Annotated in this window: 48 protein-coding genes (2 of these 48 running past the window's edge); 25 read left to right on the forward strand and 23 right to left on the reverse strand. The window is 69.7% G+C overall.

Going from position 1 to position 57671, the window contains the following annotated elements; genetic code table 11:
- Both LPC04_RS00505 and LPC04_RS00510 read right to left on the reverse strand, forming a co-directional pair.
- Positions 1 to 172, reverse strand: the beginning of a protein-coding gene (locus LPC04_RS00505) for a slipin family protein (RefSeq protein ID WP_275680217.1). Its footprint begins 608 nt before the window's first position; only the first 172 of its 780 coding nucleotides appear in the window; it begins with the start codon at positions 170 to 172; the stop codon falls past the left edge of the window.
- On the reverse strand, positions 169 to 1566 hold the full coding sequence (locus LPC04_RS00510) for an NfeD family protein (protein ID WP_275680218.1): 1398 nt from the start codon (positions 1564 to 1566) through the stop codon (positions 169 to 171). Before LPC04_RS00510 ends, LPC04_RS00505 begins: the two co-directional genes overlap by 4 nt.
- Positions 1567 to 1785: 219 nt before the next feature.
- Between LPC04_RS00510 and LPC04_RS00515 the strand changes: the two genes are divergently transcribed.
- Positions 1786 to 2652: a hypothetical protein gene (locus LPC04_RS00515; RefSeq protein ID WP_275680219.1), complete on the forward strand. Its 867-nt coding sequence runs from the start codon at positions 1786 to 1788 to the stop codon at positions 2650 to 2652.
- A 508-nt stretch (positions 2653 to 3160) separates the two neighbouring features.
- Here the strand turns inward: LPC04_RS00515 and LPC04_RS00520 are convergent.
- Entirely contained in the window at positions 3161 to 4729 is a 1569-nt protein-coding gene (locus LPC04_RS00520) for a methyl-accepting chemotaxis protein (RefSeq protein WP_275680220.1), read from the reverse strand.
- Between the two features lie 335 nt (positions 4730 to 5064).
- Between LPC04_RS00520 and LPC04_RS00525 the strand changes: the two genes are divergently transcribed.
- Positions 5065 to 5580: a PEP-CTERM sorting domain-containing protein gene (locus LPC04_RS00525; protein ID WP_275680221.1), complete on the forward strand. Its 516-nt coding sequence runs from the start codon at positions 5065 to 5067 to the stop codon at positions 5578 to 5580.
- A gap of 86 nt (positions 5581 to 5666) precedes the next feature.
- On the opposite strand, the gene LPC04_RS00530 is transcribed toward LPC04_RS00525, so the two are convergent.
- The 3 genes from LPC04_RS00530 to LPC04_RS00540 all read right to left on the reverse strand — a co-directional run bounded on the left by LPC04_RS00530 (position 5667) and on the right by LPC04_RS00540 (position 10654).
- Positions 5667 to 6575, reverse strand: a complete 909-nt coding sequence (locus tag LPC04_RS00530; RefSeq protein WP_275680222.1) for a LytR/AlgR family response regulator transcription factor — start codon at positions 6573 to 6575, stop codon at positions 5667 to 5669.
- Entirely contained in the window at positions 6572 to 7693 is a 1122-nt protein-coding gene (locus LPC04_RS00535; RefSeq protein ID WP_275680223.1) for a sensor histidine kinase, read from the reverse strand. Before LPC04_RS00535 ends, LPC04_RS00530 begins: the two co-directional genes overlap by 4 nt.
- 111 nt (positions 7694 to 7804) lie before the next feature.
- Positions 7805 to 10654 (reverse strand): zinc-dependent metalloprotease, encoded by a 2850-nt coding sequence (locus LPC04_RS00540; RefSeq protein WP_275680224.1) that lies wholly within the window; start codon positions 10652 to 10654, stop codon positions 7805 to 7807.
- A 148-nt stretch (positions 10655 to 10802) separates the two neighbouring features.
- Here LPC04_RS00540 and LPC04_RS00545 point away from each other — a divergent pair, with 148 nt between their 5' ends.
- From LPC04_RS00545 to LPC04_RS00570, 6 genes are all read left to right on the forward strand, one after another.
- Complete coding sequence (locus LPC04_RS00545; protein ID WP_275680225.1) at positions 10803 to 11048, forward strand: AbrB/MazE/SpoVT family DNA-binding domain-containing protein; 246 nt, start codon at positions 10803 to 10805, stop codon at positions 11046 to 11048.
- A 180-nt stretch (positions 11049 to 11228) separates the two neighbouring features.
- Positions 11229 to 11648: a type II toxin-antitoxin system VapC family toxin gene (locus LPC04_RS00550; RefSeq protein ID WP_275680226.1), complete on the forward strand. Its 420-nt coding sequence runs from the start codon at positions 11229 to 11231 to the stop codon at positions 11646 to 11648.
- A gap of 41 nt (positions 11649 to 11689) precedes the next feature.
- Complete coding sequence (gene acnB, locus LPC04_RS00555; protein ID WP_275680227.1) at positions 11690 to 14275, forward strand: bifunctional aconitate hydratase 2/2-methylisocitrate dehydratase; 2586 nt, start codon at positions 11690 to 11692, stop codon at positions 14273 to 14275.
- A 165-nt stretch (positions 14276 to 14440) separates the two neighbouring features.
- A complete protein-coding gene (locus LPC04_RS00560) occupies positions 14441 to 16087 on the forward strand; it encodes a DUF4139 domain-containing protein (protein ID WP_275680228.1) in 1647 nt (548 codons plus the stop codon).
- A gap of 88 nt (positions 16088 to 16175) precedes the next feature.
- On the forward strand, positions 16176 to 17048 hold the full coding sequence (locus LPC04_RS00565) for a TauD/TfdA dioxygenase family protein (RefSeq protein ID WP_275680229.1): 873 nt from the start codon (positions 16176 to 16178) through the stop codon (positions 17046 to 17048).
- A gap of 21 nt (positions 17049 to 17069) precedes the next feature.
- Positions 17070 to 18098 carry a lysozyme inhibitor LprI family protein gene (locus LPC04_RS00570; protein ID WP_275680230.1) on the forward strand — a complete coding sequence of 343 codons (1029 nt, stop codon included), beginning with the start codon at positions 17070 to 17072 and terminating at the stop codon, positions 18096 to 18098.
- Between the two features lie 13 nt (positions 18099 to 18111).
- Here the strand turns inward: LPC04_RS00570 and LPC04_RS00575 are convergent, their stop codons facing one another.
- Entirely contained in the window at positions 18112 to 18696 is a 585-nt protein-coding gene (locus tag LPC04_RS00575; protein WP_275680231.1) for a hypothetical protein, read from the reverse strand.
- Positions 18697 to 18733: 37 nt separating this feature from the next.
- The gene (locus tag LPC04_RS00580; protein WP_275680232.1) at positions 18734 to 19480 is read right to left on the reverse strand and encodes an NAD(P)H-dependent oxidoreductase; all 747 of its coding nucleotides are present in this window, start codon (positions 19478 to 19480) and stop codon (positions 18734 to 18736) included.
- A 100-nt stretch (positions 19481 to 19580) separates the two neighbouring features.
- On the opposite strand from LPC04_RS00580, the gene LPC04_RS00585 reads away from it, so the two are divergent.
- Positions 19581 to 21221 (forward strand): DUF4139 domain-containing protein, encoded by a 1641-nt coding sequence (locus tag LPC04_RS00585; RefSeq protein ID WP_275680233.1) that lies wholly within the window; start codon positions 19581 to 19583, stop codon positions 21219 to 21221.
- A gap of 377 nt (positions 21222 to 21598) precedes the next feature.
- Entirely contained in the window at positions 21599 to 22846 is a 1248-nt protein-coding gene (locus LPC04_RS00590; RefSeq protein WP_275680234.1) for a hypothetical protein, read from the forward strand.
- A gap of 87 nt (positions 22847 to 22933) precedes the next feature.
- Here the strand turns inward: LPC04_RS00590 and LPC04_RS00595 are convergent, their stop codons facing one another.
- From LPC04_RS00595 to LPC04_RS00610, 4 genes are all read right to left on the reverse strand, one after another.
- Complete coding sequence (locus tag LPC04_RS00595; RefSeq protein ID WP_275680235.1) at positions 22934 to 24865, reverse strand: TRAP transporter large permease; 1932 nt, start codon at positions 24863 to 24865, stop codon at positions 22934 to 22936.
- A 3-nt stretch (positions 24866 to 24868) separates the two neighbouring features.
- Positions 24869 to 25876, reverse strand: a complete 1008-nt coding sequence (locus LPC04_RS00600) for a TRAP transporter substrate-binding protein (protein WP_275680236.1) — start codon at positions 25874 to 25876, stop codon at positions 24869 to 24871.
- Positions 25877 to 25964: 88 nt separating this feature from the next.
- A complete protein-coding gene (locus LPC04_RS00605) occupies positions 25965 to 27584 on the reverse strand; it encodes an acyl-CoA synthetase (protein ID WP_275680237.1) in 1620 nt (539 codons plus the stop codon).
- A complete protein-coding gene (locus LPC04_RS00610) occupies positions 27581 to 28747 on the reverse strand; it encodes an acetyl-CoA acetyltransferase (protein WP_275680238.1) in 1167 nt (388 codons plus the stop codon). Before LPC04_RS00610 ends, LPC04_RS00605 begins: the two co-directional genes overlap by 4 nt.
- A 272-nt stretch (positions 28748 to 29019) precedes the next feature.
- Here LPC04_RS00610 and LPC04_RS00615 point away from each other — a divergent pair, with 272 nt between their 5' ends.
- Complete coding sequence (locus tag LPC04_RS00615; RefSeq protein WP_275680239.1) at positions 29020 to 29700, forward strand: hypothetical protein; 681 nt, start codon at positions 29020 to 29022, stop codon at positions 29698 to 29700.
- A gap of 52 nt (positions 29701 to 29752) precedes the next feature.
- On the opposite strand, the gene LPC04_RS00620 is transcribed toward LPC04_RS00615, so the two are convergent.
- Positions 29753 to 30622, reverse strand: a complete 870-nt coding sequence (locus LPC04_RS00620; protein ID WP_275680240.1) for a LysR family transcriptional regulator — start codon at positions 30620 to 30622, stop codon at positions 29753 to 29755.
- 148 nt (positions 30623 to 30770) lie between these two features.
- Here LPC04_RS00620 and LPC04_RS00625 point away from each other — a divergent pair, with 148 nt between their 5' ends.
- The 5 genes from LPC04_RS00625 to LPC04_RS00645 all read left to right on the forward strand — a co-directional run bounded on the left by LPC04_RS00625 (position 30771) and on the right by LPC04_RS00645 (position 36061).
- Positions 30771 to 31346: a PPC domain-containing DNA-binding protein gene (locus LPC04_RS00625; RefSeq protein WP_275680241.1), complete on the forward strand. Its 576-nt coding sequence runs from the start codon at positions 30771 to 30773 to the stop codon at positions 31344 to 31346.
- Positions 31336 to 31734 carry a PPC domain-containing DNA-binding protein gene (locus LPC04_RS00630; protein WP_275680242.1) on the forward strand — a complete coding sequence of 133 codons (399 nt, stop codon included), beginning with the start codon at positions 31336 to 31338 and terminating at the stop codon, positions 31732 to 31734. The genes LPC04_RS00625 and LPC04_RS00630 overlap by 11 nt, the downstream gene beginning before the upstream one ends.
- Positions 31735 to 31755: 21 nt before the next feature.
- On the forward strand, positions 31756 to 32565 hold the full coding sequence (locus LPC04_RS00635; protein WP_275680243.1) for an SDR family NAD(P)-dependent oxidoreductase: 810 nt from the start codon (positions 31756 to 31758) through the stop codon (positions 32563 to 32565).
- Entirely contained in the window at positions 32562 to 33416 is an 855-nt protein-coding gene (locus LPC04_RS00640; protein ID WP_275680244.1) for an IclR family transcriptional regulator, read from the forward strand. Before LPC04_RS00635 ends, LPC04_RS00640 begins: the two co-directional genes overlap by 4 nt.
- A gap of 176 nt (positions 33417 to 33592) precedes the next feature.
- Entirely contained in the window at positions 33593 to 36061 is a 2469-nt protein-coding gene (locus tag LPC04_RS00645; RefSeq protein ID WP_275680245.1) for a penicillin-binding protein 1A, read from the forward strand.
- Between the two features lie 94 nt (positions 36062 to 36155).
- Here LPC04_RS00645 and LPC04_RS00650 read toward each other — a convergent pair whose 3' ends face one another.
- Both LPC04_RS00650 and sbcB read right to left on the reverse strand, forming a co-directional pair.
- Complete coding sequence (locus LPC04_RS00650; protein WP_275680246.1) at positions 36156 to 37088, reverse strand: ketopantoate reductase family protein; 933 nt, start codon at positions 37086 to 37088, stop codon at positions 36156 to 36158.
- The gene (gene sbcB, locus LPC04_RS00655) at positions 37085 to 38527 is read right to left on the reverse strand and encodes an exodeoxyribonuclease I (RefSeq protein ID WP_275680247.1); all 1443 of its coding nucleotides are present in this window, start codon (positions 38525 to 38527) and stop codon (positions 37085 to 37087) included. The genes LPC04_RS00650 and sbcB overlap by 4 nt, the downstream gene beginning before the upstream one ends.
- A 201-nt stretch (positions 38528 to 38728) precedes the next feature.
- Between sbcB and LPC04_RS00660 the strand changes: the two genes are divergently transcribed.
- Positions 38729 to 38956, forward strand: coding sequence for a hypothetical protein (locus LPC04_RS00660; RefSeq protein ID WP_275680248.1), 228 nt, complete (start codon positions 38729 to 38731; stop codon positions 38954 to 38956).
- An 18-nt stretch (positions 38957 to 38974) separates the two neighbouring features.
- On the opposite strand, the gene LPC04_RS00665 is transcribed toward LPC04_RS00660, so the two are convergent.
- Positions 38975 to 39481, reverse strand: coding sequence for a hemerythrin domain-containing protein (locus LPC04_RS00665; RefSeq protein WP_275680249.1), 507 nt, complete (start codon positions 39479 to 39481; stop codon positions 38975 to 38977).
- A 179-nt stretch (positions 39482 to 39660) separates the two neighbouring features.
- Here LPC04_RS00665 and LPC04_RS00670 point away from each other — a divergent pair, with 179 nt between their 5' ends.
- From LPC04_RS00670 to LPC04_RS00695, 6 genes are all read left to right on the forward strand, one after another.
- Entirely contained in the window at positions 39661 to 41484 is a 1824-nt protein-coding gene (locus tag LPC04_RS00670; RefSeq protein ID WP_275680250.1) for an FAD-dependent oxidoreductase, read from the forward strand.
- Complete coding sequence (locus LPC04_RS00675) at positions 41481 to 43301, forward strand: 2-oxoacid:acceptor oxidoreductase subunit alpha (RefSeq protein WP_275680251.1); 1821 nt, start codon at positions 41481 to 41483, stop codon at positions 43299 to 43301. Before LPC04_RS00670 ends, LPC04_RS00675 begins: the two co-directional genes overlap by 4 nt.
- 58 nt (positions 43302 to 43359) lie before the next feature.
- Positions 43360 to 44415 carry a 2-oxoacid:ferredoxin oxidoreductase subunit beta gene (locus LPC04_RS00680; protein WP_275680252.1) on the forward strand — a complete coding sequence of 352 codons (1056 nt, stop codon included), beginning with the start codon at positions 43360 to 43362 and terminating at the stop codon, positions 44413 to 44415.
- A gap of 50 nt (positions 44416 to 44465) precedes the next feature.
- Positions 44466 to 44906 (forward strand): CBS domain-containing protein, encoded by a 441-nt coding sequence (locus tag LPC04_RS00685; RefSeq protein WP_275680253.1) that lies wholly within the window; start codon positions 44466 to 44468, stop codon positions 44904 to 44906.
- 185 nt (positions 44907 to 45091) lie between these two features.
- The gene (locus LPC04_RS00690) at positions 45092 to 45970 is read left to right on the forward strand and encodes a trypsin-like serine peptidase (protein WP_275680254.1); all 879 of its coding nucleotides are present in this window, start codon (positions 45092 to 45094) and stop codon (positions 45968 to 45970) included.
- 48 nt (positions 45971 to 46018) lie between these two features.
- Positions 46019 to 46789: a Cthe_2314 family HEPN domain-containing protein gene (locus LPC04_RS00695; protein ID WP_275680255.1), complete on the forward strand. Its 771-nt coding sequence runs from the start codon at positions 46019 to 46021 to the stop codon at positions 46787 to 46789.
- Positions 46790 to 46872: 83 nt separating this feature from the next.
- Here LPC04_RS00695 and LPC04_RS00700 read toward each other — a convergent pair whose 3' ends face one another.
- Both LPC04_RS00700 and LPC04_RS00705 read right to left on the reverse strand, forming a co-directional pair.
- Positions 46873 to 48294, reverse strand: coding sequence for an argonaute/piwi family protein (locus LPC04_RS00700; protein WP_275680256.1), 1422 nt, complete (start codon positions 48292 to 48294; stop codon positions 46873 to 46875).
- Positions 48291 to 49745, reverse strand: coding sequence for an SMEK domain-containing protein (locus tag LPC04_RS00705; RefSeq protein ID WP_275680257.1), 1455 nt, complete (start codon positions 49743 to 49745; stop codon positions 48291 to 48293). Before LPC04_RS00705 ends, LPC04_RS00700 begins: the two co-directional genes overlap by 4 nt.
- Before the next feature lie 923 nt (positions 49746 to 50668).
- Here LPC04_RS00705 and LPC04_RS00710 point away from each other — a divergent pair.
- Positions 50669 to 51280 (forward strand): hypothetical protein, encoded by a 612-nt coding sequence (locus tag LPC04_RS00710; RefSeq protein WP_275680258.1) that lies wholly within the window; start codon positions 50669 to 50671, stop codon positions 51278 to 51280.
- A 14-nt stretch (positions 51281 to 51294) separates the two neighbouring features.
- Here the strand turns inward: LPC04_RS00710 and LPC04_RS00715 are convergent, their stop codons facing one another.
- The 5 genes from LPC04_RS00715 to tehA all read right to left on the reverse strand — a co-directional run bounded on the left by LPC04_RS00715 (position 51295) and on the right by tehA (position 56866).
- On the reverse strand, positions 51295 to 52611 hold the full coding sequence (locus LPC04_RS00715; protein ID WP_275680259.1) for an ABC transporter permease: 1317 nt from the start codon (positions 52609 to 52611) through the stop codon (positions 51295 to 51297).
- A gap of 13 nt (positions 52612 to 52624) precedes the next feature.
- On the reverse strand, positions 52625 to 53791 hold the full coding sequence (locus tag LPC04_RS00720) for an ABC transporter permease (RefSeq protein ID WP_275680260.1): 1167 nt from the start codon (positions 53789 to 53791) through the stop codon (positions 52625 to 52627).
- A 21-nt stretch (positions 53792 to 53812) separates the two neighbouring features.
- Positions 53813 to 54499 (reverse strand): ABC transporter ATP-binding protein, encoded by a 687-nt coding sequence (locus tag LPC04_RS00725; protein ID WP_275680261.1) that lies wholly within the window; start codon positions 54497 to 54499, stop codon positions 53813 to 53815.
- Between the two features lie 45 nt (positions 54500 to 54544).
- Entirely contained in the window at positions 54545 to 55768 is a 1224-nt protein-coding gene (locus LPC04_RS00730; protein ID WP_275680262.1) for an efflux RND transporter periplasmic adaptor subunit, read from the reverse strand.
- Between the two features lie 132 nt (positions 55769 to 55900).
- Positions 55901 to 56866 carry a dicarboxylate transporter/tellurite-resistance protein TehA gene (tehA, locus tag LPC04_RS00735; protein ID WP_275681899.1) on the reverse strand — a complete coding sequence of 322 codons (966 nt, stop codon included), beginning with the start codon at positions 56864 to 56866 and terminating at the stop codon, positions 55901 to 55903.
- Positions 56867 to 56976: 110 nt separating this feature from the next.
- Between tehA and LPC04_RS00740 the strand changes: the two genes are divergently transcribed.
- A protein-coding gene (locus tag LPC04_RS00740) for an AraC family transcriptional regulator (RefSeq protein WP_275680263.1) crosses the window boundary here: on the forward strand, positions 56977 to 57671 show its 5' portion. The gene runs 250 nt beyond the window's last position; 695 of the gene's 945 nt are visible here — the first part of the coding sequence; its start codon is at positions 56977 to 56979; its stop codon lies off the right edge, out of view.

Genomic DNA, 57671 nt, shown 5'->3' on the forward strand with positions numbered 1-57671 from the left:
CCATCTGCTGGAATGCCGGGATCAGCAGCACGAGGCCCGGCCCCTTGACCGCCAGGAAGCGGCCGAGCATGAAGACCACGCCGCGCTCGTATTCGCGCAGCACGCGCAGCGATGCCGCCAGCGCGAGCAGCAGCAGGATCAGCAGCAAGGCAAACATGAAGGATCCGATCATCGAGGCGCTCCTTCGGCACTGACTTCCAGCGTGAGGACGTCGACGCGATCCACTCGGACGCGTTCGCCGGGTTGCAGCGCGCGCCCGGCCCGCACACGCCAGTACTCGCCCTGAAAGAGTGCCCATCCGTCCGCTCCGTCGGCCTCGACGATCTCGCCGACGACATCCAGCATCGTGGACGTCCCGCTGGCCGGTCGTCGCCGTCGCACGCGCGCCGCGAGCAGGGCCAGCCCGCACACGAACGCAAGCGAGACGAAGGCCAACGCGGCAATCAGCGGCCGTGACACGCCGAAGCCGGGCGTGTCGCTGTCGACCATCATCAGTGCGCCGAGGACGAACGCCGCCACGCCACCGATGCCCAGCGCGCCGTGGCTGGGCACGACGGCCTCGGCGGCAAAGAACACCAGCCCGAGCAGGATCAGGGCGATGCCGGCACCGTTGACCGGCAACGTCTGCAGGCCGAACAGGCCCAGCAGGAGACAGACGGCGCCGACGACGCCGGGCGCCACCAGGCCGGGGCTGGAAAACTCGAACAGCAGGCCGTAAAAGCCCACCATCATCAGCAGCAGGGCGAGGCTCGGATCGCCCAGCACGGCCAGCGTCCGATCGCGCCAGCTCGGGCCCCACGCCTCGACGCGCGCCCCCGCGACGGCGAGCGTCGCCGTGCGTCCATCGGCAAGCGGGACCGCCCGGTGGTCGAGCTGGCGAAGCAGGTCCGGCACGTCGCTGGCGACGATGTCCACGACGTGCTGCGCCAGGGCTTCGGTGGACGACAGGCTCGCTGCCTCGCGCACGGCGCGCTCGCCCCACTCGGCATTGCGGTGGCGCAGAAGGGCGAGCGACCGGATGGATGCCGCGGCGTCGCTGATGCGCTTGGCTTGCAGCGCGTCATGCGGCGCAGTGGGCGCGCCCGCGGACGCTGCGCTCGTGGCGGACGCGCCGCGCGGGCCCGGCGCCTCCGGGGCCGGGTCGGGTGCGATGCCGATCAGCACCGGCGTGGCCGCGCCGAGCGTGGTCGCCGGAGCCATGGCGGCGACATGGCTGGCGTAGAGGATGAAGGTGCCCGCGCTCGCCGCGCGCGCGCCCGCCGGGGCGACGAAGGTGGCGACCGGAACCGGTGACGCCAGGATCGCCTTGACGATCGCGCGCATGGACGTGTCGAGACCGCCCGGCGTGTCGAGCTGCAACACCACCAGGCCGGCATGGCGTCGGGCCGCACGCTGCAGTCCGCGCTCGACGTAGTCGGCGCTCGCCGGGCCGATGACGCCGTCGACGCTCAGCAAGAGCACGTCACCGTCGCCCACATGGGGCGGGGCAACGGAAGAAGTCTGGGCGCCGGCGAGGGACGCGAGCCACAGGACCAGCGCGCTCAGCAGGAAGGCCAGGCGGCGCATGAAGGGATGGTAGGCCGTCCGCCGGCGCCAGTCCATCCTGCCAACCCGCCCAGGACTGCGCGCGTGGACGGGGCGGGCGGGCAATCGCTGAATGCACCAAGACTCCCGGCACGACCGGACCGATGAATTGGCCCTGACGTGGCGCGCCGACAGGCATAGACTCGCACACTGCGACTCTCCGCACTGCGGGGTTCACGGGGCTGCTTCAGGGAGGTTCACATGAGAGGCCTACTCTTCTGCACGATTGCGGGCGTGCTCGCAGTGGTCGACCCCGCCGCCCAGGCGGCCGGCACCGCTGACGTCGAGTTGTCCGGATTGCAGGTGCACCTGGTCGATCTTGATCCGGGGGACGGCATCGCACCGTCCGTGGCCTTCGATTCGACAGGTGGAGGCAGCTACCTTGACGCCATCGCCGAGAACAGTTCCGGCAATATCGCGAACGTCACCCGCTCCGGCGATCGCGCGTTTGACAGCCTGTCGGGAACGACGGGCGCGACGCCTCACTTCGGCGCAGCCATGACGCTTGCCGGCGACATATTCGGCGGAGGACTCGTGGCCCATGGGTCGGCCTACACGACTGGGCAGGAGTACGGCGACGCCGGCGCGGACGTCTGGTTCTTCAAGGTGCCCGGCCAGGACGTCAGCGCGCTGCCGTTCACGCTGTCGCCCGAGACGGCCTTGACGATCTCGGGCCTGGCCAGCGGCAGCATGTCCACGACCGAGCCCAATTCCGATGCGTTGCTGGCAGAGGTGCTCCTGGCGTTTGCGCCATCGCTCACCGCATTGGGCAACAACAGCGTTACGGACTCCGATGCCCTCGTCGTCCAGGCTGGGCAGGTCGTCGGCGGCGGAGCCAGCGCGGACCGCGAGCAATCCCTTTCGGTCACCTTCGTCAACGCGACCGACGTCGACGCCACCGGCGTGTTCGAGGGCTTCGTGCGGGTCGACGCCAGCACTGCCGTCCTGGCGGACGAACCAAGTCCGCTGCTGTTGATGGCAGGCGCAGCAGCGCTTGCAGCAATCGCCCGCGCGAAGCGGCGTATGCGCGACGCGGCGCAGGGTGCCTTGCCGGGCCGGGCTCCATAGCGCCCACAGTGGCAACGCGCAACTCAAGCCGCCTGAGTGCGCGGACGGCAGCGACGGGTCGCCCTCCGACCGGCGATGCGAACTGCTGCAGGCCGGTCCCGATGGCCGACTGTCTTGCCGTGTCAACACGCGACCGCGAGCTATCGGCCACGAGCGGTCGGTTGCCGACGACCGGCTTCAGCCCGGTAGGGCGGGTTAGCCGAAGGCGTAACCCGCCGCTCCTCCCATCGCGACAAATCCACGTCCAAACCGGCCGTTGCGTCCCCGGCGAATCGACGGTTCAGGAACCAAGATTGTCCGAGTCATGAACTACAAGCGCTCGTTCCGTGAAGGAGCGTCATGCGCATCGGCAACCGCTTCGGCCCGAAAGCCGGCCTTCTGCCTGATAGCCGCTGGCCACGCTCCCGGCTCGTCCGCCGTCATCTCGACCGGCCGCCCGATGGCTGGATGCTGGCTGCTGTCTCGAAGCCGCGGCGGGGTCGTTTGCCCGTGAGAGGCGCCGACGGCTTCACTCCAAGCGGAACGTCTGCACCAGCGTGTTCAGGCTGTCCGCCTGATCCCGCAGCGATTCGGCGGCGGCCGCGCTTTCCTCGACCAGCGCCGCGTTCTGCTGCGTCATGGTCTCGAGCTGCTGCACCGAGCCGCTGACCTGGCCGATGCCCGTCGACTGTTCGGCGGCGGCGGAGCTGATCTCCGAGATGATGGCCGTCACGCGTTCGACGCTGGACTCGATCTCGCGCATCGTCGAGCCGGCGTCGGCGACCTGGCGCGCGCCCGTCTCGACGCGCTCCACCGACGCGCCGATCAGCGACTTGATCTCCTTGGCCGCGCCCGCCGAGCGCTGCGCGAGCGAGCGCACCTCGCTGGCGACGACCGCGAAGCCGCGGCCCTGCTCGCCGGCACGCGCCGCTTCCACCGCGGCGTTCAGCGCGAGGATGTTGGTCTGGAAGGCGATGCCGTCGATGACGCCGATGATGTCGGCGATCTTCTTGGAGCTGTCGTTGATCTCGGTCATGGTCGTGACGACCGTCGAGACCGCGACCGCGCCGCGGCGCGCGACGTCGGTGGCCGACGTCGCGAGCTGGTTGGCCTGGGCGGCGGCGTCGGCGCTCTGGCGCACGTTGCCGGTGAGCTGGCTCATCGCGCTGGCGGCGTCCTGCAGGCTGCCGGCGGTCTGCTCGGTGCGCTCGCTCAGGTCCTGGTTGCCGACGGCCACTTCCTTGCTGGCGGTGCCGATCGATTCCGCGGTGCTGCGGATGTGGCCGACCAGCGAACGCAGCTTGGACTGCATCATGGCGAGCGCCTGCAGCAGCTGGCCGAGCTCGTCGTTGCGGTCGGAATGCACGTGCGCCGACAGGTCGCCCTCGGCGACACGCTTGGCGAAGCTCGTCGCGCGCGCCAGCGGCGCCTTGACGCTGCGGATGGTGCGCCAGCCCACGAGCGCGCCGACGCCGATGGCGGCGAGCGCGAAGGCGGCGAGGATGGCCGTCAGCGCGGCCTCGGCGGTCTTGGCGCTGGAGGCGGCGGCGGCGCAGTCGGCCGCGATCGCCTTCTGCAGCGACTGCAGCTGCGCGCGCCATTCGCGCTCCAGCGGCAGGATGCGGTTGGACAGCGCCAGCGCGGCCTCCACGTTGTTGCCGTCGGCGGCCTGGTCAGCAGCTTCCTGCAGCATCGGGATCGTCCTGGCGGACAGCGCGGCGACGTTCTTGACCATCTCGCGCTCCGCCTCGCTGCCGCCCGCGCCGGCGGCCAGCGCCTGCAGCGTCTTCTCGTCGGCGAGGTAGCGCGCCTTGGCGGCCTTGAAGACCTCGACCTCGGGCGTGATCGACTTCATCTCGGTCATCAGCGCGACGCCGCGCACCTGGATCGCCATCTCGTCCATCGAGTTGCGCAGGTGGCCGACGGCGTCGGACATGGCGTTGTTGACCTCGACCACGCGCTCGACCTTGGCAGCGATCACCTGCGCCTGCCAGGCGCTGATGCCGGAGCCCAGCAGCGACAGCGCGACGAGGGTGCCGAAGCCGATGGCGAGTCGCTGGGCGACGGAAATGTTCTTCTGGGAGGAGATGTTGGCCATGGGCGAAGCTTGACGGGGGAATGGCCCTGTATCGGTCGCCGCGGCCGCAACTTGAGCAGGCGAGCACCCTGCGACGCGGGCCGCACGAATGGTTCGCGCGCACGGCTCCAATCGGCCGCTCGCGGCATCGCTTGAGGGCTTGGCCGCATCCGATCCTCGAACCGCGGCAATAGATCACGAAAATCGAGGCTGCAAGCGCGATATCGTTCCATCGATATTGCAGGGCAGCAATGCAACCGACTGTAAACTGACAGTCGAGTGACAGGCTTCGCCGAGTCGCCGAAATCCATCGCCCCGGCCACGTCGGTCAAGAGGGCAATATCAAGGGAAAAATCATGACCAAGTTCTCGCGCGCCGTGCTCGGCGCCGCCCTGCTGGCCGTCAGCGGCTTCGCGGCCGCCGCCAGCTACCCCGGCATCGTCGACGCCAAGGGCAACAGCCTGGGCGGCGGCTCGGCCTTCGACACCGGCGTCTTCCTGGTCGCCGGCGAGACGTTCTCGGTGACGGCCAACCCGGCCGACCTGTGGGACAACTCCGGCACCGACCCGACCTACGTGTCCAACGCCGACGGCCACGCCTTCCAGATGGCCACGCTCGACGGCCTGACCGACGCCATCGGCTCGCTGGTCGGCGAGATCGGCAACGGCCCGCTGTTCAACGTCGGCACCAACCTGGCGAACGTCACCGCCGGCAGCGCCGGCGAACTGAAGCTGTTCTACTTCGACTCCGACGCCGACAACAACACCGGCTTCGTGCACGTCGACGTGTCGGCCGTGCCGGAACCCACGAACATCGCCCTGATGGCCCTGGCCCTCGGCGCGTTCGCGCTGACGCGCCGCCGCAAGGCCTGAGCGTCGCGGGGGGCGCTCGTCGCCCCGCCACAATGACAAAGGGTGCCCTGGGCACCCTTTTTTCATGCGCCCGCGGACTCGGCGCCTCAATACTGGCGGAACCAGTGCACGTGGTTGCGGCTGACGCTCAGCGTCTCGTTGCGCCCTTTCAGGTGCACCTCGGCCGTCTCGTTGGGGCCCTTGATGACCTGCGACACGAAGCGCAGGTTGACGATCGTCGAGCGGTGGATCTGGATGAAGGTCTCGGGCTCGAGGCCGTCCAGCAGCTCGCGGATCGACTTGCGGATCAGCGCCTCGCCGCCGACCCACACGACCAGCGTGTACTTCTCGTCCGAGCGGAAATACAGCACCTCGTCGACGGGGATCAGCTTGATCATCTGCCCCACCGACGCGCGGATCCACTGCAGCCGGTCGCCGGCCGGCGCGCGGCGGCGCAGCTCGCCGGCGAGCGCGGACAACACCGCGTCGAGGTCGTTGGCCGGCAGCCTGGAAAGCGGGCCGCCGGCCTCGGCGACGTCGCCGGCCAGGCTCGTGACCTGGCCCAGGCCCGCGTCGGCCGCGTCCGCGCGGCGGCGCTCGGCGATGCGGCGCCGCAGCCGCGCGACGCTCTCGCCCAGGCGGTCGGCGTCGAAGGGCTTGACGAGGTAGTCGATGGCGCCCTGCTCGAACGCCGCGACGGCGTACTGCTCGTAGGCCGTGACGAAGACGATCTGCACGTCCGGGCCCATCAGGCGCGCGGCCTCGACGCCGTTCATGCCCGGCATGTGGACGTCGAGGAAGACGACGTCCGGCCGCAGCTGCTCGACGAGGTCGACCGCCTCGCGGCCGTTGCGCGCCTCGCCCGCGATCTCGAGCTCGGGCCACAGCTGCGCCAGGTGGTGCGCGAGGTGCGTGCGCAGCAGCGGCTCGTCGTCGACGACCAGCGCGCGCACGGCCCCGGGCGCGGGCGTGACGCGCACGGGCGCGTCCTCGTCGTCGCGTTCGACGCTGCTCATGACAGCCTCCGTGCCGCACCCGTGGCGGGCACGTCGACGAGGATCTCGGCCAGCAGGCCGTGCGGCTCGACCTCGGTGAGCTCCAGCCGCGCGGCGCCGCCGTAGAACGCCGCCAGGCGCTCGCGCAGGTTGACCAGCCCGGTGCCGGGCACGGACGACTCGCCCATGCCGACGCCGTCGTCGCGCACGGCCAGGCGCACGACGTCCGCGTCGCGCGAGGACGTCACGACGATGCTGCCGCCGGTCTCGGACGGGTCGATGCCGTGGCGCACGGCGTTCTCCACCAGCGTCAGCAGCAGCATCGGCGGGCACGGGAAGCCCTGCAGCGCGGGATCGACGTCCACCGAGAAGCGCAGCCTGTCGGGCATGCGCAGGTGCATCAGCTCGAGGTAGCTGCGCACGAGCGCCATCTCGCGGCCCAGCTGCGCGTCGCCGTCGTCCAGGCGCGGCATCGTCGCCTTCAGGTAGGCGATCAGGCTGCGCAGCACGGCGGGCGCGCGCGGCGAGCCCGTCTCGACCAGCGCCTGCACGTTGGCCAGCGTGTTGAACAGGAAGTGCGGCTCGACCTGCGCCGTGAGCACGGCCAGGCGGGCGTCGGCCGCGTGGCGCTCGAGGCGCGAGCGCTGCAGTGCCAGCTCCAGGCCCATCGCCTTGGCTTCGGAGTCGCGCTGCCGTTCGAGCGCGCCGAGCGCAAGGATCAGGCCGACGATGGTGCCCGTGCCCGAGATCAGGATGAAGCCCTGCACGCGGCCTTCGTGGCTGACGACCGCGTTGAAGTCGCCGCCGGTGGCCAGCAGGTAGACCGCCAGCGTCGCGAGCGTCGCCGCGACGAGCACGGTGACGGACTGCAGCACCCACGGCGGCACCAGGCGCTGCGGCCAGGTCAGCGCCGCGCTGCGCGCCACCAGCGTGATGAAGCCGACGAACAGCGTGCGCCCGAGCAGCACGGTGAACTGCAGCTCGAAGATCGGGTTGAGGACGACCGCGACGAGCAGCGAGAAGACGAGCGTCAGCCCGATCGTGCGCGGCGACAGCGCGCGCAGGAACAGCGCCCAGCGCGAACGCGGCGCTTGCTCGGCGCCCGGGCCGGCCGTCACGACGGGAAGTGGAGAGGACATGGCGTCACGATAACGCGCCGCGCCGCGCCAGCCCAGGGGTGGCGGGCGGCGGTGCGACGGACGACGGAAGACGAGGGCTGAGTGGGTGGCGCGGTCCCCGGATCGCGGGGCTCAGAACCCCGCGCGCTCCATCGGCGCGTTCAAGGCCGCGCGCAGCGTCTCGGCGCAGTCGGCCAGGTGCAGCCGCGAGGCCTCGCTCAGGCCCGGCCGGCGCTGCGCCGCCTGGATGCGCGGCAGCAGCGACGCGGCCTCGGCGCGCAGCGTCGAGCGCAGGTCCACGCGCACCCCGCCGGGCGTGCGCAGCAGCACGACGGCCAGCCGGTTGACGTGGTCGCGCTGCAGCTCGCGCCGGCGCGCCGGGATGTCGCCCTTGCCGCCGGCGCCGAAGTTGTCCGCGTCCGACCACAGCGCGCGCGTGATGCGCGCATAGACCTCGGACGGCGCCAGCGCCTGCGCCGGACGATCCAGCTTGGGCGCGCTGTCCTCCAGCCGCTGCGCGAGGCCGTCGCTCATCAGCGCGAACAGCAGCTGGCGCTGGAAGTCCAGCATCACCGATTCCACCGGGTAGTCGGTGGACACGGGGTCGCCGCCGGCGGAGACGTCGCCGCGCTCGAGGAAGTCGGGCGCCAGGCGGCGTTGCAACGCCGGCGAGATGCGGAAGCTGTCGGGCGCGAGCACGCCGTCGACCAGCGTGTCGAGCGCGGCGCGCTGCTGGGCCGCCGGCACCGGCTGCATCGGGTCGCGGCCGGAGCCGGGGAAGTCGCGCAGCGTGGCGACGCCGCCGAGCTGGCGCAGCAGCACGCCCGACGCGCGCACCGCGTCGCGCAGCGCGTAGCGCACCGAGCGGCGCAGCACGGCGTAGTCCTCGTCGGGCCGCAGCGTGCGCGACTCCTGGCGCGTGAACAGGTCGCGCGCGATGGCGAAGCGCTTCTGCGCATAGGCCACCGGGTCGGCGCCGAGATCGCCCTGCAGCGCGGCCGGATCGACGCCGAGGTAGTTGTCCTCGTCGGTGCCGTAGTCCAGGCCCGGCTCGGTGTTGCGCGCCGCGATCTTGAGCAGCTCCGCCTTCTCCTGCGCGGGCGTGGTGCCGGCCGGCATGGGCTTGTAGGCGTACTCGATGGCCCAGTAGTCGTACGGGCCCAGCGTGTTGTCGAAGGGCTTGACGACCGGCTCGCCAGGGCGCGGCAGGTTGATCGGCGGGTAGTCCATCACCGAGCCCGAGAGCGGGTGCGTCTGCGTGAACCCGGGGTCGGACAGGTCCTTGTCCGTGTTCATGCGCGAGGCGCGGAAGTTGTGGCGCAGGCCCAGCGTGTGGCCGACCTCGTGCATCGTCACGTTCGTGAGGTAGGCCTGCACGAAGGCGTCGGCCTGGGGGCTGTCGGGATCGATGTCGCCGCGCGCTTCCAGCACGTCCAGGCCGTAGTCCGCCTGCTCGGATTCGAAGTCGCCGGCCAGGCAGGCCTGCGCGTCGAGGCCGAACGGCTTCGGCGCAGCGGACGCCTCGGCTGCCGGCGCGAGCTCGGACGCCGGCGCCTGCAGCAGCGAGGCCAGCCCCGAGGCGCTCGCGCGTTCGAGCACCTGCACGCGGTCGGCGCGCAGGTTGCGCGAGGCCACGCTCTCGATCGAGATGCCCGCATCGAGGATCTCGCCGCTGCGCGGATCGACGTGCGTCGGCCCGATCGCGTCATAGATCGGCTCCGCGTTGACCGCCCAGCGCACGGAGGTGGCGCCGACGTCCAGCGTGTCGAACGCGGCGTCCTCGGGCTGCACCTTGACGACGATCGCGTTCCTGAAGCCGATCTTCTCGAAGGCCTTGTTCCACTCGAGGATGCCGCGCGTGATCGCGTCGCGGTACTTCAGAGGGATCGAGCGGTCGAGCCAGTAGGTGATGGGCCTGACCGGCTCGGACATCTCCGCCGCCGGATCCTTCTTCTCGAGGCGCCAGTGGTTGATGAAGCGCTCGCGCGGCGAGCGCACCTGGTCGTCGGTGAAGTCGGCCACCGTGGTGGTGAAGAAGCCCACGCGCGGGTCGGCCGGGCGGGTTGCCATCGGCTTCTCGGGCAGGCGCGCCAGCGAGTAGTGCAGGCCCAGGAACAGGCTGCGGGCGTCGGGGATGAAGCTGGGGATCGTCGGCTGTGGCGCGCCGGCCGGCGCGTTGGGGAAGGAGTTGGCGATCGACTGCGTGAAGTAGTGCGCCGTGACGTCGAACATCACCTCGTCGGCCGAGCCGCGCACGCTGTCGAAGTACGAATTGCGCTGGTCGAAGCCGTAGCCCTGGCGGAACATCTGCTGCAGGTGGATCGCCATGCCCAGCGTGTCGACCAGGAACAGGTTGTTGGCCTCGATCAGCACGCCGTGCGACGCGCCGTCGGGCTGGCTGGCCACCGGCGTGCTGCCGATCAGGCTGGTGGAGTAGTCGGCGTCCACCGCGTGCGCCTGCGGCGTGCCGGCCCTGGCACGGAAGGTCTCGTTGAGCGCGACCAGCTGCACCAGGTTGTGGATCTTGCGGAACTCGACGATGCGCGGCGCGCCCCAGGCCCCGTACGCGCTCAGCATCGAGCCGCCGAACAGGCCGCCCTCGCCGAGGCCCTGCGAGACCTTGGGCGAGAAGAACATCGGCTTGTTGAAGTCCTCCGGCTTGAGCTCGAGCCAGACCTTGTCGTCCTTCTGCCAGAGCGTGAGCATGCCGTCGACGCGGCGGGAGCCTTGCGTGACGGTGGCGAACGGCGGCAGCGGCGGGCCGCTGGGCGCCGCGGCCGGGCGCGTCGCGCTCGCGCGCGCGGCGACCGCGCTGGCCCCGCTGGCGGGCGTGGCGGCCGCGGACGCCGGCTCGGCAGGGGTCTCGGCCAGCACCTTGATGTCCGGCCGGATCTCCGCTTCCGGCGTCGCGCAGCTGCACAGGAAGGCGACGCAGGCAGCGGCGAGCAGGGTCAGCGGCGAGATCGGGCGCGATTGAGGCATGGAATCAGGATACGTGAAAGAAGGATTGGTTCCAGCGCGTGGAAAGTATGGCAAATCAGTCAGTGATAACCCTGCACGGCCGATTCAGTACGTATAGAATATGCATACCGAATCCGTCAGCATCGTACTTTCAAACGAGAGGTCGACCATGGAAGCCACCGTCGCCGAACGCGGCCAGATCACGCTGCCCAAGGCCGTGCGCGACGCGCTCGGGCTGACGAAAGGCACCGTGCTGAAGGTCGAGCTGGACGGCGGCAGGATCATCCTGCGCAAGGACGTCACCGACGCCATCTCGCGCGTCCGTGGGCGTTTCAAGCTGCCGAGCGGTGTCTCGACCGACGACGTGATGCACGAGCTGCGCGGACGCGCCCCCGGCGAGACGCCCGAATTCTAATGAAGCCATGTGGGCCCCCACGCTCCCGCTGGTCGCTGCCCCCCGAGGGGGCCGCGCGGATCGGCTCGGCTGCGAGCCTCGCTTCCCTCTTCTTGGATTTTCGTTCGAGGCATTCGAGCGGCGACGCCGGCTGCCGATGCAGCCCGGCGTGCCACGCGAGCCTGGTGAAGGCTTGACGCGATGATCGCCATCGACACCTCCGTCCTGATCGACCTGCTGGGCGACGGCGCCGGCGCCGACGCCGCCGAGGCCTGCCTGCGGCTCGCGCTCGGCAGCGGCCCGGTGGTCGTGTGCGACGTCGTCGCCAGCGAGGTGACCGCGGGGCTCGGACACGGCGCGGAAGTGATGGACGCGCTCGACGACATGGGGCTGACCTTCTCGTCCATCGAGCAACGCTCGGCCGTGCGCGCGGGCGAGATGCAACGCAAGTACATGCAGCGCGCGCGCGCCGCGGGCCAGGTGCTCGCCTCGCCGCGCACGATGCCCGACTTCCTCGTCGGCGCCCACGCCCTGCTCCAGTGCAACGGCCTGATCACGCGTGACGAAGGATTTTTCCGCGACTACTTCAAAGGGCTCAAGGTCATCGTCCCGAAGACCTGAAGCCACATTCCTTTCCACCCCGGCTATCCCAGGAGATCTCCATGCTTGAAGCCTACCGCCAACACGTGGCCGAACGCGCCGCGCTCGGCATCCCGCCGCTGCCGCTGACCGCGCAGCAGACCGCCGACGTCATCGAGCTGCTGAAGGCGCCGCCCGCCGGCGAGGACGCGTTCCTGCTGGACCTGCTGACGCACCGCGTGCCCCCGGGCGTGGACGATGCGGCCAAGGTCAAGGCCAGCTTCCTGTCGGCCGTCGCGCACGGCGACGTCGTCGTGCCGCTGATCCCCCGGGCCAAGGCCACCGAGCTGCTGGGCACGATGGTGGGCGGCTACAACGTCAAGCCGCTGATCGACCTGCTGGGCTCGCCCGACGTCGCGCAGGAAGCCGCGAACGCGCTGAAGAAGACGCTGCTGATGTTCGACTTCTTCCACGACGTCGCCGAGAAGGCCACGGCCGGCAACAGGTTCGCCGCCGAAGTGATCGCCAGCTGGTCCAACGCCGAGTGGTTCACGTCGCGCCCGGAAGTCCCGAACAAGATCACCGTGACCGTGTTCAAGGTCACCGGCGAGACCAACACCGACGACCTGTCGCCCGCCCCCGACGCGTGGAGCCGCCCCGACATCCCGCTGCACTACCTGGCGATGCTGAAGAACGCGCGCCCGGGCATCACGCCGGAAGAAGACGGCAAGCGCGGCCCGATGCAGTTCATCGCCGACCTGAAGAAGAAGGGCCACCTCGTGGCCTACGTCGGCGACGTCGTCGGCACCGGCTCCAGCCGCAAGAGCGCCACCAACTCGGTGATCTGGGCCACGGGCGAGGACATCCCGTTCGTGCCGAACAAGCGCTTCGGCGGCGTCACCCTCGGCGGCAAGATCGCCCCGATCTTCTTCAACACGCAGGAAGACTCCGGCGCGCTGCCGATCGAGGTCGACGTGTCCGCGTTCAACATGGGCGACGTCATCGACATCTTCCCGTACGACGGCCGCATCGAGAAGGACGGCGCCAAGGTCGTCGACTTCAAGCTGAAGAGCGACGTGCTGTTCGACGAGGTGCGCGCCGGCGGCCGCATCAACCTGATCATCGGCCGCTCGCTGACCGCCAAGGCGCGCGAGTTCCTGAAGCTGCCCGCGTCGACCGCGTTCCGCCTGCCGGCCGCGCCGGCCGCGTCGAACAAGGGCTTCTCGCTGGCGCAGAAGATGGTCGGCCGCGCCTGCGGCTTCCCCGAAGGCCAGGGCGTGCGCCCGGGCACCTACTGCGAGCCGAAGATGACCACCGTCGGCAGCCAGGACACCACCGGCCCGATGACGCGCGACGAGCTGAAGGACCTGGCCTGCCTGGGCTTCTCGGCCGACATGGTGATGCAGTCCTTCTGCCATACCGCGGCGTATCCGAAGCCGGTCGACGTCAAGATGCACCACGAGCTGCCGGCGTTCATCTCCAACCGCGGCGGCGTCGCGCTGCGTCCGGGCGACGGCATCATCCACAGCTGGCTCAACCGCCTGCTGCTGCCCGACACCGTCGGCACTGGCGGCGACAGCCACACGCGCTTCCCGATCGGCATCAGCTTCCCGGCCGGCTCCGGCCTCGTCGCCTTCGGCGCGGCCACCGGCGTGATGCCGCTGGACATGCCCGAGTCCGTGCTGGTGCGCTTCAAGGGCACGATGCAGCCGGGCGTGACGCTGCGCGACCTCGTGCACGCGATCCCGCTGTACGCGATCAAGCGCGGCCTGCTGACGGTCGCCAAGGCCGGCAAGGTCAACGCGTTCTCCGGCCGCATCCTCGAGATCGAGGGCCTGCCCGACCTGAAGGTGGAACAGGCGTTCGAACTCAGCGACGCCTCGGCCGAACGCTCGGCCGCCGGCTGCACGGTGCACCTGAACAAGGCGCCGATCATCGAGTACATGACCTCGAACATCGTGCTGATGAAGAACATGATCGCCGACGGCTACGCCGACAAGCGCACGCTGGAGCGCCGCATCAAGGCGATGGAAGCCTGGATCGCCGACCCGCAGCTGCTCAAGGCCGACGCGGACGCCGACTACGCCGAGGTCATCGAGATCGACCTCGACGAGATCAAGGAGCCGATCCTGTGCTGCCCGAACGATCCGGACGACGCCAAGTTCCTGTCCGACGTGGCCGGCACGAAGATCGATGAAGTCTTCATCGGCTCGTGCATGACCAACATCGGCCACTTCCGCGCGGCCGCCAAGCTGCTCGAAGGCAAGCGCGACATCCCGGTCAAGCTGTGGGTCGCCCCGCCGACCAAGATGGACGCCTCCGAACTCACCAAGGAAGGCCATTACGCCACCTTCGGCACGGCGGGCGCGCGCACCGAGATGCCGGGCTGCTCGCTGTGCATGGGCAACCAGGCGCAGGTGCGCGAGGGCGCAACGGTGGTCTCGACGTCGACCCGCAACTTCCCGAACCGCCTGGGCAAGAACTCCAACGTGTTCCTGGCCTCGGCCGAACTGGCGGCGATCGCGTCCAAGCTGGGCCGCATCCCCACCGTCGCCGAGTACCACGCGGACATGGGCGTGGTGAACGCGGACGGCGCGAAGATCTACCGCTACATGAACTTCGACAAGATCGAGGAATTCGCGGACAAGGCCAAGGCCGTGACGGCCTGAGCTGCAGACCCTGCGACATGAGAGGGGCCGGGCGACCGGCCCCTTTCTTTCTGGCGTGCCCCCCGCGCATCGAGGAATACGCTGAGCCGTATCGCCCCGCGCGCCGCCGATACTCGCGGCCTGTCCACATCCGGCGGCACAGCCGGGCCTCAGGGGGAGCTCCACATGATTCGAACCAGGCTGCGCGCGCTCGCCGGCACCGTCGTCCTTCTCGCGGGCGCGCCGTTCGCCGCCCATGGCCAGGACGTCTCGCGCGTCGTCGCGGCCACGATCTACTCGCACGACGTGCTCGTCGAACGCCAGCTGAAGACGCCGGGCGGCACGCGCCACGTGCAAGTGGCGTGCATGCCGCCGGGCTTTCGCGCCGACACGCTGCAGGTCGACGGCGACGCCAGCCTGCACCTGGGCGACGTGCGCACCGAGCCGGTCACCGGCGACGACGCGCTGGCCTGCGCGCGCGGGCCGGTCGACGCCCGCATCCGCGCGCTCGAGGACCAGAAGGCCGCGCTCAAGTCGCAAGCCAGCGCCGATGACATCGCGCTCGACTACCTGCGCCGCTGGAACGGCAGCACCGTCGACGCGCCCGCCGCGCGCGCGTCCGCGCCGGCGCGCGCGCTGCCCGCGGCCGACACGCTGCGCAAGTCGGCCGTGGACCTGATGGCCGACCAGTCGCGCGTCGCGCACCAAGTCGCCGACCTCGACCGCCAGCTGGCCGAACTGCGCAAGTCGGTGCGCCGGACGGAAAAGGGCAACTGGTCGACGCTGCGGCTCGACCTGTCGACCGCCGGCCCCGCCACGCTGCGCCTGCGCTACGAGCTGCCCAGCGCGGACTGGCAGGTGAGCTACCGCGCCTCGCTCGACACTTCCACGTCGACGCTGCGCATCGAACGCCAGGCCGAGATCACGCAGAACACGGGCGAGGACTGGACCGACGTGGCGCTGACGCTGTCGACCGGCTACGTCGATCATCCCAACCGGCCCCAGCGCCTGCCCGATTCCTGGAACCTGACGCCGCCCGAACGCGTCAACGCCGGCGGCTCCGCCAGCAACGACGCGATGGTCCAGCGCGTCGAGGTCACCGGCTCGTCGATCAGCCCGTTCGTGACGCTGCCCGAGTCGCCGCTGGCCGCGCCGACGATAGACACGACGCCGGTGGTCGGCATCCAGGTCGAGGAGCGCGACTGGCAGACGCTGTTCCACACGACGCAGCCCATCGCGATGCCGTCCGATGGCCTGCCGCACCTGCTGGCGCTCGACTCGCTGGCCGTGCCGGTCAAGGTGCGCGTGCAGGTCATCCCGCTGCAGTCGCTCAATGGCTACCTGCTGGCCGACGCGCCGACGCCGGCCGGCAGCTGGCCCGAGGGCAAGGTGCAGATCTGGCGCGACGGCTCGCTGATCGCGCAGGTCGCCGACTGGTCGCCCGACGGCGACGACGGCCGGCTGTCGCTGTACTTCGGCCGCGACGACCGCGTGCGCGTCAGCGTGCAGCGGCCGCCGTCGATGTCGATCGCCGTCGGCCTGTTCGGCAGCGAGAAGCAGCAGTCCTGGGGCTCGGTCTTCGTCGTCTCCAACGGCCACACGACGCCGCAGACGATCGAGCTGATCGATCCGGCGCCGGTGTCGCACACCGAGTCGGTGAAGGTCCAGTCCAGGTACGAGCCCGCGCCCAGCGTGACCGACTGGCAGCACAAGCCCGGCGTCAACGCGTGGACGATCCCGATCGCGCCGAACCAGACGAAGCAGGTCAGCGTCTCGCACCAGGTGACCTTCCCCAAGGACGAGCGCATCCGCAACCTGCCGCAGGCCCAGTGACGCGGCGCCGGCGCGATGCCGGGGTCGGCGTCGGTGCTTATGCGAGGAAGGCGCAAGGCCCGCGGCGGGCTTGCGCTATCTTGGCGGGATGACTGCCAGCGCCCTGTCGACCGACCTCCAGATCCGCCCGTTCGACGCGCCCTGCGGCGCCGAGGTGATCGGGCTCGACCTGTCGCGGCCGCTGGCCGAGGCCGACTTCGCGCGCATCCACCGCGCGCATCTCGACCACCATGTGCTGGTCTTCCGCGACATGGCCATCCCGCCGGCGCAGCAGGTCGAGTTCAGCCGCCGCTTCGGGCCGCTGCAGCGCCACGTGCTGAGCAACTTCGCGCTGCCCGGGCATCCCGAGGTGCTGGTGATCTCCAACATCGAGGAAGGCGGCAAGCCCATCGGCCTCGGCGACGCCGGCGCCTACTGGCACTCCGACCTGTCGTACATGCCGCGCCCGAGCCTGGGCTCGATGCTGCACGCGCAGGAGCTGCCGGCCGAGGGCGGCGACACGCTGTTCGCGAACCAGCACCGCGCGTGGGACGCGCTGCCCGCGGCGTTGAAGTCGGCGGTCGAGGGGCGTCGCGCGGAACACTGGTATCTCTGCAAGTACGCCGAGCTGCAGAAGCGCAACCCGTGGCGCCCCGAGCTCACGCAGGCCCAGATCGACGCCGTGCCGCCCGTGGCGCAGCCCGTCGTGCGCACGCATCCGGAGATCGGCCGCCAGGCCTTGTTCGTCAGCGAGCACTTCACCACGCGCGTGCTCAACATGCCGGACGACGAGAGCCGCGCGCTGCTCGCCGAACTCTTCGCGCATTCGACGCGCGACGAGTTCGTCTACCGCCATCGCTGGCAGCCGGGCGACATGGTGTTCTGGGACAACCGCTCGCTGATGCACCTGGCCGGCGGCACGCCCGATCACCTGCGGCGGCGGCTGAACCGCACGACGATCGAGGGCGACGAGCCGTTCTGAGCGCGTGCGACACTCGTTCGCATGCACCCGTCCTTTCGCCCGTCGGTCGCCGCCATCCTCGCCTCGCTCGCCCTGGGCGCGCACGCCGCGAGCTTCGACTGCAAGGCCGCGAAGGCGCCGACCGAGAAGGCGATCTGCGGCTCACCCAGGCTCTCCGCGCTCGACGAGAAGCTGGCACGCGACTACGAGCGTGCACTGCACGCGCTGAGCCCCGCGGGCGCGGCGACGCTCAAGGACTCGCAGCGCAACTGGCTGCGTTTCGTCGGCGCGGTGTGCGGGCAACGCAAGTCGGCCGACGGCAGCGAGCCGGCGTCCTGCGTCCAGGCCGAGTTCGAGCGGCGGCTGGAGCAGCTGGCGCAGGCCGGCGTACGCCTCGGGCCCTACGTCTTCGGCCGCGTCGACTTCTATTCGACGGCCCGCGTCCACGACGACGCCGGCGCGCATCCCGGCTTCGTGACGGATCACGTCGGGTTCGCCCAGATCGACTCGCCCATCAACGCAACGACGACGGCCTGGAACGCCGCCCAACGCAAGGACGATCCCGGGCCGATCTCGGCGTCGGACGATCCGGACGACATCCACGAGGACAACGACACGGACTACACGCTCGGCTGCGCCGGCGACCGGTTCGTCAGCCTGCAGGTCACCGGCACGGAGTACCAGCACGGCGCGGCGCACGGCAGCTACGACCACGAGGTGCGCAACCTGCTGCTCGCACCCAGCTTGCGGCAGATGGCTGCCGGCGACATCTTCACGGCCGGCGCCCCGTGGAAGACGAAGCTGCCGGCGCTGTTCTGGAACGTCTACGCGCACGACGCCGGCCCCGACAAGGGCCCGGCTTCGATCGAGGAGGCGATCAAGACCTCCGCCGCGAGCCCGGACCGATGGCTGCTGACGCCGCGAGGCCTGCAGATCTCCTTCGACGCCGACGAAGCCGGCTGCTACGCCTGCAATCCGGGCCCGATCACGGTGCCTTGGTCGACACTGAAGCCGATGCTGGCGTCACCCGATCTCGCGGCCTGCAAGGCGCCGCCGTCGGCCAGGCCCTGAGGCCACATCGGATTCAACGCACGTAGTCGTCGCCGCGGCACCCGTCGCGCAAGGCCGTCTCGCGATCGGCCGGCACTGCGCGCAGCGGCGGGTCGAGCCGGCGCGGAAACACGACGGCGGCGCGATCCCAGTGATCCGCGCGTTTCTCGATGATGACGACGCCGCCGTCCGCACACCGGGCCTCCAGCCTCTTGGCGTCCTCGCGCGCGACGGTGTAGTCGCCGCGCCGGTGCGCGACTTCCGCGGCGATCGTCGTCACGAAGGCGTCGAGCGTGCAGGACTCGCCGAGGTCAGCGGCACCGCTGGCGAGATCGAGCTCGTGGAAGCAGCGATAGGTGTGGCCGCCACGCGTGCGCACGGCGCGGACCTGCGTGATGGCCACGCTGAACGCGAGCGATCCGCCGCAGCGGCCGTGCATGTAGGCGTCGACGAAGGCCTCCTTCACGTGCTCGAGATCCGCGGCGTCGGCCATCGTCTCCACCGCGGCGGCCTGGGACGCGGGGCACGTGAAGTGGCCGCTCTTCAGGATCAGCGCCGGCTCGGCGGCGGACGCGAGCGTGCAGGACGCGGTCAGGGCAAGCGAGACGATCAGGTGCATGGTTCTCCCGGATGGCTGGCGACGGATCATCGGCTCGTCAGCGCTCCGGATTCCACTGCACGCCCGACCGCGCGACCACGCCCGGCTTGAGGCGCTGCGTCTCGTCGTAGTCGTCCCACGGATGGAAGAACAGCGGCTCGACGTTGTCCAACTCGGACAGGCGTTCGCGATACGCGGCGAGGTATGACGCGCGCTCGCCGGCGTCGACGCGCCCCGGCATCCACGCCACGAACGGCGGCAGCACCGTGAAGCCCGTGTACGCGAGCATGCCGTTGTGGATCGGCCAGAGCACGTGCAGCAGGTCGCCGTCGACGCCGTCGGGCTCGTACAGCGTCGACGCGGTGCCGGTGCTGATGCACAGCATCGCGCGCTTGCCCTTGAAGTGGCCGCGCTCGTACTTGCGGCCGGCCGAATAGGCGAAGCCGCGGCTGAAGACGCGGTCGACCCAGCCCTTGAGCATGGCCGGCATGCCGAACCACCACACGGGGAAGTGGAACAGCACGAGATCGGCCGCGGCCACCTTGGCCTGCTCGGCGCGGACGTCGGCGGCGTGGCTGTCGCGGCGGTGCGCGTGCTCCTGCTCGCGCGAGAGGTCGAGGAAGCCGGGGTCGGCGCGGTCGTGCGCGAACTCGCCGGGCCCCAGCGCCGGGTTCCAGCCCATCGCGTAGAGGTCGCTGACGGTCACCGCATGGCCGGCCGCCACCAGCGTGGCGACGGCCTCGTCCTTCAGCGCGGCGCTGAAGGAGGCGGGTTCGGGATGGGCGAAGACGATGAGCACGTTCATGCGCCGATTCTGGGGCCGCCGCGATCACCCCGTCTTGCGCGGGTCTCCGTTCAACGCACATGCCGCGGCCCGCGGCCACGCAACGACTCCAGGAGATCCGATGACTCTGCACCACATCGCGCGCGTCGCCGCCGCAACCCTGCTGGCGCTCGCCGCCCTCGAAACGCAGGCCCAGGACGCCACCCGCATCGTCGCCGCCACGGTCTATCCCGACAGCGCCCGCGTCGAGCGCGAACTGAAGGTGCCCGGCGGCACGCGCCACATCGCGCTGGCCTGCGTGCCGGCGGGGGTCGACGTGTCGACGCTGCAGGTCGACGGCGATCCGGAGCTGCGCCTGGGCGAGATCCGCACCACGCCGCTGCCGCAGGCGCGCTGGTCGGAATGCGCCGCGTCGCCGCTCGAGGCGCGCACGCAGGCGCTGGACGCGAAGCGCGCGACGCTCGAAGCGCAGCGCGACTCGAACGAGCTGGCGCTGTCCTACCTGAAGACGTGGGGGTCGAACGCGCATGCCGACGATCACGCGACGCCGGCACCGGTCACCGGCAGGCCCGCCGCGCCGCCGCGACCCGGCGCGCTCGCCGGCGACCTGCGCCAGGCGGCCTACGACCTCCTCGTCGACCAGGCCCGCGTCAGGCGCGAGCTCGCGGTGCTCGAGCGCGAGAGCGTGCGCCTCGGCGACGAGACGCCGCCGTCGCGCGGCAAGGACGGCGGCTGGCGCACGGTGCGCTTCGACGTCTGGACCCCCGCGTCCGCGTCGCTGCGCGTCCACTACAACGTCGCCAACGCCTGGTGGCGCCCGACCTACCGCGCCACGCTGGACAGCGCGCACGCGACGCTGCGCGTCGACCGCCAGGCCGACATCGTGCAGGCCAGCGGCGAGGACTGGGGCGAGGTGCGGGTGAAGCTGTCGACGGGGCGCGCCAACCGCGCGGCGCAGGCGCAAGCGCCGGGCGCGTGGTTCCTCGACGTCGTCGTGCCGCAGCCGGTGTACGCCATGGCGCCCATGTCGGCGGCGGCCCCCGCGCCGGCGCCGATGGCGGAGCAGCGCGCGGAGATCGCCGGCAGCACCATGAAGCGCGTGACCGCCGAGCCGCCGCCGTGGGGCGCGACCGCGATCGCCACCGACTACGCGACCGAGTTCGACGTCGCGCAGGCCGTCACGCTGCCGTCCGACGGCGAGACGCACACGCTGCAGCTCGCGAGCCAGACGCTGACCGCGACGCTCAAGCGCCGCGCGACGCCGCGCACCGACCGCGCGGTCTACCTGCTCGCCGAGATGCCGCGCCCCGCAGGCTCGTGGCCGGCCGGGCCGCTGCAGTCGTGGGTGGACGGCGCGCTGGTGGCGCGCACGCACTGGCAGCCGGCGCAGGGCGACAAGCTGGAGATCGCGCTGGGGCAGGACGACCAGATGCGCGTCGACGTCGAATCCCCCGGCGCCTTCACGCAGTCGCGCGGCGTGTTCGGCGGCAGCACCGAGCGCACGTCGACGGCGGTCTACGCGGTCGTCAACCAGCACCCGGACGCGGTGACGGTGGAACTGCTGGACGCCTCGCCCGTCTCGCGCAACGAGGCGATCCGGGTGACGCACGCCTACGTGCCGCAGCCGTCGGCCACCGACTGGAACAAGGTGCCGGGCGTCGCGGAATGGACGTTGGCGATCCCCGCGCGCGACACGCGCCGCGTCAGCATCTCTCACACGGTGACGGCCGCCAAGGACGTGATCGTGTCCAGCCTGCCCTGACGAGGCTTGGCGGGAGCGCTCCGGGCGTCGTGCAGGCCGTCGATCGCGAGCGGGCGCGCGATCGCCTACAACAGCGGGTCGATCGACACCATCGCGCGAACCGGGTATACCTGGTGATGTATCGGGATATACCCGTCTATGTATCAAGATGATTCCCCGAAGAAGCGGGAAATTGGATACCTCCAGGCCTATCTAGAGACGCTGCGCCATAGGTGCGCGCCCCCCGGAAAAGCATCGCCGCGCCGAGGCTGCTCATGCGCGAATCGACTTGGCGCCACGTCGGCCCGCGCCGCTAACATCCTTCTCCGATGGCACAAGAGACCATCGCAATTGGGCGACTCCTGCAGTCGCCACCAGAAACCACAGGAAGAGGAAACATGAAGATTCGATTCACCTTGACGGCGATGGCCATCGCCGCCCTCGCCAGCCAGGCCGCGGGCGCGGCCACCACCGCTCCGCTGCAGGCGTTCAACTTCGGCTCGCAGGGCGTGGGCTTCTACACGGTCGGCTCGGGCCAGGCCACCTGGGAGACGCCGTACGGCAACTGGCTGCCGACCACCCTCGGCAACAGCGTCGCGGCGGCCGCGACGACAGGCTTCGCGATCCCGTCGACCGTGACCGCGGGCGTCGGCTACCTCGGCACCGACAACCACCTGCACCTGGTGACCAGCAGCGCGCTGGGCGTCGGCGCGGTCGACACCGACCTCACCGCGGTCAGCACCGGCGGCACGCCCGCCACCGGCGTCCCGGCGACGCCGGGCTCGGCGCTGACGAGCGTGGCCGCGGGCGGGAACAAGTTCTACTACATCGCCAACAACCACGTCATCCAGGTCTCGCAGGTCACGAGCAGCTACTACGGCAACTGGCCGACCGTCGACCTCGGCGGCAACATCGCCGGCGCGCGCCTGGCGGCCGCCAACTCGTCGCTGACGGCCCTGACGCTCGACGGCACCAACCCGGCCGTCTACTACATCGACGTCATCGGCCACGTCGATGAATTCGCCATCGTCAACGGTGCCTGGCGCTGGCGCGACATCACGGCGGCGACCAATGCCCAACCCGCGCTCAACGGCTCGCCGCTCACGTCGGTCGCCCTGAATTCGTACACGGAGCGCGTCTACTTCATCGATGCCAGCTCGCACGTCCGCGAACTGGGCGGCTCCGGCTCCACCGGCGCCTGGGAGACCACCGACGTCAGCGGCGGCAACCCGGTCGCTTCGCCCGGCAGCGGCCTGACCTCGTTCAAGCTGAGCGGCGACAGCTTCCGCATCTACTACGAGGACAACAACGACCACATCCGCGAGATCGCCTGGGCGGGCGGCTGGTCGTCGACCGACATCTCCGGCAACACGCGCTCGGTCAACGCCACCCCCGGCTCCGCGCTGAGCTCGGCGACGGACAACGGCGTCAACGGCATCTTCTACTTCGGCACCGACGGCCACGTCCATGACCTGCAGTGGAGCGGCGGCTGGACCACGACCGACACCGTCACGCACGTCATCGGCGGCACGGGCGGTGGCGGCGGTGGTGGTGGTGGCGGCGGCGGCGGTAGATGCAGCACCATCAACCTGAAGCAACAGACTTCGAATGCGATCGGGGTGCAACCCAACTGCGTTCCGCGCTGACCTGAGCGAAGCAGCATGACGACGCCCGGCACGCGCCGGGCGTTTTTCATTGGGCGGCCTCGCGCGCGAGGCCGCGCGTCGTCGGTGTCAGAGAAAGCCGGTCGACAGCCAGGGCACGGCCGCGACGATGATCGTGCCGATCAGCAGCGCGGCCATGTAGCCCATCAGCGGCCGGATGCCGCGGTCGGGGTTGACGCGCGCGATGGCGCAGGCCGAGTAGTACCCCACGCCGAGCGGCGGCGCGAACAGGCCCAGGCCCATCGCGAGCGTGGCGACCATCGCGTAGTGCACGTCGTTGATCCCGAGCTGGCGCGCGATCGGGAACAGCAGCGGGCCGAACAGCACCATCGCCGGGATGCCCTCGAGCACCGAGCCGAGGACGACGAACGCGAGGATCGAGACCGCCATGAACATGGGCGCCCCGCCCGGAAGACCGGCCATCGTCGTGGCGAGCCAGCCCGAGAAGCCCGACTGCGTCAGGCCCCAGGCCATCGCCGTGGCGGTGCCGATGATCAGCAGGATCGCGCCCGACAACGCCGCGGTGCCGACCAGCATCCGGCCGAGGTTGCGCCACTTCATCTGGCGGTAGATCGCGGCGCCGACGATCAGCGCGTAGGCGATGCCGATGGTCGAGACCTCGGTGGCCGTGGCCACGCCTCCCACCACCGCGGCGCGGATCAGGAACGGCAGCGCCAGCGCCGGGAACGCGATCGCGAACAGCTTGATGTTCTTCTTCCACGGCGTGCGCGGCACGCCGGACAGGTCCTCGCCGCGGCTGCGCCAGCCGACGACCGCGCACAGGATCAGGCCCAGCACCAGCGCCGGCAGCAGGCCGCCGGTGAACAGCGCCGCGATCGACACGCCCGTGACCGAACCGATGGTGATCAGGACGAGGCTCGGCGGCACCGTCTCGGTCTGCGCGCCGGTGGCCGCGAGCAGCGCGACGAGCTCGCCCTCGTCGGCGCCGCGTGCCTTCATCTCGGGAAACAGCGCAGGGGCGACGGCGGCCATGTCGGCGGCCTTCGCACCCGAGATGCCGGACACGAGGTACATCGCGCCGACCAGCACGTACTGCAGTCCGCCACGCACGTGCCCGAGCAGGCCGGCCAGGAAGGCGACCATCGCGCGCGCCATGCCGGTTGCCTCGAGCAACTGCCCGAGGAACACGAACAGCGGCACCGCCAGCAGGATCAGGTGCGACATGCCCTCGTCCATGCGGCCCACCATCACCGACATCGGCGTGCCGGTGGACAGCGCGAGGTAGCCGAAGGTGCCCAGGCCGAACGCGAACGCGATCGGGATGCCGGCCAGCACGCTGCCGGCGGCCACGCCCACGAAGAAGATCAGCAGGTTCAGCCGGCCCAGGTCGTCGAACGCATGGCGCCCGAGCCAGAACGCCGCGCAGAGCCCGCCCACGATCACGAGCGCCGTCACGATGTGCTTCGCATTCGCCTCGCGCAGCAGCCGCAGGATCGCGAAGGTGCCCATCAACGCGATGCCGATCGGCATGGCGATCTCGCGCCACAGGTTGGAGATCTCGAGCGCGGACGTGGTGATGTCGCCCTCGTCCGACGCGTGCTGCCACGCGGGCCGCAGCACCAGCGCCAGGAACGCGAGGCAGGCGCAGGTGGCCACGGCCTCCATCAGCGCGCGCCCGCCCGGCGACAGCCGCGCGACGATGGCCGTCATGCGCATGTGCTCGCCGCGCCGCAACGCGATGACCGCGCCGAACATCGCCAGCCACAGGAACAGGATCGACGCGAGTTCGTCCGACCAGACGAGCGGGCTGTGCAGCACGAAGCGCGCGACGACGCCCGCCAGCAGCACGCCGATGTCGGCCACCACGAGCAGCGCCGCCGGCACTTCGACCAGCCAGCCCAGCCCGCGGTCGATGCGCGCAAGCCAGCCGCGCTGCGGCGTGGTCTGCGTGACGATGGGGCCGTTCGCGGCCTCGGGCAGCGCATGCCCGAGCGCGTCATGCGTGGCGAGCGGCAGCTCGTCGAGTCGGACGGGCTTCATGATTTACGACAGCTTGCCGACGCTGCGTTCGAGGACCGCCCAGCCTTCGTCGCCGAACTTCGATTTCCAGTCGCTGTAGAAGTTGGCCTTGCGCAGGTGCTCGCGGAACGGGGCCGCGTTGGTCGTGTTGAAGACCATGCCCTTTGACGCGAGATCCTTCTGCACGTTGGCATTGAGCTCGGCGACGTCCGCGCGTTCCTTCATGCCGGCCGCGTTGATGTGCTTGGCGACGATGGTGCGCAGGTCGGGCGGCAGCTTCTCCCAGGACGCCTTGTTGGCGAGGAACCAGAAGCCGTCCCACATGTGGTTGGTCAGCGAGCAGTACTTCTGTACCTCGTAGAGCTTGGCCGTGGCGATGATGGCCAGCGGGTTCTCCTGGCCCTCGACCACCTTGGTCTGCAGCGCGGAATACACCTCGGCGAAGTTGATCGAGGTCGGCGACGCGTCGAAGGCCTTGAACATCGAGCTCCACAGCGGCGACGGCGGGACGCGGATCTTGAAGCCCTTGAAGTCGTCCGGGCTCGCGATCGGCTTGACGGAGGACGTCGTCTGGCGGAAGCCGTTGTCCCAGATCTTGTCCATCACGACGAGATCCTTCTTGGCGATCTGCGCGCGGATCCACGCGCCGAGCTCGCCGTCCATCGCCTTCCACACGGTGTCGTAGTTGGGGAACGCGAAGCCGACGCCGTTGATCTGCGCGGCGGGCACCAGCGTGCCCAGGATCAGGCCGGACAGCGTGAAGAAGTCGACGCCGCCGGCGCGCAGCTGGCTGAGGGTGTCGGTGTCGGAGCCGAGCTGGCTGCTCGGGAAGATCTGGATCTCGACCCGCCCCTTGGTCTCGGCGCGGATGGCCTCGGCCATCTCCTTGGCGCGCACGTTCATCGGGTGCGTGACGGGCAGGTTGTTCGCGTACTTGTACGTGAACTCGGCCTTCTGCGCGAACGCGCCGATGCTGGGCAACGCGAGGGTGCCGGCGGCGCCGGCGAGGATCTGGCGGCGGGAAAGTTGCATGTCGTTGTCTCCGTTCTTGTGGATGATCCTGTCGCGCCGCACCCTCCGGCCCGGTCGCGAAATCGGCTGTGCCGATGATTGTGAGGGCTCAGGCGTGGGAGGATTCCCTCGTCTTCCCCAACTCTGTGGTTTCCCACAATTGGCCGCTTGCGAAGAGTTGTTCGCGGACGTCCTTCTTGGTCACCTTGCCGTAGCCGGACTTGGGCAGCGCATCCCAGAAGAAGATGTGGCGCGGCCAGCGATAGCGCGCGCAGCGGCCGTCGAGATGCGCGAGCAGCGACTCGGCGTCGCAGGCCACGCCGTCGCGCGCGACGACCACCGCCACGCCGACCTCGCCCCACTTCGCGTCGGGCACGCCCAGCACCGCCACCTCGGCGACGCCCGGATGCGTCAGCAGCACCTCCTCGACCTCGCGCGGGTAGACGTTCGAGCCGCCCGAGATGTACATGTCGGACTCGCGGCCCGTGATGTACAGCAGGCCGCGCGCGTCGACACGCCCGAGGTCGCCGGTGTGGAACCAGCCGCCGCGCAGCGCCTTGGCGGTGGCCTCGGCGTTGTCGTGGTAGCCCGCGAACACGCCCGGCCCGCGGCAGCAGATCTCGCCGACCTCGCCGACCGGCACGCGATGCATGTCGGCATCGAGGATCGCCACCTCCATGCCAGTGCGCGGCCGGCCGCACGAGCCGACGTTGGCGTTGGGCGACTCGTCGTCGGCCGAGTGCATCGAAGGCGTCAGCACCGTGATGCAGCCCGTCACCTCGCCCAGCCCGAAGTACTGCACCAGCACCGGGCCCAGCGTGCGCAGCGCGCGTTGCTGGTCGGCGCGGTACATCGGCGCGCCGGCGTAGATCACGTAGCGCAGCGACGAGTGGTCGTGCGCGTCGACCGCCGGATGTTCGACCAGCATCTTGACGATGGTGGGCACCGTGAACAGGTTCGTCACGCGATGGCGCTCGACCAGTTCCCAGAACGTCGCGGGATCGAGCTTCTCGGACGGCAGCAGCACCGTGGCCGCGCCGCGCGCGACGTTGAGCAGCGCGTGGATGCCCGCGCCGTGCGACAGCGGCGCGACGGCGATCGAGACGTCATGCTCGGTGGTGCCCGGGATCAGGTCGGCCAGGTGGTTGGCGACGATGAAGGCCATCTGGCCGTGCGTCAGCATGCCGGCCTTGGGCCGTCCGGTCGTGCCCGAGGTGTAGAAGAACCACAGCGGGTCGTCGGCGTCGACGCCGGCCTCGGAGGGCTCGGCGCCGAGATGCGCCGCGACCAGCGCCTCCCAGTTCAACTCGCCGGCCTGGCCGCCGCCCATCGGGATGACGACGCGCAGCGCAGGCGAGGCCTCGCGCACCGCGGCGACGTGCGCCTCGAAGCCCTCGTCGACCAGCATCGCGACGGCGCCGCTGGACGCGCCGAGGTACGCGACCTCCGGCGGCGTCAGCCGGAAGTTCACCGGCACCCACACCGCGCCGAGCCGGAACGCGACCCAGCAGCTCTCGAACATCGCCAGCGTGTTGCGCGACTGCACGAGCAGCCGGTCGCCCTTGCGGATGCCCAGCGACCGCAGCGCCGCGACCATCGCGTCGACGCGGCGGTCGATCTCGCCCCACGTCCACTGCTGCTCGCCCTGGATCAGGCCCGCGCGGTCGCGATGCAGCGCGGCGGTCTGGCGCAGCAGTTGCGACAGGTTGCAGACCTGCGCCTTGTTCACGCGGCCTCCAGCACGCTCAGGTAGTTCGCGACGGCCGCGCCGCCCATGTTGAAGACCGCGCCGAGGCCGGCACGCGGCAGCTGCATGTCGCCGGCCGTGCCGGTCAGCTGCATCGCGGCCATCACGTGCTGCGACACGCCCGTCGCGCCGATCGGATGCCCGCGCGACTTCAGGCCGCCCGACGGATTGACCGGCAGCTTGCCGTCGCGCCGCGTGTCGCCGTCGAGGATCGCGCGCGCGCCCTGGCCGTGGCCGCGCAGGCCCATGGCCTCGTACTCGAGCAGCTCGGCGATCGTGAAGCAGTCGTGCGTCTCCACGAAGTGCAGGTCGGACAGCGTGATGCCCGCGGCATCCAGGCCCTTCTGCCATGCGAGCGCCGCGCCCTCGAACTTCGTCGGGTCGCGGCGCGACAGCGGCAGGTACTCGTTGACCTGCGTGCGCGAGCGCCAGCGCACCGGCCGGAACACCGCGCCCCTGACCGGATCGCGCGAGATCACCAGCGCCGCGGCACCGTCGGACACGAGCGAGCAGTCGGAACGCTTGAGCGGACCGGCCACGAACGGATTCTTCTCGGAGACGTTGCGGCAGAAGTCGAAGCCGAGGTCGCGCTTCATGTGCGCGAGCGGGTTGCGCACGCCGTTCTCGTGGTTCTTGGCCGAGATCATCGCCAGCGCGTCGCTCTGGTCGCCGAAGCGTTCGAAGTAGACGCCGGCGATGTCGCCGAACACGCCCGCGAACCCCCCGGGGGTATCGGCCTCTTCCTTGACGTACGAGCACTTGAGCAGGGTGTCGCCGATCTGCTGGCTGGGCAGCGTGTTCATCTTCTCCATGCCCACCACCAGCGCGTGCTTGACGCGGCCGGACCCGACCGCGTCGAGCGCGGCCCAGATCGCGGCCGAGCCCGTGGCGCAGGCGTTCTCCACGCGCACCGCGGGCACGTGCCGGAACTCGGGGATCGCGACGGCCACCAGCGAGCCGCTGAAGTCCTGCTGCACGAAGCCGCCGTTGAAGTGGCCGACGAAGATGCCGTCGATGTCCGACAGCTCGAGGCCGGCGCTGGCCACGGCGGGCAGCGCGGCGTCGCGGATCAGCTGCTCCATGTCGAGGGCGTCGAGCTTGCCGAAGGGCGTGTGGCCCCAGCCGATGATGTGGGCGTTGTTCATGGTGTCTCCGTGGTGTTGCGGTTGTTCGCGGCGGGCGGCCTGCGCGAGTCGGTTCAGACTGTGGACTCGCGGATTCGGCGGCGCGGTTCGATGAAGCGATTCTGCGCAGCGTGGGCCTGGCGTGACATGCGTGTTGCAGCGCGGCAATGGAGAAAACGGTTCACATGATGGTGTGGTGTCCGCGGGATTTCACGAGGCGACGAGGCCACCGCTGGCGATAATGGCCCGCGCCATCGCAGCAGCCCCCGCCGCGCGCCAACGACGAGGACCCCATGCACATCGAACCCCCGAAGGTGTCCATGCACTCCGCCAAGGAGTTCATCACGCACTACCTGATGATCGTGCTCAGCGTGCTGACCGCGCTCGGCCTGGAGGCCGTGCTGGAACGCATGCACCACGCGCACGCCGCGGAAGCCGCGCAGCATGCGATCGAGGTCGAGCTGCGCGACAACGTCGCCCAGATCAGCAAGACGATCGCCGCGAACGAGCAGACCCGCGCGCCGCTGCGCCGCCTGTCCGAGCACCTGATCCAGGAGCTGCAGGCCGGCAAGGCGCGGCCGGAAGTGGCCGCCGAGATCGCGCAGCTCGTCAACTCCGGACAACTGGATATCGGCCTGCACACGCCGACGCTGCGCCACGAGGCCTGGGACGTCGCCGTCGCCAACCAGTCCGCGACCTACATCGAGGACGCGTCGCTGGCTCGCATCACGGCCGCCTACGCGCAGCAGCGCGAGGCGATCTCGGCGCGGTCGACGGCGCTGTTCGACGGGCCCCGCTTCGTCAGCGCGGTGACGGACGCGCGCATGAACGACGTCGACCCGCGCGAGTTCGTGCGCGCGCTCGAACAGGCGCTCGCCGCCAACGACACCGTGATCAATGCGCTGACGGCGCTGCGGCTCACGGTGAGCCAGGCCTTGCCGGCGGAGCACGCCGCGTCGGGCGCCAAGGGCTGATCGCCGGCGTCCCGACGAACGTCCTCCAACGCAGCGACGAAGTCGACTTCGGCTAGAGGCGCGGCAGGTACTCGACGAAGGCCTGCACCAGCGTCGAGTCGTCCGCCTGCCGCCAGGCGGCCCCGGTCTCCACCAGCGTGCGCTCGCCCTTGATGTTGCGGTAGACCACGCCCTCGCGGTGCAGCGCCTTGACCGAGGCCGGCACCAGCGCGACGCCGATGCCGCCCGACACCAGGCTGACGATGGTGTGCATCTGGCGCGCCGGGAACAGCTCCGGGCTGAAGCCGTGGCGCATGCAGGTGGCCACCATCGCGTCGAAGATCATCGGGCCGTAGTGGCGCTCGAAGCCGAGGAAGCGCTCGTGCGCGAGCTTCTCGAGCGCGACCTGCGGCGACTTCGCCTGCGGATGGCGCTCGGGCAGCGCGATGACCAGCGCCTCGCGCTGCGTGGGCCGGTAGGCCAGCGTCGGCGACATGCCCGGCGACGCGAAGATCAGCCCGAGGTCGAGCGCGCCGATCTCGAGCTCGGCGAGCATCTGGTCGGTGGTGGACTCGTGCAGCGCCACCTTGACCTTCGGGTAGTCGGCCATGAAGCGGCGCAGCGAATCCGGCAGGAACGAGTAGGCCGCCAGGCTGATGAAGCCGATGGCCAGCGCCCCGGACTGCCCCTGCGCCGAATCACGCGCACGACGCTTCAGCAGGTCGGCCCGCGCGAGCACGGCCCGCGCGTCGTGCAGCGCCTCCTCGCCCTCGCGCGTCAACGCGATGCGGCGCGAGCTGCGCTCGAACAGCGTGACGCCCAGCTCGGCCTCGAGCTCCTTGATCGCCAGGCTCACCGGCGGCTGCGACAAGTTGAGGCGCGTGGCGGCCCGCCCGAAGTGCAGTTCCTCGGCGACAGCGACCAGGCAGCGGAGATGACGCATTTCCATCGATCTGGATTTTGGATCAATCGATAGGAATTGCAAACTTCCTCAAATTGAAGCCGTTTCCTAGACTGCGCCACATACCGAACCCCTCGCCACCCGAGGCGGCACCTGGAAGTTGACGCGCCACGAGCGCGCTGGAGACACGATGACGGAGTTCACCCACGCGCTTGCCCTGCCCCGCCCACGCACGCTGGTGCATCCGGGGCCGGTCGGCCCGATCCGCATCGAGCACCGACATGCGAACCAGGGCCGCCATTTCCGCCTCGGGCTGGCGCCGGGCCGCACGCTGCAGGACGCGATCATCGAGCCGCTGATGCTGCTGGGCGTGCACGCCGCGTCGATGACGATCCTGGGCGGCCGGCTCGCGAAGCTGCTCTACTGCGTCGCCCCGCCCGACCCGACCGGCGAGCGCGTGGCCAACTACACGCGGCCGATCGACGCCGGCGCCGCGACGCTGATCTTCGGCAACGCGACGCTCGGCAAGAACGCGCGCGGCGAGGCCATCGTCCACTGCCACGCCACGTTCGTGTGCGCGGACGGCAACGTGCGCGGCGGCCACGTCGTGGTCGACCGCAGCACCGTCGCCGATGCGCCCATCGCGGTGCTGGCGACCTCGCTGGACGGCATCGAGCTGCGCATCACGCACGACGAGGAAACCCACATGCCGCTGATGCGCCCGTTCGCGGCCAACGACGTGGAGGAGACGAACCATGCAGTCTGAAGTCCGACTCGTCGAGGCCGGCCAGATGGGCCGCGTCGCGTACGCGCGCGTCGCGCCCAACGAAGACGTGGTGCTGAGCATCGAGAAGCTGTGCGCCGCCGAGGGCTTCCGCCACGCGTTCGTGCGCGGCGCGCTGGGCAGCCTGGTCGACGCCTGCTTCGTCGCGCCCGGCGGCGGCACGCGCCAGGTGCGCGGGCCGGCGGTCGAGATCGTCAGCTTGGCCGGCGAGGTGCGCCAGCAGGCCGACGGCTCGCTGCGCGCCGCCATCACCGGCATCGTCGCCGACACCGAAGGCCATGTGCACGGCGGCCCGTTCGTCGCCGGCGCGAATCCCGTGTGCGTCACGTTCGAAGTGACGCTCGAAGAGTGGCTGCCGTCGGCCGCCTGAACCCACATCCTGGAGACCACCTTGAGCCCATCCACTCCCGTCACCGCCACTTCCCCCGTCGCGATCGTCACCGGAGGCGCGCGCGGCATCGGCCTGGCCATCGGCCAATGGTTCCTCGATCGCGGACATCGCATCGCGCTGCTGGACATCGACCAGCAGACGCTGGAGCGCAGCGTCGCCGCCTTCGACCGCCCCGACGCCGTGCTCGCGGTGCATGCCGACGTGCGCGACCCCCGGCAGGTCGCCGCCGGCGTCGCGCAGGTCGTTGCCAAGTTCGGCCGCATCGACAAGCTGGTCAACAACGCCGGCATCGCGGTGTTCAAGCCGGTGATGCAGACCAGCTACGCCGAGTTCCGCGATGTGCTGACCACCAACCTCGACGGCGCGTTCCTCTGCACCCAGGCCTGCGTGCCCGAGATGATCAAGGCCGGCGGCGGCGCGATCGTCAACATCGCGTCGATCTCGGGCCTGCGCGCGAGCACGCTGCGCGTGGCCTACGGCACCAGCAAGGCCGCGCTTCTTCACCTGACCAAGCAGCTGGCGGTGGAGCTCGGCGACGTCGGCATCCGCGTCAACGCGATCTGCCCGGGGCCGGTCGAGACCGAGATGGCCAAGCTCGTGCACAGCGTGGCGATCCGCTCCGACTACCACGACGCCATCCCGCTGGGCCGCTACGGCACGCCCGAGGAGATGGCCAACACGGTCGGCTTCCTGTGCAGCAGCGACGCGAGCTTCATCAACGGCCAGTTCCTCGCGGTCGACGGCGGCTTCGACGCGGCGGGCGTCGGCCTGCCCACGCTGCGCCGCAACGCCGCGGCCGGCACGCAATGACCGCGGAGCCCGCGCTGAGGCTGGTCGACGCCGCGCACCCTGCGGCGTCCGCCGAGGGCGTCGCGCCGGCTCGCGAGCAGGAGCGCCCGGAGACCGCCGGCGCGCAGACGCTGCGCCGCGGCCTGGCCGTCCTTCGCCTGCTCACGCGCGTCGGCCCGGGCGGCCTGCGCATGGGCGAGATCGGCCATCGGCTGGGCCTGAACAAGACGACCGCGATCCGCCTGACGCGCACGCTGGTCGACGAGGGCTTCGTGCTGCACGACCGCGCCGCCGGCCGCTATCGCCTCGGGCCGGAGGCCTTCGCCGTCGGCCTGGCCGCCGAGCCGAGCTACGAGCTGCAGCGGCAGGCGGCGGGCATGCTGCGCGCGCTGGCGGCCGAGTCGGGCGACACCGTGTTCTTCACCGTGCTGCACGGCCACGAGAGCATCTGCCTGTCGCGCGACGAGGGCGACTTCCCGATCCGCAACCAGCTGATCAAGCCGGGCGACCGCTGGCCGCTGGGCGTGGGCGCGGGCAGCTGCGCGATCCTGGCGGCGCTGCCGGACGATGTCGTCGCCGACGTCCTCGCGCGCAACGCCGCGCTGCGCGCCGAGAAGTTCCCGCGCTGCACCGACGCCAGCGTGCTCTCGCTCGTGCGCGACACGCGCGAGCGCGGCTACTGCCTGCAGCCGGGCATGGTGTTCGAGGACAGCTGGGCGATCGGCGTGGTCGTCTACGATGCCAACGAGGCGCCGGTGGCGTCGATCAGCATCGCGGCGCTGCGCTCGCGCCTCGGGCCGGCCCGCAGCGCGATGCTGGGCAACCGGCTGATGCAGGCGAGCAAGGAGCTGACGGCGCAGCTGAAGGCCTGAATTTGTCGCGGGCGGCGCGTCCCGGGGGCGCGTCCGGCGATACTTTTCACGCAACTCGGCCGCAGGCTACGCGCGGACACAGCGCGGCCTTCAGCGTCGCTTAAAGTCGACGTCTTGTCTGCTTTGCCGCCGCGGCGGCCTGCACCGTGCTCAAGAAGCCTTCCCGGGAACAGTGGTTGACCATCGCATGGGTCAGCGGTTTCATCGTCTGCGCGTTCCTCGTGGCGCTGATCGCCGCCATCGTCGTCGTCTCCGAACAGCTGCCCGAGCTCGACGAGATCACCCACTACCAGCCGCGCCAGCCGCTGGAGATCGTCACCCGCGAGGGCATCGAGCTCGCGCAGTTCGGGCCCGAGCGGCGCCGCTTCATGCCGGTGGACCAGTTCCCCGACGTGCTCAAGAGCGCGCTGATCGCGACCGAGGACGCCGACTTCCGCAACCACAGTGGGGTCAGCGTCAAGGGCATCGTGCGCGCGCTGTTCGCCAACGTGTTCCGCCACAAGCGCGAGGGCGCGTCCACCATCACGCAGCAGGTGGCGCGCAACTTCTTCCTGAGCCGCAAGCAGACCTGGTCGCGCAAGTTCGCGGAGGCGCTGCTGGCGCTGAAGATCGAGCGGCACCTGACGAAGGACCAGATCCTCGAGCTGTACATGAACCAGATCTACCTGGGCCAGCATGCGTACGGCTTCGAGGCGGCGTCGCTGACCTACTTCGGCAAGCCGTCGAAGGAGCTCACCGCCGCCGAGGCCGCGATGCTGGCCGGGCTGCCGAAGAACCCGGGCGGCGCCGATCCGACCGAGCACTTCGAGAAGGCCAAGGCGCGCCAGCTGGTCGTGCTGCTGCGCATGCACGAGACGGGCGTGCTCGACGACGCGCAGTACGAAGCCGCGAAGAAGCAGCCGCTGAAGATCACCGGCCACTGGACGCCGCCGGTCGTGGCCGAATTCCTGGCCGAGATGGTGCGCCAGCAGGTCGTGCAGCGCTTCGGCGAGGCCGCGTATTCGCAGGGCCTGAAGGTGACGACGTCGCTGGTCTCCACCGACCAGGCCGCCGCGCAGGCCGCCGTGCGCAAGGGCGTGATCGACTTCGACCGCCGCCAGGCCTACCGCGGCCCCGAGGACAACGAGGACCTGCCCGACACCGACGCCGACATCGACGCCGCCGCGGCCACCGCGCTGCACGACCATCCCGACGACGACGACCTGCGCGTGGCCGTCGTCACGCACGCGAGTCCGAAGGAGGTCGTCGCGATCCTGGCCAGCGGCGAGACGCTGCACCTGACCGGCGACGCGCTGCGCGGCGTGCAGGCGGCGCTCAAGCCCAAGGCGCCTGAAGACCTCGTCATCGAACGCGGCGCGATCATCCGCGTGATGCGCACCAACGGCGAGAACGGCTACAAGAGCGAATGGCGCATCACGCAATGGCCGGACGTGCAGGGCGCGCTGGTGTCGCTCGATTCGGCGACGGGCCAGGTGCGCGCGCTGGTCGGCGGCTTCGACTTCTCGCACAGCCAGTTCAACCACGTCACGAGCGCCTGGCGCCAGCCCGGCTCCAGCTTCAAGCCGCTGATCTACTCGGCGGCGCTGGAGCACGGCATCATGCCGGCCACGCAGGTCATGGACGCGCCCATCAGCATCGACGACGCGCTGACCGGCGGCAAGCACTGGGACCCGAAGGACGACGACGAGCCGCTGATGGGCCCGATCTCGCTGCGCCAGGCGCTGGCCAAGTCGAAGAACCTGGTCAGCATCCGCGTGGTGCAGAACCTGGGCATCAACACCGTGCGCAACTGGGCCGGCCAGTTCGGCCTCGACGCCAGCAAGCAGCCCGAGAACCTCACGCTCGCGCTCGGCGCCGGCAGCGTCACGCCGATGCAGATGGCGCGCGCCTACGCGAGCTTCGCCAACGGCGGCTACGGCGTGATGCCGCGCTTCATCGAGAAGATCACCGATGCCCAGGGCAAGGTGCTGTTCGAGGCGCCCAAGCTGGCCGACCCCCCGAGCGAGGACACGCGCATCATCCCGGCACGCAACGCCTTCGTGATGGCCAGCCTGCTCAACGAGGTGGCGCGCACCGGCACCGGCGCGAAGGCGCAGGCCACGCTCAAGCGCAGCGACATCTACGGCAAGACCGGCACCACCAACGACGCCGTCGACACCTGGTTCGCCGGCTTCCAGCCGAAGATCACGACGGTCGTCTGGATGGGCCGCGACGACAACACCAGCCTGGGCGCGAAGGAGTTCGGCGCGACGCTGGCGTTGCCGATCTGGATCGACTACATGAAGGCCGCGCTCAAGAACGAGCCGGTGGTGCCGCTGCCGACGCCGCCCGGCGTGCAGGACGTGCAGGGCGACTGGCTCTACGACGAGTTCGTCGGCGGCGGCTACATCTCGTACCTCGGCATGGAACCCGGCAACCCGCCATCGGTGCAGGTGGCCGGCTCGCCGCAGCAGGCCGCGTCGGAGCCCGTGGACACGAGCACGACCACGATGCAGCCGTCGAGCCCGAACGCGATCCTGCTGCAGCCGGTGCCGCCGCCCCCGCCGGGGCAGTCGCTGCCGATCCAGCGCATTCCGTCGCCCAAGCCGGCACCGTCGGCGCCGGTGCAGGAGCCGTTCCAGCACCTCGCGCCGAGCCTGCGCTGACGCCTCGAGCGCCGACTCGGGGCGGCCGGCTCGCCGTCAGCGCTGCCGCATGCGCGTCGCCAGCATCGACCCTGTCGTTCGGAGAGGCGCGGACTCAGGCCGCCCTCTTCGCCTCCAGCGCCTTGACCAGCGCCTGAAGCGTCCGATTGAGCGGCGTGGCCATGCCCACCCGCTCGCCCTCGGCGACGACATGGCCGTTGAGGTGATCGATCTCGGTCGGCTTGCCGCGGCGCAGGTCCTGGCAGGTGGACGACACCTGCCCCGGCATCGTCGCGGCGATGCGGTCGATTCCCGCATGCGAGTCGCCAGGCACCGTGATGCCCAGCGCGGCGGCCACGGCGAGGCATTCGTCGACGACGCCGTGCACGGTCGCCGCGATGTCGGGGCGCGCCATCATGTGGCCGTAGTCCGTGTCGGTGATCGCGGAGATGGCGTTGTAGCCGCAGTTGATCACCAGCTTGCCCCACGACTCGCCGAGCACGTTGTCGGAGACCTGCACCGGCACGCCCGCACGCGCGAACAGCGCCACGATGTCGGCCGAGGTCAGGCCCGGATCCTCGACCGGCACGCCGATGTCCGCCGGAATGACCAGTTCGCCGCGGCCGAGGTGGCGCACGTGGCCGGGGCCGGCCATCTCGCAGCCGACGTAGACCACCGTCGCCGCGACCGGCCGCTGCAGCGCCGCCTGCAGCCGCGGCGCGTTGTCGACGCCGTTCTGCAGGCTCAGCACGCGGGCGTCGGGCGCGAGATGCGCGCGGAGCTCGGCGGCGGTGGACTCGGTGTCGGTGGACTTGACGCACACCAGCACCAGCGCGGCACCGGCGACGGCGGCGATGTCGGTGCTGGCGTCGACCGGGATGCGGTCGTCGGAGGTCGCGGTCGTCAGCCGCAGGCCGTCCCGCTTCATTGCCTCGACGTGGACGGGCCGGCCGATCAGCGTCACGGGCACGCCCGCGCGCGCGAGCATGCCGCCGTAGTAGCAGCCGACGGCACCGGCGCCGACGACCGCGACGCGAACCGTCGTCATGCGCCCTCCCGCAGCGGCGGCGCGATCTGCTCGGCATAGTCGTAGAGCGCGCCCAGGATCTCCTGGCCGCGCTCGTCGGCCTCCTCGTTCAACTGGTCGATGCGCTCGAAGAATTGCGACAGCGTCGTCGCGCCGCCGGCACCCTCGTGCAGGCGGGCGCTGCAGTGGTCGATCCAGCGCTCGTTCTCCTGCGCGCTGAGCGTGTCGGCGAAGTTGCGGGCGCGGTAGCGGAACAGGATCTCCTCCAGCCGCGCATCGTCGAACGCGACGCGCTGGCCGGCGAGCTGCTCGCCCGAGAGCTGGCGCAGGCGCTCCAGCTTGCGCCGGTCGTCGTTGCCCACGAAGCCGCCGTACAGGTCCTCGTCGACGTCGACCGGCGACGTCGCGCCCGGCCGCGCGTAGACCTCGCGCCAGGCCCCCTGCATCAGCGCGGCGATGTCGGGCGCGGCCTGCGCGTGCGCCAGCGCGCGCTCGACGTCGATCGAGTGGCGCGCGGCCGTCTCGGCGCTGAGCGTCTTCAGGTTGCCGACGACGATCGGCGACTTGTTGGCGTGGATGCTCTTGATCGGCAGGCGCGCGACACCCTCGGGCAGGTCGGCTGAGCGCGTGAAGATGCGCTGGCGCAGCGTCTCGGCGTCGAGGCCGGCGAGCTGCTGCGGATCGTGCGCGAGATCCCACACCAGCAGCTCGTTCTTGTTGGTGGGATGCGCGGCCAGCGGCCAGACGATGGCCATGCAGCCCTGCTCCACGCCGAACATGCCCGAGATGTGCAGGAACGGCCGCGCCGCGCCGATCTCGGCCCACACGGCCTCCTTGCGGCGCAGCTTCAGGCAGAAGTCCCACAGGCGCGGCTGCCTCGTCTTGATGAGGCGGGCCAGCGCGATGGTGGCGCGGACGTCGGACAGCGCGTCGTGCGCCGCCTCGTGCGCGATGCCGTTGGCCTGCGTCAGGTGCTCCAGCTTGAACGACGGCCGGCCGTCCTCGTGCCTGGGCCACTCGATGCCCTCGGGGCGCAGCGCCCAGGTGGCGCGCACGACGTCGAGCAGGTCCCAGCGGCCGCACTCGTTCTGCCACTCGCGCGCGTACGGGTCGATCAGGTTGCGCCAGAACAGGTGGCGCGTGACCTCGTCGTCGAAGCGGATCGTGTTGTAGCCGACGCCGATGGTGCCGGGCTGCGCCAGCGCGCCCTCGATCTCGGCGGCGAACGCGTGCTCGGGCAGGCCCTGCTCGAGGCAGGTCTGCGGGACGATGCCGGTCAGCAGGCAGGACTCCGGGTCGGGCAGCGAATCGGGCGCCGGCTTGCAGTAGTGCATCACCTCGCGGCCGACCTCGTTGAGATCGGCGTCGGTGCGGATGCCGGCGAACTGCGCCGGACGATCGCGCCGCGGCACGCGGCCGAAAGTCTCGTAGTCGTGCCAGAAGAAGCTGAATGCGGTCATGGGGGAAAGATACCTTCTCGTGCGCGGCGGCGCCGCGCGCCAATGGCCGCATTTTCGTTGCTTCCGGCGGGCGCGGCTGTCGAGTGGGGATGCGCGGCGCCGATACCCGCGCCGGCGATGCATCCATTCGCCGCCTCGTTGCGTCCAGCGGCGCACGGGAGCACATTGGAAACGTCAACGCACCACCGCGGAGGTTTCGCCATGCACGCGTCCTCAATGCACGACACCTGGGATCGCTGGAGCCACAACGTCAGCGACGCCTTCCACCCGCATTTCGCCGACGCCGAGCATCCCGCGCCCACGCGGCTCTCGGACAGCCCGCTGCGCGAGCGGCTGCGCCCCGTCCGCCTGGTGCCGATCATCGTGCCCGGCATGGCGCTGGTGCTGGCCGGCGTCGCGATGGCGATCGGCTGGCTGCTGCGGCACTGAGGCCGCCGGCCGGGCCGCTCAGGACGCGGCGCCGGCCGCCTGCCTCGCCGGCACGGCTTCGAGGCGCGCGAGCGCCTGCGGGTGGATCACCGTGTCCTCCAGCGCCGCGTGGCCGTAGCTGAGTTCGAGGAACACCTCGGCGCCGTGCGAGAACTCCGCCGGATCGATCCAGTGATGGCCCTGCGCGACCGCGCGCAGCTGCGGCGCGATCTCGATCCAGCCCTGCTCGATCCAGCCGTGGTCCTGCATCAGCGTGCGCACCAGCGTGACGAGTTCGGGGTCGCTGCTGGCCAGCAGCGTCGGGAACACGCTGGTCTCCTCGACCAGGTGGTGCTCGCGCATCGAGCCCGAGAAGAAGGCCTCGATGGCGCAGGCCTCGGCGCAATCCGGGTCCGCCAGCGGCGCGTTCTCGACGCGGCTCGCAAGCGCGGCCAGGCGGTCGAGATGCGGGCGCACCTGGCGGTGGTAATCGTCGAGCCGCGCGAAGTCGGCATCGGTGGCCGGGAGGTTGGCGTTGGGCTTCATCGCGTGCTCCTGCTTCCTGGACAGCGAACCCCCGCGTTATACGCCGCCGCGCGCGGCGGCGGGCCGAAATCGATGCTGCACAGCACCACGAGAGCGGCTACCCCAAGTGCGCGAGATCGTCCTAGACTCGCGGGGCCGGACCGGTGCCGTCGCACCCCGCCTGGGCAAAAGGAGACAACGTGCAGCTTGCGAACAGTGCTTCTCCCGCCTACTTCCACAAGGTCGTCGACTGCCAGTGGGCCTGTCCAGCGCACACGCCCGTGCCCGAGTACATCCGGCTGATCGGCCAGGGGCGCTACGCCGACGCCTACATGGTCAACTGGGTGTCCAACGTCTTCCCCGGCATCCTCGGACGCACCTGCGACCGCCCCTGCGAGCCGGCCTGCCGGCGCGGACGCGTCGAGGAGAGCAACCGCGAGAAGCCCGAGCCGGTGGCGATCTGCCGCCTCAAGCGCGTGGCCGCCGACAACAAGGGCGACGTGCGCGCCCGCATGCCCGCGATCGCGCCGCCCAACGGCCGGCACATCGCCTGCGTCGGCGCGGGGCCGGCGTCGCTGACGGTGGCGCGCGACCTGCTGCCGCTGGGCTACGAGGTCACCGTGTTCGACGGCGAGGCCCAGGCCGGCGGCTTCATCCGCTCGCAGATCCCGCATTTCCGGCTGCCGGAATCCGTGATCGACGAGGAGACCGGCTACATCCTCGACCTCGGCGTCAAGTTCGAGTCCGGCAAGCGCGTCGACTCGATGCAGGCGCTGCTCGCGCAGGACTGGGACGCCATCTTCGTGGGTTGCGGCGCGCCGCGCGGGCGCGATCTCGACATCCCCGGTCGCCGCGAGGCCGCCGCGGACATCCACATCGGCATCGACTGGCTGGCCTCCGTCTCGTTCGGCCACGTCACCAGCGTCGGCGAGCGCGTGATCGTGCTGGGCGGCGGCAACACCGCGATGGACTGCTGCCGCTCGGCGCGCCGCCTCGGCGGCCGCGAGGTGACGGTGATCGTGCGCAGCGGCTTCGCCGAGATGAAGGCCTCGCCGTGGGAAAAGGAGGACGCGATGCACGAGGGCATCCCGATCCTCGACTTCCACGTGCCCAAGGCCTTCGAGCACGACAACGGCAAGCTCACCGGCATGAGCTTCGAGCGCGTCGTCGCGCGCCGCGACGCGCAGGGCCGGCGCGAGCTGGTGCCCACCGGCGAGCCCGACGTGTTCGTGCCCTGCGACACGGTGCTCGTGGCCGTCGGCCAGGAGAACGCCTTCCCGTGGATCGAGCCCGGCTGCGGCATCGCGTTCGACCGCCACGGCCTGCCCATCCTCGGCAAGGAGACCTTCCAGTCCTCGCTGCCGCAGGTCTTCTTCGGCGGCGACGCCGCGCTGGGCCCGAAGAACATCATCACCGCGGTGGCGCACGGGCACGAGGCCGCGGTGTCGATCGACCGCTTCCTCAACGGCGAGGACGTGCGCCAGCGCCCGCCGCCCACCAGCTCGCTGATGTCGCAGAAGATGGGCATCCACGAATGGAGCTATCACAACGACGTCTCCGTCGACACGCGCTTCAAGGTGCCCTGGGCCGCGGCCGAGCGCGCGCTGGCGGACATCCGCGTGGAGGTCGAGCTCGGCTTCGACGCCGCCACCGCGTTCAAGGAGGCCAGCCGCTGCCTGAACTGCGACGTGCAGACCATCTTCAACCGCGACACCTGCATCGAGTGCGACGCCTGCATGGACATCTGCCCGATGGACTGCATCACGTTCACCGCCGCGGGCGACGAGGCCGACCTGCGCACGCGCCTGAACGCGCCGGCGCTGGACCTCGCGCAGGATCTCTACGTCTCGCGCGAGCTCAAGACCGGCCGCGTGATGGTCAAGGACGAGGACGTCTGCCTGCACTGCGGCCTGTGCGCCGAGCGCTGTCCGACCGGGGCGTGGGACATGCAGAAGTTCCTGCTCGAGACCACCCAGGCCGGGCCCTGCGCGCGCGACGCCAGCACCGCGACGGAGGCCGCATGAAGACCGTCCAGGCCGTCAACGACTTCGTCATCAAGTTCGCCAACGTCAACGGCTCGGGCTCGGCCTCGGCCAACGAGCTGTTCGCAAAGGCGGTGATGCGCATGGGCGTGCCGGTGAGCCCGCGCAACATCTTCCCGAGCAACATCCAGGGCCTGCCCACGTGGTACGAGGTGCGCGTCTGCGAGCGGGGCTGGTCGGGCCGGCGCGGCGGCGTCGACATGATGGTGGCGATGAACCCGCAGACCTGGGAGGCCGACGTCGCCGAGATCGAGTCGGGCGGCACCCTCTTCTACGACAGCACGCGCCCGATGCCGCCCTCGCGCTTCCGCGACGACGTCCACGTGATCGGCGTGCCGCTGACCGAGATCGCCAACGCCGCCTACGCCGACGCGCGCCAGCGCCAGCTGTTCAAGAACATCATCTACGTGGGCGCGCTGTCGGCCCTGCTCGACATGGAGCCGGCCGTGTTCGAGAAGCTGTTCGCCGAGCAGTACAAGGGCAAGGAGCGGCTGCTCGACTCCAACATCAAGGCCCTGCACCTGGGCCGCGACCACGTGCGGCAGAACATCGCGCACCCGCTGGGCATCCGCGTGCGCCGGGCCGACCGCGTCGGCGACCAGATCTTCGTCGACGGCAACGCCGCCATCGCGCTCGGCTGCGTCTACGGCGGCGCGACGGTGGCGGCGTGGTATCCGATCACGCCGTCGTCGTCGGTGCCCGAGGCGTTCCAGAAATACTGCGAGAAGTTCCGCGTCGACCCGGAGACGGGCCAGCATCGCTTCGCGATCGTGCAGGCCGAGGACGAGCTCGCCTCGATCGGCATGGCCATCGGCGCGGGCTGGAACGGCGCGCGCGCGTTCACGGCGACGTCGGGCCCCGGCATCTCGCTGATGCAGGAGTTCATCGGCCTGGCCTACTTCGCCGAGATCCCGGTGACCATCGTCGACGTGCAGCGCGGCGGGCCTTCCACGGGCATGCCCACGCGCACGCAGCAGTCCGACCTGTTCGCCTGCGCGTACGCGTCGCACGGCGACACCAAGCACGTGCTGCTGTTCCCCGAGGATCCGCACGAGTGCTTCGAGCACGCGGCCGCGGCGCTCGATCTCGCCGACCGCCTGCAGACGCCGATCTTCGTGATGACCGATCTCGACATCGGCATGAACCAGCGCCTGTGCAAGCCGTTCGCTTGGGACGCGGCGCGCGAGTACGACCGCGGCAAGGTGATGAGCGCCGAGGAACTCGAGGCCGGCGCGAACTTCGGCCGCTACAAGGACGTCGACGGCGACGGCATCCCCTGGCGCACGCTGCCGGGCACGCATCCGAGCAAGGGCGCGTTCTTCACGCGCGGCACCACGCGCGACCCGTATGCGCGCTACTCCGAGAAGGGCGCCGACTACATCTACAACATGGAGCGCCTGCAGCGCAAGTTCCAGACCGCCGCGACGCTGGTGCCCCAGCCGGTCGTGCGCCCTGCCCCGCGGCCCACGCGCACCGGCGTCCTCTACTTCGGCTCGACCAGCCCCGCGATGGCCGAGGCGCTCGACGTGCTGGAGGCCGAGGACATCCACCTCGACGCGATGCGGCTGCGCGCGTTCCCGTTCCCGAAGTCCGTGCGCGAGTTCATCATGGCGCACGACAAGGTCTTCGTCGTCGAGCAGAACCGCGACGGCCAGATGCACTCGATGCTGGTCAACGAGCTCGACATCGACCCCGCGCGCCTGGTGCGCGTGCTGCACTTCGACGGCACGCCGATCAACGCGCGCTTCATCGCGATGGCGATCCGCAAGAAGCTGGTCAAGGACAAGGTGAGCGCATGAGCCCGCACGGCCGCCCGAAGGGCGAATTGACCGCAGTGCGAAGCACGGAGGTTTCCTGATGACCTACATCGCAAAGCCGGCGCTGCACCATCCGACGCTGCACGAGAACAAGGTCGGCTACACGCGGCGCGACTACGAGGGCCGCGTCTCCACGTTGTGCGCGGGCTGCGGGCACGACTCGATCTCGGCGGCCATCGTGCAGGCCTGCTGGGAGCTGGACATCGAACCGCACCGCGTGGCCAAGCTCTCGGGCATCGGCTGCAGCTCCAAGACGCCCGACTACTTCCTCGGCGCCTCGCACGGCTTCAACACCGTGCACGGGCGCATGCCGTCGGTGCTCACGGGCGCCAACCTCGCCAACCGCGACCTGCTGTATCTCGGCGTGTCGGGCGACGGCGATTCGGCCTCGATCGGGCTGGGCCAGTTCGCCAACGCGCTGCGGCGCGGCGTGCGCATGGCCTACATCGTCGAGAACAACGGCGTCTACGGCCTGACCAAGGGCCAGTTCTCGGCCACCGCCGACCGCGGCTCCAAGAGCAAGAAGGGCGCGATCAACAACGACAACCCGATCGATCTCGTCGGCATCGCGCTGCAGCTGGGCGCCACCTACGTCGCGCGCAGCTTCTCGGGCGACAAGGAGCAGCTGGTGCCGCTGATCAAGGGCGCGATGTCGCACGGCGGCGCCGCGTTCATCGATGTCATCAGCCCCTGCGTGACCTTCAACAACCACGGCGGCTCCACCAAGAGCTTCGACTACGTGCGCCAGCACAACGAGGCCGTCAGCCGCATCGACTTCATGACGCCCGGCGAGGAGATCACGACCAGCTACCCGCCGGGCGAGGTGGTGGACGTGCCCCAGCACGACGGCACCGTGCTGCGCCTGCGCAAGCTCCACGACGACTACGACGCCACCGACCGCTACGCCGCCCTCGCCTACATGCAGCAGCGCGCCGCGCAGGGCGAGATCGTCACCGGTCTGCTGTACCTCGACCCGCTGGCCACCGACCTGCACGTCTCGCTCAACACCGTCGCCGCGCCGCTGCATTCGCTCGGCCGCGACGTCCTCTGCCCGGGTAGCGCGCTGCTCGAGAAGATCAACGCCGGGTTGCGCTGAACCGCAGCCCCGCGGCCCGCGCGGCCGCGCCCGAAGGAAGGAGGCTTGCCATGTCGGAACGCACCGTCCTGCAATCGATGACCCGGCGCCACGTCGTCAGCCTGGGGCCGTCGGCGAGCGTGCGCGATGCGGCGTGCACGATGACCAAGGCGAATTGCGGCAGCGTGCTCATCATGGAGGGCACGGGCGCGATGCTGGGCATCCTGACCGAGCGCGACTTGATGACGCGGGTGCTCGCCAAGGGCCTCGACGCCGAGGCGACGGCCGTCACGCAGGTGATGACGCGCAATCCGCAGTGCGTCGGGCCGGAGACCAAGGTGGCCGATGCCGTCCTCATCATGATCGAGCGCGGCTTCCGGCACCTGCCGGTCGTCGATCCGGCCGGCCGCGTGCTGGGCGTCATCTCGGCGCGCGATGCGTTGCCTCGCGAAGTCAATACTGCCGCCGATCTGGCGGAGTTCAATGAGCAGGTGAATGACGCGTTGGGGTGATGGCGGAATTTACGTCTGGGGAGGTGGTGAGGGTCTGAGTAGGAGGCGTTTGCGGTCGTTGGAAGCGCGGGGGCAGACGGCTGCTGGCGCTGCAAAGCTGCCGTCGACGGGTCCAGTTTGAATGGGGCCGAGCTGTCCTTCAAAGCGCGCTACGATCCAGCGATCGTAGGCAACGAGCATCCAACATGTCCCAGCCTGATGTGCCAGCCGTATCTCGCGGCGCGGATGTTGAAATTCCGTCGGTGAAGTCGCTTTTCGTCCAGACTTACTTCGGTGAGACATTGCTGGGCTCTGCAACCTGCTTCCTGCTTTCGAGGACTCGCGACTCGCATTGCGCACTGATCACCAATAGACATGTCGTCACGGGTCGGCATCAGGACACTGGAGCCTGCCTGGACACTAAGCATGGTGCGCTCCCGGATGCTGTAGTTATCTACTTCAGTAGCGACGGCGAATCATTAGAGAACTGGAAGGCGATACGCCTTCCGCTCTACCGTCCGGACGGTTCAGCGTATTGGATCGAACATCCTCGCCTAGGTGAGCGGGCCGACGTCGTTGCCCTGAACTTGAAGTGGGGCAGTGACGTCACGAAGAGGCCGTACTACCTTGATCTCGCTCTGGACAGGGTCGAGATGATCGTGTCCCCAGCTGAACCGCTCAGCGTCATCGGCTTTCCGTTTGGGTTGACCAGCCGTGGCAAGTTCCCGATCTGGGCTACTGGATTCTTGGCTCAAGATCTCTCGCTCGTCTCCGCCGACCAGCCGACATTCTTCATCGACTGCCGCTCACGTCCTGGTCAGTCTGGTTCCCCAGTAATCGCGTTTCGACCGTCTGGTGCCCGAGTGAAGAAGGATGGAAAGGCGATGCTGCTGTTCAACTCGCTTGAGGTGAAGTGGGAGTTCCTAGGCATCTATTCGGGTCGTGTGAACTCCGAGTCGGACCTCGGTGTTGTCTGGCACGTGTCAGCTTTGGGTGAACTACTTGACGCGGCAGCCCAGGATTTGGAACAGCGCGAAGCACTTGGTCGCGAGATTCCCGTGGTGCTCAATGACCAACCGGAATGAGTGCACCGCAGCACATGACATCCAGTAGATGGACGGGTGAGGGATCACATGGCCGACAAAGCCGCTTCAACGGATCTGGCGCAGGCGGGTGAGCCGGTCATGACCCCGCGTCCCCCGTTCAGCGATCACCAGGTCTTCGTGTCTCTGCTGCCGCACATGAAGGCGTACGCCCGCAAGGGTCTGCACGAATACAAGACCGGGCAAAACGGAGGCACTTTCAGCGCCACCGCTTTGGAGCAGTATTCGGCTCAGGTTCTAGAGCGCGTCGACGCGCTGGACAGCTGCATCTCATCGCTGCGCCTGGCGCTGAGCTTCATCGAGGATCTGGACCGGGCACATTCCCGCGTCATCGAGCTCTACAGGTACCACCACGAGAACTTCCTGCTTCGCCTCACCGGCGTCGTGGATCGCGCGTACCGACTCGTAGGTGCGTCGTTAATGATGAGCGCGAAGGATTTGGAGAAAGTCGGTTCGAACAAGCTCGTTGATCGAGCCGTCGTCACTGACTACCCGGACGTCCACGGTGCCCTAAAGACACTGGCCGATACCGCGGCAGCGCACAAGAATGACAGGAACATGGTCGCCCACTCGGCGGCCTACTCCACCCGTGAACTTGGGCTGTTCACCGCCGTAACCACAATGAATCTGGGGCTCAAGGGGATCGATCTCGACGAGCTCATGGAGCACTATTTCTCCAATGGCGCGGTCAGCATGGTCGCGCTCATCGGCGAGATGGTGCGGGGCATCGAGGAGCTGCTAAGTACGCTGGCGCCAATCTACGCCGCCGTCACCAGAGGCACACCCCATGGATCTGTTTGACGATGCTCCCTCGGACGCGCCGCAGGCTGTTGCCGGCCTGGTCGGCCCGCGGCGCAACGTCGTGGTCGGTCGAAGCCGCAGTGCTACATGTAGAACCCGTACCGGATCTGCGGCGTGTCGCCGTCCTCGAGGTACTTCATGATCTCGCCGACCTTTCGTGCGCAGCCAAGGGTCACGGGGTATTTGCCGTCGAACTGGGTGTTGTTCCAGTTCATCTTGGTGAGCCCCAGGATCTCTTTGGCGATGAAGGATGGAGACTCCTCCGAGCGAACGATGCGCAACTCCAGCGGCTGGGGGATGTAGAGACCGGTGTACGTCTGGTAGTACCAGACCGAACCACGCGTGTAAAGGATGTGCCTCGACTCGTCGATCTCGACCCGCGTGCCGCGGTACGGCGGGTAAAGCCCATCCCGGAACAGGCGCAACTTCGAATCCATCACCGTCACCAGGTCCACGGTGTCGATCCGCAAGTCGCGCGCGGCCCGCGTGAGGCCGTCGATCTCGTCGGGGGAGAAGTTCGACGACTTGTGGACGACGATCCGCGCCGGATAGGCACGCAGCGCGACCCGGTATTCGTTGAGGGCTGCCGTCAGGAGGTCGTAGGCCTGGTTGGCGGTGAGATGCGGCACGCGGTCGTCACGCGACATGTCGATCGGCGTCCCCCGAAGGATAAGCCCGTTGCCCAACTCGTCGAAGATCTGCGCAAGGCTAGTGTTCAGCACCTGCCTGTCCCGACTGCGATAAAACGCGATGCCCACCGCGCAGGAGGTGGGCCGGTGCTCGTCGGCCTCGAGCTTCCAGGGTACGCGAGGACCTGCCTTGTAGTACACGGCCGTGCAGAAGTTCCAGGCCTTCGTAGCGTCGTCCTGCTGGCCCCTCTTGTTGCTCTCCAGCGATCCCGCCCGCATGAGCTGAAGCGGCTTCCCGAGATGCATCGCCCGGGCCTTTAGTGCCCGCCTGAAGTTCAGTTCGGATGTCACCTCGACGCTGGCGTCCAGGGTTTCCTCGCCTGCGCCCCTCGTGTTCGTCGCGACCGCCTTAAACAACGCATCAGGGATGACGCAGACGATGACGTCGACGGGCCGGTTCTGAGCAAGGAACTTGATGTGCTCGTAATAGAGGTCGATGGCTTTGGTCACGCGATCCCACCGGTCGGCGATAGCGACTATCTCGTCGATCTCGCTTTTCTTGATGGTTCGCGCAAGGTCAGCGCTGAATTTCAGTACCGCGTCGAACCCGTGACCCAGGTTCACGCCGGGAAACCCGATGCGCAAGTTGGGCTGGTTCGCGTCCGGGTCTCCCGGGATCTCTGCCGAGCACTTTGTCACCCAGCGACTCAACGCCTCGTTGCAGGTGGCACTCCCGACACCTCCCAGAATGACGTCGCTCCGCCGGGTCCCCATAGACCGGTCAAACGCACCGAATGCCGCGATGCCGCGACGGGGGCAAACGTGGTCACCGTTGGCGAACTGGAGCCGGGGTTCCGCGATGTGCTCAAGCTTCATAGCGAGTCGAACAGGCCATTGGAATCGCCTTCGTCATCAGACCTTTCCCGGGACGGGAGCCATGAGTCATCAGGCAAGTGCGGGTGGTTCGGGAACGACACAACGTCAGCGAATGCCAGCGAAGTGGCGGGCCCCTTTGCCGAGTCGAAGAAATCGTCTTGATCCAGGCTGGACAACCAGGAGTTCAGGAACCTGAAGTGGTCGGCCACCGTGCGATTCACCTCCTGCCGCTTCAACCAAGCGAGGTTTGCGTCGGCATAGGCCGACCGCCTGAAATCAACGCCAAAACTGAAGTGCCAATCCGGCGTGATCGCGACGTACCACCTCCCGGCGCTGAGAATGAAGTCAGCGCTGAACGCGAAATGCTTGCAGAGGAAGGTCTTACTCGGGTCTTTGCGGTTCAGCTTGCGCTCATAGACGCGTCGTGTCGACGCGCGCTGGCCAAACCAGGACTCTTCACGGAGGTTGTCCCCTTCGTTCCGCGGGACAAAGATGAAGAGGTTGTCCTCGTGCATCCACTGCACCTTGTGCCTGTACAACTTCTGCTGCAGCGTGAGGCGCAGCAGGGACTTGAAGACGCGTTCTCGGTCCTCATCCAACCCGTAAAACTCACGCGGATGGAGAGGCGTCACCGTCCCCACCTCGATCACCTTAGCGAAGGGCCCTTGGGCATCGTCGAGTGGATGAAACGTGATCAGTTGGCGGCTGAAAACTTCGAAGTCGGACGGTGGTCGCAGGTCAAACGCCTGGAGGGCCTCCCTGACCATCTTTCGGCCGCCGCGGCCTCTTCGGCCCTTGGAGGGCTCGATGTCAAGCCTCAGGTCGGCGATGTAGAGCGTCAAGGGGAATGAGATCTCGATCAGGTTGAGATTCACGCGCTGTGACGGCGAATCGGGCGGATCGAAATCATCCTCGCTGAGCCCCCGGGCCAAGCCGCCACGCATGTACTCGCGGATGACTTCGAGCGCTGCCGCAAGCTGCTTGGGGCCGACCTCTGCCGCAGCCCCGCACAGGTCGCGATAGTCGAGGATGTCGTCTGTCGCGTTGAGCTTAACCCGGCCGCCTGACGCGCGATCGATGGCGTCCTGCGAGTAGCTGCCTTGCCGTCGACTCAGCACGTAGATGATGAGTCGCTGGTACTTCTTGTCGAGCCCATGATCCAAGAACGTCTTGATCGTGTCCCTGACCTTGTCCAGGTTGGACGTGGCGGTGACCTGGATAGCGACGCCGGCCTTGTCGTCCGCAAGGTCGATGCCCGGAAAGTTCGCCTTTTCCGCGGCGTTCAGGTTGCGCAAGTCGCGCCACCCATAGATCTCCCCGAACACGCCGAGCATCAGGTTTTCACAAACCTTGTTGATGTCGTACATCTGCATCGCAGATGCTGCCTCCACCTCGGTCGCCAACTGCGACAGCGCGGTACGAAATTCGTTAAGCAGATCGAGGTGTTTCAAGTGGTCCTTGGTTCGCCGCCGATACAACCAGTTTATCAGGCTCTGTATGCGTATACAGTTGGTTGCGTGCTCTCAATAGGCTGCCGTTCGACGACCCGCGGGCGAACTCGCCGAAGCGCCGGCTGGATGCTAGCGAGAAGCTCGCATCGGCCTGCGTGCCGGCCGCGCTGTATGCGTCGCCCATCATCCCGCGGGTCAACGACCGCGAGTTAAGCGCCGGCGAGGCCGCGGCCGCGCGTGGAGCTACGTCTGCTCTGCAGCGACTGGAGTCCTCCCCACATTTGCTTCCACCGTCGGCTCAAGTACCAAAAGCGGCCCCTGTCACGCCTTGCAGTCACGTCTCCACTGATTCGCAGGACAACTGCCGCCACCTTGTCTCAGGCCGCACGGCGAGCAACCCCGGACGGCGAGCGTGCTGTCTGCCAACGCCCCGCATGCTCGACTGATCCTTGACGAGCGCGGCCATCGACCGGTGGAACGACACGCAGGGCGTCGCGTCCCGCCTCACACACAGAAATTCCCGCAAGCCCCGTGACACGCCCGACGCACCTGCCGACGGCGCTCCGTCAGCAACGTGTTGCCCTCCCCATGGAACGAGTTCGACTCGGAGTACAAATGCCGAGTGTTGGACACGAACCGATTTCACTCCCGATGCAGTGAGTTCATCTCCGAGTCCAACCGATTCGACTCCGGGAGCAACCCGTTCATCTCCGAGTCGAACTCACTGATGTCCGGATGGAACTCGTTTGACTCCAGCATCACTGAGTTCATCTGGCGCATGAACCGACGCCCCAAAAAGGGGCGGCAGTTCATCTCCGAGTCCAACCAGTTCCTCTCCGGGTACAACCGGGTTCTCTCGGAGTCCAACCCGTTCATCCTGGCGTGAACTTCGAGGCATTTCGGGCCCCAAGGCATCCCCTGGTTTGCTCGGCGGCCGCCCTCGAGGCGCCCGCGACGCCGCCGTCGCCAGGATCGTCGCCGTCCGCAACGCGGGGAAACAGGCCGCCGGCGAGGTCGATGGCCACGGCCCGCTCGACGCCTTGCTCCAGCACGCCCGCGATCACGTGCAACTCGAGCCCCTCGTCGACCCGGGCGTGCGCGTGCCGGGCGCGATCTCGGCGTGCGACGCGCCGCGGCGCGAGGTCGACACCGCGGGCAGCCAAGTGGATGTCGACGCGCAGAGAGTCGACGACGCACCAGGGCGCATCGGCCGTCGCCGATCAGGAATTCCCCACACGCCGGATCCAGCAAGCCCGATCCCCGGGCCGCGCGGCGCTGGCCAGAATCGAAGGATGGAACTGGAATTCTCGCGCGGCGAGCTGGCCATCCTTCACTGCTTGCGCGACGGCGACGACCCCTGCGACAGGGTCCGCGGCCGGGACCCCGCCGGCTTCGACCGCGACATCGAGCGGCTGCTGCAGCTCGGCATGATCCAGCGCTCCGGTCGACGACTCGCCCTGACGCTCGAAGGGCTGGAGCAGCTCGACGCGCCCCGGAACTCCGGCCCGATGCCGCTCGACGACTACGACGTCTAGCCGCGCGCCCGGCTTCAGAGTTCCCGCAACGCCGCGGTCACCGGCATCGTCGCCGCCCGCACGGCGGGGAACAGGCCGCCGATGAAGCCGATGGCCAGCGCCCATTTCAGGCCCTGCCACAGCACGCCCGCGGTCACGTGCAGCTCGAAGCTGAGCTTGCCGACGGTGCCCGCGGCCATGGTCGAGGCGGCGTAGCCGTTGAACAGCAGCCAGGCCAGGGCTCCTCCGAGGATGCCGCCCAGCAACGCGAGCAGCATCGTCTCGAGCAGGATCGCCACGACCACCGGCAGGCCGGCGAAGCCGATGGCGCGCAGCGTGGCGATCTCGCGCGCGCGCGCCGCGACCGCCGCGAACATCGTGTTGAGCGCGCCGAACATCGCGCCGATGGCCATGATCGAGCCGACGATGATGCCGATGGCGCGGATCACCGTGACCGTGCCCTCGGACTGCTTGCTGAAGAAGTCCAGCGTGGTGCTGGCGTCGATCTTGAGCTGCGGGTTGGCCTCGAGCGCGGCCTTGAACGGCGCGAAGCCGTTCGCGTCGGCCAGGCGCACCGTGACGGAGTTGCGGCTGCTGCCGCGCTCGTAGGTCTCGGCCACGACGTTGGCGTCGGCCCAGATCTCCGATTCGAGCGCGTCGCCGCTGGCGAACACGCCGGCCACCGTCCACGCCTGGCTGCCCAGGCGGATCGTGTGGCCGGGCACGAGCCCCGCGAACTGGCGCGCGGCACCGCGGCCGACGATCAGTTCGCGCAGGCCGGGCTTGAAGCGTTGGCCGTCGACGATGTGCACCTGCGGTCGCACGGCCCAGGCCTCGTCGCCGACGCCGCGCAGCTGCACGCTGCCCTCCTCGTCCGGGCCGCCGCCGATGATGGGCAGGTTGGCCGCGACGACCAGTTCGGGCGAGGCCAGCGGCTCGCCCTTGGCGTCGCGCGCGATGCCGGGCGTCTGCGCGATCTGCAGCACGCTGTCGCGATCCAGTCCGGAGGCGACTTCGGCGGCCGAGGCGCCGCGCAGCACGATGGCGGTGTCGAGGCTGCCCGTCTTGCGCAGCGTCTCGGCGTAGCCCTCGGCCATCGCCAGCATCGCGACGAGCACGCCCACCACGCCGGCGATGCCCACGACGATGACGGCCGACGAGCCCAGGCGCTGGCCCAGCGTGCTGATGCCGACGCTGGCGACGGACATCGCGCGCCGCCCCGAGCGCGTGGCCGCGAGCCAGGCCGCGAACAGCGCGGTGAGCACGAGCGCGCCCTGCCAGGGCAGCATCACCCAGACCACCAGCACGACGGCCAGCAGCAGGATCAGCAACAAGGTCACGGAGATCTTCATGATGGTGAGCCCTTCAACGGCGCGCGAGCGCATCGACGATGTTCAGGCGCATGGCGCTCCACGCCGGCACCGCGCCCACCAGCAGGCCGATCGCCAGCATCAGCGCAATGCCCAGCCCCCAGCTGCCCGCGCCGACCGGGGCCAGCGACAGCATGCCCTTGCTGCCGTGGCTGATCAGCGGAATGATCGGCTCGGCCAGGCCGATGCCGATGACGCCGCCCAGCACCAGCAGCAGCACCGACTCGGCCAGCACCATCGCGAGCACGCTGTTGCCGGAAAAGCCGATCGTCTTCAACACCGCGAGCTCGCCGGTGCGCTCGCGCACGGCCTGCATCATCGTGTTGCCCGCCAGCAGCATCAGCGTGAAGAAGACGGCGCCCATGATGGACGTGACGATGAGCCCGATGTCGGCGAGCTGCTTCATCCAGCTGGCGGTGGCCGCCTGTTCGGTCTGCGTGCGCGTCTCGTGGTCGGAGTTGGCCGACAGCGCGTCGATGGCCTTGGCCACGCGGTCGGCCTGGTTGACGTCGCCGACCTTGGTCACGTACCAGCCGACCCCGCCGCGGTTGTAGGGCGTGGTGTCGTCGAAGTAGGCCCAGTGCAGCAGCAGCAGCTGGTCGAAGAAGCCGGCCGCCTTCTTGTCGGTGGAGTGGATGATGCCGCTGACGTCGAACACCCAGTTCTTGCTGCCGGACTTGTCCGGGAAGATGGTCGACTGCATCGGGATGCGGTCGCCCACCTTCCAGTGGTAGCGCGCCGCGAGGCCCTCGCCGATCAGCACGCCGGTGCGCGCGCCGGCGAAGGCCTTGCGGTCGGCGTCGCTGACCTCCATCTCCGGATAGACGTCGAGATAGTTCGGCGCCACCGCGAAGCTGAAGACCTGGTTGTGCGGATCCTTGTACGCGCCGCCGAACCAGTTGGCGTAGGTGACGATCTTCGCGCCCGGCACCTGCTGCATGCGCGCCTCGAGCGACTGCGGCAGCAGCTGGATGAACGACAGCCGCGAGCCGGTCTGCAGGCGCTGCGCGCCGTTGGCGCTCTGGCCGGCCTGGTCGAACGAGGTGCGCACGGCATCGAGCAGGCCGAACAGCAGGAACGCCGCGACGATGGACACGAGCGTGAGCACCGTGCGCGTCTTGCGCCGGAACAGCGAGGCCCAGATCAGGTGCAGGTATTTCATGGCTGGCTCCCTGCGCCGGCGTCAGGCCGCGGCCTGTTCGACCAGCGTGCCCTTGTCCAGGTGCAACGTGTGGTTCGCGTACTCGGCGGCCTTCGGGTCGTGCGTGACCATCACGATGGTCTTGCCGTGGTCGCGATTGAGCGCGCGCAGCAGCGCGAGCACGTCCTCGGCCGACTGGCGATCGAGGTCGCCGGTGGGCTCGTCGCAGACCAGCAGCGTCGGGTCGGACACGATCGCGCGCGCGATCGACACGCGCTGCTGCTGGCCGCCCGACAGCTCGGTGGGCTTGTGGCTGGAGCGGTCGGCCAGGCCGACGAGCGCGAGCGCGATCGCCGCGCGCTTGCGCCGCTCCGCGCCGGACAGCTTGGTCAGCAGCAGCGGCAGTTCGACGTTGCGCTGCGCCGAGAGCATGGGCATCAGGTTGTAGAACTGGAACACGAAGCCGACCTGCGACGCGCGCCATTTCGCGAGCGCGCTGGCGCCGAGGTTGTCGATGCGCTGGCCGCCGACGGCGATGCTGCCGCCCGACGGCGAATCGAGGCCGCCGATGAGGTTGAGCAGCGTCGTCTTGCCGGAGCCAGACGGCCCCATCAGCGCGAGGAAGTCGCCCTGCGCCACGCCGAGGTCGATGTGGTGCAGCACCTCGACCTTCTGCTTGCCGCGTTCATAGATCTTCGAGACGTCGCGGATTTCGATCAAGGGGGTCATCTCGCTGTCGCTCCTGCAGGTTGGCGGCGGGGTGCCGCTCGAATGTCAGTGGGGGGCGTCCTCGACGCGCACCGCGGCGCCGTCGCGCAGCTCCGCCGGCGGGGAAAGGATCACTTGGTCGCCGGCGGATACACCATCGGGTATCGACTTCAGGCCGCCGACCTCCTGCGCGGCGGGCGCGACGGCGCGCTGCACCGCCTTGCCGTCGACGACGACGAAGACCACGGCGCGGCCGTCGCGCTGCGCGAGCGCGGGCGCCGGCACGAGCGCGCCGCGCGGCGCCTGGGCCGGCGTCGCCTCGCCCTTGGACGCGAGGAAGGAAACGCGCACGCCGATGTCGGGCACCAGGCGCGCGTCCTTCTGTTCGAGCGCGACGCGCACCTTGACCGTGCCCTTGCCGCGGTCGGCCGCCGGCACGATGGCGATCACGTGCGCCGGAATCTTCCAGTCGGGATAGGCGTCGAGCAACGCCTCGGCCGGCATGTTGGCCTTGACCTGGCCGATGTAGGCCTCGGCGACGTCGACCTCGACCTCCAGCGAGTCCATGTCGACGATCGTGCCCACGCCGGTGCGGGTGAAGCCGCCGCCGGCCGACAGCGGCGACACGATCTCGCCGACCTGGGCCGCCTTCTCGGTGACGACGCCCGCGAACGGCGCGCGCACCACGGAGTAGTCGAAGTTGACCTGGGCCTGGTTCAGCGCCGCGCCGGCGGCATCGGCATCGCGCCGGCGGCCCTCGAGCTGCGCGGCGTCGGTGGCGACGGCGGTGCGCGCCTGCTCCGCGGCCTGCCTGGTCACCATGCCGCTCGCCACGAGTTCGTCCTGGCGGCGCGCGTCGGCCTGGGCCTGCGTGAGCTGCGCCTGCGCGGTCGTGACCTGCGCCTGCGCGCTGGCGAGGTTGGCGCGCGCGGCGCCCAGGCCGGCGCGCAGCGCGCTGTCCTCGAGGCGCGCCAGCACCTGGCCCTTCTCGACGTGGTCGCCCTCCTCGATCAGCACCTGGGTCAAGGTGCCGGTGATCTGCGTCGAGACCGTGGCGCGGCGGCGCGGCGTCACGTAGCCGGTGGCCTGCAGCACCGCGCCGGCGGAGCCGCCTCCGGCGAGCGCGGTGGCGGTCGCGGTGTGGACAACCACGGGACGCGCGGCCAGCACCCACCAGGCACCCGCGCCGGCCAACGCCACGACAACCAGCGTCGCCACGACGGGCCACAGCCAGCGCGGCGGGCCGCCGCCCTGGTCGCGCTCCGTGTGCTGGATGCGCAGTTCGTTCAAGAGGTTCGCGTCGATCTTGCCGTCTCCGAAAGAGGCCCTGGAACTGCGCGGACTCTATCAGCGACCCGGCGCGAATTCCTGCCCGTTTCTGCTGAAACGACGACCGAGGGGGTCGAATCGACGGCAGGCGCGTCAGGCGGCGGGCGCGGCGGCCGGAAGCAGCGTCCCGCGAACAAGCAGCGCGAGCGTCTGCACGATGAGGAGGACGAAGACGACGTTGGCCGCGACGAACAGCACCGGCGCCAGTGGGGCCGCCAGCCCGCTCGCGCCGCGTTCGGCCATGCGCATCGCCAGCGCGGGCAGCGCCGCGGTGCCGAAGCTGAAGGCCCACCAGCCCGGCACGAAGGCCTGTTCCCGGATCCACGGCAGCATGCGCAGCAGCAGCAACGCCTGGTACAGGCCGTAGCCCAGCAGCAGCCAGGCGAACATGTCGGGCGCGCCGGTGGTGAGCGACATCCAGGCCCCGCCGCCGACGACCGCCGGCGCCAGCTGGATGCCCAGCACCGGGCGCAGCGCCGCGGGCAGCGGCGTGCCGACCGAGGCGCGCTGCACGATCACCGATTCCAGCGCCAGCCACGCGAACAGCCCGACGCCGAAGAACAGCAGGCCCAGCTGCGTCCAGCCGAACGCGGCGGACACCGTCGCCGCGACGAAGCTCTGCGCGACGCTCGGAAGATAGAGCGCCGGCGTCACGAGCTCGGGCGGCCGCCCGCCCATCCACATCCGGCCGTTGAGCCACAGGCCCACCGCGAGCTGCGCGGCGAGCGCGACGACGAACAGCGCCAGCGCCGCGTCGTGCGAGAACGGAATCAGCGCGGCCGCCGCCAGCATGCTGGACACCGGCACCAGCGCCGCGAACGCCGACTGCAGCGGGTGCTGCAGCTCGGCGACGGCGTCGGCCCGATGCGCGAGCCACTTGTGGGTGTAGAGCACCAGCAGCACGGCCCACGTGGCCAGGCCGGCGAGCGAGAGCCCCTGCGCGACGTCGACAGGCAGGTGCCACAGTCGCACGCCGACATGCCACGTGTTGGCGAACGCCAGCAGCCCCACGGGGATGCCGAAGAACGAGACCGGAACGGCGGCGCGGCTGGCGGACATGGCGGACATGGCGGACTCCTGGAAGCAGGTGATCGACGGAACCGATTCTGGGCGCCACAATCGAGATGTCGAATGCCAATCAGTCCGCCAGAATTGCTCCAACGTCTCGCATGGATCCGCTGAGCCACCTCGTCACCCTGCTCGACCCGCGCGGCCGCATGGAGCTGCGCTGCCTGTTCGGCGCCGCGTTCGCGGCCCCGCACGACGCGATCGGCCCGTGGCGCGCGCCCTTCCACGTGGTGCTGCGTGGCGAGTGCGAGCTGTGGCTGCCCGAGAGCAGGCGGTCGGTGACGTTGCGTCCCGGCAGCCTGCTGGTGCTGCCGCGCGGCGCGGCGCACACGCTGCGCGCGAGCGCGTCACGCGCGGGGGCGAGCGCGCGCATCCGCACGCAGCCGGGCGAGCTGGTCGACATCAAGACCAACGTGCGCGACCCTGCGCGGGCCGACATCGAGATCCTGTGCGGCGAGTTCGAGTTCCGCGGACGCCGCCGCAGCGCGCTGCTCGAGGCGCTGCCCGAGTGCCTGGTCGTGGAGTTCGCCGAGCGCCCCGAGTTCGGCTGGCTGCAGGGCCTGCTGCGGATGATGGCGCACGAGATCGCGCACCAGGACGCCGGCGCCGCGGCCATCGTCGCCGAGCTGTCGGGCGCCGTCTTCACGCTGGCCGTGCGGGCGCATCTCGAGACGCAGCCGGAGCACGCCGGCGTGCTGGGCCTGATGGCCAACGCGCGCCTCGCGCCGGCGCTGGCCGCGATGCTGGAGTCGCCCGGCGAGCCGTGGACGGTGGAGACACTCGCGGCGCGCTGCCA

Source organism: Scleromatobacter humisilvae, assembly GCF_023231945.1.
Lineage (GTDB): Bacteria > Pseudomonadota > Gammaproteobacteria > Burkholderiales > Burkholderiaceae_C > Scleromatobacter > Scleromatobacter humisilvae.

Bases quoted from the DNA above. Each gene is read 5' to 3' on its own strand.
- LPC04_RS00690 (WP_275680254.1), top strand. From the start codon at position 45,092: ATGTCCCAGCCTGATGTGCCAGCCGTATCTCGCGGCGCGGATGTTGAA.
- LPC04_RS00625 (WP_275680241.1), top strand. From the start codon at position 30,771: ATGACGGAGTTCACCCACGCGCTTGCCCTGCCCCGCCCACGCACGCTG.
- LPC04_RS00720 (WP_275680260.1), bottom strand. From the start codon at position 53,791: ATGAAATACCTGCACCTGATCTGGGCCTCGCTGTTCCGGCGCAAGACG.
- LPC04_RS00640 (WP_275680244.1), top strand. From the start codon at position 32,562: ATGACCGCGGAGCCCGCGCTGAGGCTGGTCGACGCCGCGCACCCTGCG.
- LPC04_RS00590 (WP_275680234.1), top strand. From the start codon at position 21,599: ATGAAGATTCGATTCACCTTGACGGCGATGGCCATCGCCGCCCTCGCC.
- LPC04_RS00550 (WP_275680226.1), top strand. From the start codon at position 11,229: ATGATCGCCATCGACACCTCCGTCCTGATCGACCTGCTGGGCGACGGC.
- LPC04_RS00615 (WP_275680239.1), top strand. From the start codon at position 29,020: ATGCACATCGAACCCCCGAAGGTGTCCATGCACTCCGCCAAGGAGTTC.
- LPC04_RS00660 (WP_275680248.1), top strand. From the start codon at position 38,729: ATGCACGCGTCCTCAATGCACGACACCTGGGATCGCTGGAGCCACAAC.
- LPC04_RS00520 (WP_275680220.1), bottom strand. From the start codon at position 4,729: ATGGCCAACATCTCCTCCCAGAAGAACATTTCCGTCGCCCAGCGACTC.
- tehA (WP_275681899.1), bottom strand. From the start codon at position 56,866: ATGTCCGCCAGCCGCGCCGCCGTTCCGGTCTCGTTCTTCGGCATCCCC.
- LPC04_RS00685 (WP_275680253.1), top strand. From the start codon at position 44,466: ATGTCGGAACGCACCGTCCTGCAATCGATGACCCGGCGCCACGTCGTC.
- LPC04_RS00580 (WP_275680232.1), bottom strand. From the start codon at position 19,480: ATGAACGTGCTCATCGTCTTCGCCCATCCCGAACCCGCCTCCTTCAGC.
- LPC04_RS00600 (WP_275680236.1), bottom strand. From the start codon at position 25,876: ATGCAACTTTCCCGCCGCCAGATCCTCGCCGGCGCCGCCGGCACCCTC.
- LPC04_RS00560 (WP_275680228.1), top strand. From the start codon at position 14,441: ATGATTCGAACCAGGCTGCGCGCGCTCGCCGGCACCGTCGTCCTTCTC.
- LPC04_RS00695 (WP_275680255.1), top strand. From the start codon at position 46,019: ATGGCCGACAAAGCCGCTTCAACGGATCTGGCGCAGGCGGGTGAGCCG.
- LPC04_RS00630 (WP_275680242.1), top strand. From the start codon at position 31,336: ATGCAGTCTGAAGTCCGACTCGTCGAGGCCGGCCAGATGGGCCGCGTC.
- LPC04_RS00515 (WP_275680219.1), top strand. From the start codon at position 1,786: ATGAGAGGCCTACTCTTCTGCACGATTGCGGGCGTGCTCGCAGTGGTC.
- LPC04_RS00610 (WP_275680238.1), bottom strand. From the start codon at position 28,747: ATGAACAACGCCCACATCATCGGCTGGGGCCACACGCCCTTCGGCAAG.
- LPC04_RS00675 (WP_275680251.1), top strand. From the start codon at position 41,481: ATGAAGACCGTCCAGGCCGTCAACGACTTCGTCATCAAGTTCGCCAAC.
- LPC04_RS00725 (WP_275680261.1), bottom strand. From the start codon at position 54,499: ATGACCCCCTTGATCGAAATCCGCGACGTCTCGAAGATCTATGAACGC.
- LPC04_RS00665 (WP_275680249.1), bottom strand. From the start codon at position 39,481: ATGAAGCCCAACGCCAACCTCCCGGCCACCGATGCCGACTTCGCGCGG.
- LPC04_RS00700 (WP_275680256.1), bottom strand. From the start codon at position 48,294: ATGAAGCTTGAGCACATCGCGGAACCCCGGCTCCAGTTCGCCAACGGT.
- LPC04_RS00540 (WP_275680224.1), bottom strand. From the start codon at position 10,654: ATGCCTCAATCGCGCCCGATCTCGCCGCTGACCCTGCTCGCCGCTGCC.
- LPC04_RS00545 (WP_275680225.1), top strand. From the start codon at position 10,803: ATGGAAGCCACCGTCGCCGAACGCGGCCAGATCACGCTGCCCAAGGCC.
- LPC04_RS00585 (WP_275680233.1), top strand. From the start codon at position 19,581: ATGACTCTGCACCACATCGCGCGCGTCGCCGCCGCAACCCTGCTGGCG.
- LPC04_RS00535 (WP_275680223.1), bottom strand. From the start codon at position 7,693: ATGTCCTCTCCACTTCCCGTCGTGACGGCCGGCCCGGGCGCCGAGCAA.
- LPC04_RS00525 (WP_275680221.1), top strand. From the start codon at position 5,065: ATGACCAAGTTCTCGCGCGCCGTGCTCGGCGCCGCCCTGCTGGCCGTC.
- LPC04_RS00575 (WP_275680231.1), bottom strand. From the start codon at position 18,696: ATGCACCTGATCGTCTCGCTTGCCCTGACCGCGTCCTGCACGCTCGCG.
- acnB (WP_275680227.1), top strand. From the start codon at position 11,690: ATGCTTGAAGCCTACCGCCAACACGTGGCCGAACGCGCCGCGCTCGGC.
- LPC04_RS00595 (WP_275680235.1), bottom strand. From the start codon at position 24,865: ATGAAGCCCGTCCGACTCGACGAGCTGCCGCTCGCCACGCATGACGCG.
- sbcB (WP_275680247.1), bottom strand. From the start codon at position 38,527: ATGACCGCATTCAGCTTCTTCTGGCACGACTACGAGACTTTCGGCCGC.
- LPC04_RS00530 (WP_275680222.1), bottom strand. From the start codon at position 6,575: ATGAGCAGCGTCGAACGCGACGACGAGGACGCGCCCGTGCGCGTCACG.
- LPC04_RS00565 (WP_275680229.1), top strand. From the start codon at position 16,176: ATGACTGCCAGCGCCCTGTCGACCGACCTCCAGATCCGCCCGTTCGAC.
- LPC04_RS00650 (WP_275680246.1), bottom strand. From the start codon at position 37,088: ATGACGACGGTTCGCGTCGCGGTCGTCGGCGCCGGTGCCGTCGGCTGC.
- LPC04_RS00680 (WP_275680252.1), top strand. From the start codon at position 43,360: ATGACCTACATCGCAAAGCCGGCGCTGCACCATCCGACGCTGCACGAG.
- LPC04_RS00570 (WP_275680230.1), top strand. From the start codon at position 17,070: ATGCACCCGTCCTTTCGCCCGTCGGTCGCCGCCATCCTCGCCTCGCTC.
- LPC04_RS00620 (WP_275680240.1), bottom strand. From the start codon at position 30,622: ATGCGTCATCTCCGCTGCCTGGTCGCTGTCGCCGAGGAACTGCACTTC.
- LPC04_RS00715 (WP_275680259.1), bottom strand. From the start codon at position 52,611: ATGAAGATCTCCGTGACCTTGTTGCTGATCCTGCTGCTGGCCGTCGTG.
- LPC04_RS00510 (WP_275680218.1), bottom strand. From the start codon at position 1,566: ATGCGCCGCCTGGCCTTCCTGCTGAGCGCGCTGGTCCTGTGGCTCGCG.